60 protein-coding genes and 1 tRNA gene (1 of these 61 only partly in view) are annotated in these 55,915 nt (G+C 67.6%); 27 read left to right on the forward strand and 34 right to left on the reverse strand.

Features of this window, described 5'->3' with window-relative positions:
- Positions 1-222, forward strand: the end of a protein-coding gene (locus tag EV580_RS07650; RefSeq protein WP_133690445.1) for an MFS transporter. The gene continues 1,017 nt to the left of window position 1, outside the view; the window shows 222 of its 1,239 coding nt (coding positions 1,018-1,239); its start codon lies off the left edge, out of view; its stop codon occupies positions 220-222.
- Between the two features lie 134 nt (positions 223-356).
- Here EV580_RS07650 and EV580_RS07655 read toward each other — a convergent pair whose 3' ends face one another.
- From EV580_RS07655 to EV580_RS07670, 4 genes are all read right to left on the reverse strand, one after another.
- Positions 357-983, reverse strand: coding sequence for a maleylpyruvate isomerase family mycothiol-dependent enzyme (locus tag EV580_RS07655; RefSeq protein WP_133690446.1), 627 nt, complete (start codon positions 981-983; stop codon positions 357-359).
- The gene (locus tag EV580_RS07660) at positions 980-1,459 is read right to left on the reverse strand and encodes an SRPBCC family protein (RefSeq protein WP_133690447.1); all 480 of its coding nucleotides are present in this window, start codon (positions 1,457-1,459) and stop codon (positions 980-982) included. The genes EV580_RS07655 and EV580_RS07660 overlap by 4 nt, the downstream gene beginning before the upstream one ends.
- On the reverse strand, positions 1,456-1,776 hold the full coding sequence (locus EV580_RS07665; protein WP_133690448.1) for an ArsR/SmtB family transcription factor: 321 nt from the start codon (positions 1,774-1,776) through the stop codon (positions 1,456-1,458). The genes EV580_RS07660 and EV580_RS07665 overlap by 4 nt, the downstream gene beginning before the upstream one ends.
- A 240-nt stretch (positions 1,777-2,016) precedes the next feature.
- A tRNA-Met gene (locus tag EV580_RS07670) sits at positions 2,017-2,090 on the reverse strand.
- Positions 2,091-2,227: 137 nt separating this feature from the next.
- On the opposite strand from EV580_RS07670, the gene EV580_RS07675 reads away from it, so the two are divergent.
- A complete protein-coding gene (locus EV580_RS07675; protein WP_133690449.1) occupies positions 2,228-2,869 on the forward strand; it encodes a hypothetical protein in 642 nt (213 codons plus the stop codon).
- Here the strand turns inward: EV580_RS07675 and EV580_RS07680 are convergent.
- The 3 genes from EV580_RS07680 to EV580_RS07690 form a co-directional block, all read right to left on the reverse strand.
- Complete coding sequence (locus EV580_RS07680; protein WP_133690450.1) at positions 2,866-3,777, reverse strand: ribonuclease Z; 912 nt, start codon at positions 3,775-3,777, stop codon at positions 2,866-2,868. The genes EV580_RS07675 and EV580_RS07680 overlap by 4 nt on opposite strands.
- 12 nt (positions 3,778-3,789) lie before the next feature.
- Complete coding sequence (locus EV580_RS07685) at positions 3,790-6,786, reverse strand: UPF0182 family protein (protein WP_133690451.1); 2,997 nt, start codon at positions 6,784-6,786, stop codon at positions 3,790-3,792.
- Positions 6,787-6,889: 103 nt separating this feature from the next.
- Complete coding sequence (locus EV580_RS07690; protein WP_133690452.1) at positions 6,890-7,912, reverse strand: YlbL family protein; 1,023 nt, start codon at positions 7,910-7,912, stop codon at positions 6,890-6,892.
- A gap of 96 nt (positions 7,913-8,008) precedes the next feature.
- Here EV580_RS07690 and EV580_RS07695 point away from each other — a divergent pair, with 96 nt between their 5' ends.
- The 3 genes from EV580_RS07695 (at position 8,009) to EV580_RS07705 (ending at position 11,635) form a co-directional block, all read left to right on the forward strand.
- Complete coding sequence (locus tag EV580_RS07695; RefSeq protein WP_133690453.1) at positions 8,009-9,394, forward strand: zinc-dependent metalloprotease; 1,386 nt, start codon at positions 8,009-8,011, stop codon at positions 9,392-9,394.
- A 65-nt stretch (positions 9,395-9,459) separates the two neighbouring features.
- On the forward strand, positions 9,460-10,266 hold the full coding sequence (locus EV580_RS07700) for a TOMM precursor leader peptide-binding protein (RefSeq protein WP_133691084.1): 807 nt from the start codon (positions 9,460-9,462) through the stop codon (positions 10,264-10,266).
- Position 10,267: 1 nt separating this feature from the next.
- On the forward strand, positions 10,268-11,635 hold the full coding sequence (locus EV580_RS07705) for a macrolide-binding ATPase MABP-1 (RefSeq protein WP_133690454.1): 1,368 nt from the start codon (positions 10,268-10,270) through the stop codon (positions 11,633-11,635).
- A 19-nt stretch (positions 11,636-11,654) separates the two neighbouring features.
- Here EV580_RS07705 and EV580_RS07710 read toward each other — a convergent pair whose 3' ends face one another.
- Together EV580_RS07710 and EV580_RS07715 are read right to left on the reverse strand one after the other, a co-directional pair.
- On the reverse strand, positions 11,655-11,924 hold the full coding sequence (locus EV580_RS07710) for a WhiB family transcriptional regulator (RefSeq protein ID WP_133690455.1): 270 nt from the start codon (positions 11,922-11,924) through the stop codon (positions 11,655-11,657).
- A gap of 137 nt (positions 11,925-12,061) precedes the next feature.
- Entirely contained in the window at positions 12,062-12,247 is a 186-nt protein-coding gene (locus tag EV580_RS07715) for a hypothetical protein (RefSeq protein WP_133690456.1), read from the reverse strand.
- Between the two features lie 199 nt (positions 12,248-12,446).
- Here EV580_RS07715 and tpx point away from each other — a divergent pair, with 199 nt between their 5' ends.
- The 4 genes from tpx (at position 12,447) to EV580_RS07735 (ending at position 15,051) form a co-directional block, all read left to right on the forward strand.
- Entirely contained in the window at positions 12,447-12,941 is a 495-nt protein-coding gene (tpx, locus tag EV580_RS07720) for a thiol peroxidase (protein WP_133690457.1), read from the forward strand.
- Positions 12,942-12,943: 2 nt separating this feature from the next.
- Complete coding sequence (locus EV580_RS07725) at positions 12,944-14,272, forward strand: DUF1254 domain-containing protein (protein ID WP_133690458.1); 1,329 nt, start codon at positions 12,944-12,946, stop codon at positions 14,270-14,272.
- A gap of 67 nt (positions 14,273-14,339) precedes the next feature.
- Entirely contained in the window at positions 14,340-14,528 is a 189-nt protein-coding gene (locus EV580_RS07730) for a hypothetical protein (protein WP_133690459.1), read from the forward strand.
- A 97-nt stretch (positions 14,529-14,625) separates the two neighbouring features.
- Positions 14,626-15,051 carry a hypothetical protein gene (locus EV580_RS07735; protein WP_133690460.1) on the forward strand — a complete coding sequence of 142 codons (426 nt, stop codon included), beginning with the start codon at positions 14,626-14,628 and terminating at the stop codon, positions 15,049-15,051.
- Positions 15,052-15,066: 15 nt separating this feature from the next.
- Here the strand turns inward: EV580_RS07735 and EV580_RS07740 are convergent, their stop codons facing one another.
- Positions 15,067-17,163, reverse strand: coding sequence for an ATP-dependent DNA helicase UvrD2 (locus EV580_RS07740; RefSeq protein WP_166654651.1), 2,097 nt, complete (start codon positions 17,161-17,163; stop codon positions 15,067-15,069).
- 61 nt (positions 17,164-17,224) lie between these two features.
- Here EV580_RS07740 and EV580_RS07745 point away from each other — a divergent pair, with 61 nt between their 5' ends.
- Positions 17,225-17,476, forward strand: a complete 252-nt coding sequence (locus tag EV580_RS07745) for a mycoredoxin (RefSeq protein ID WP_133690461.1) — start codon at positions 17,225-17,227, stop codon at positions 17,474-17,476.
- On the opposite strand, the gene nudC is transcribed toward EV580_RS07745, so the two are convergent.
- Together nudC and EV580_RS07755 are read right to left on the reverse strand one after the other, a co-directional pair.
- Positions 17,473-18,393: an NAD(+) diphosphatase gene (gene nudC / locus EV580_RS07750; RefSeq protein WP_133690462.1), complete on the reverse strand. Its 921-nt coding sequence runs from the start codon at positions 18,391-18,393 to the stop codon at positions 17,473-17,475. The genes EV580_RS07745 and nudC overlap by 4 nt on opposite strands.
- 5 nt (positions 18,394-18,398) lie before the next feature.
- Complete coding sequence (locus EV580_RS07755; RefSeq protein WP_133690463.1) at positions 18,399-19,472, reverse strand: potassium channel family protein; 1,074 nt, start codon at positions 19,470-19,472, stop codon at positions 18,399-18,401.
- Between the two features lie 63 nt (positions 19,473-19,535).
- Here EV580_RS07755 and EV580_RS07760 point away from each other — a divergent pair, with 63 nt between their 5' ends.
- A complete protein-coding gene (locus EV580_RS07760; RefSeq protein WP_133690464.1) occupies positions 19,536-19,946 on the forward strand; it encodes a DoxX family protein in 411 nt (136 codons plus the stop codon).
- On the opposite strand, the gene EV580_RS07765 is transcribed toward EV580_RS07760, so the two are convergent.
- Positions 19,943-21,166, reverse strand: coding sequence for an alpha/beta hydrolase family protein (locus tag EV580_RS07765; RefSeq protein WP_133690465.1), 1,224 nt, complete (start codon positions 21,164-21,166; stop codon positions 19,943-19,945). The two genes, EV580_RS07760 and EV580_RS07765, sit on opposite strands and share 4 nt — an antisense overlap.
- A gap of 90 nt (positions 21,167-21,256) precedes the next feature.
- Between EV580_RS07765 and EV580_RS07770 the strand changes: the two genes are divergently transcribed.
- Positions 21,257-21,823, forward strand: a complete 567-nt coding sequence (locus tag EV580_RS07770) for a TetR/AcrR family transcriptional regulator (protein ID WP_208114575.1) — start codon at positions 21,257-21,259, stop codon at positions 21,821-21,823.
- A gap of 13 nt (positions 21,824-21,836) precedes the next feature.
- Here the strand turns inward: EV580_RS07770 and EV580_RS07775 are convergent, their stop codons facing one another.
- The 4 genes from EV580_RS07775 to EV580_RS07790 form a co-directional block, all read right to left on the reverse strand.
- The gene (locus tag EV580_RS07775) at positions 21,837-22,664 is read right to left on the reverse strand and encodes a hypothetical protein (RefSeq protein WP_133690466.1); all 828 of its coding nucleotides are present in this window, start codon (positions 22,662-22,664) and stop codon (positions 21,837-21,839) included.
- 65 nt (positions 22,665-22,729) lie between these two features.
- A complete protein-coding gene (locus tag EV580_RS07780) occupies positions 22,730-23,095 on the reverse strand; it encodes a hypothetical protein (RefSeq protein ID WP_286171493.1) in 366 nt (121 codons plus the stop codon).
- A gap of 82 nt (positions 23,096-23,177) precedes the next feature.
- Entirely contained in the window at positions 23,178-26,486 is a 3,309-nt protein-coding gene (locus EV580_RS07785; protein ID WP_502703920.1) for an ATP-dependent helicase, read from the reverse strand.
- Positions 26,420-29,542: an ATP-dependent DNA helicase gene (locus tag EV580_RS07790; protein ID WP_166654608.1), complete on the reverse strand. Its 3,123-nt coding sequence runs from the start codon at positions 29,540-29,542 to the stop codon at positions 26,420-26,422. Before EV580_RS07790 ends, EV580_RS07785 begins: the two co-directional genes overlap by 67 nt.
- Before the next feature lie 56 nt (positions 29,543-29,598).
- On the opposite strand from EV580_RS07790, the gene EV580_RS07795 reads away from it, so the two are divergent.
- Both EV580_RS07795 and EV580_RS07800 read left to right on the forward strand, forming a co-directional pair.
- Positions 29,599-30,387: an alpha/beta fold hydrolase gene (locus EV580_RS07795; RefSeq protein ID WP_166654609.1), complete on the forward strand. Its 789-nt coding sequence runs from the start codon at positions 29,599-29,601 to the stop codon at positions 30,385-30,387.
- A gap of 2 nt (positions 30,388-30,389) precedes the next feature.
- Positions 30,390-30,686, forward strand: a complete 297-nt coding sequence (locus EV580_RS07800; RefSeq protein WP_133690469.1) for an MGMT family protein — start codon at positions 30,390-30,392, stop codon at positions 30,684-30,686.
- 96 nt (positions 30,687-30,782) lie between these two features.
- Here the strand turns inward: EV580_RS07800 and EV580_RS07805 are convergent, their stop codons facing one another.
- The 3 genes from EV580_RS07805 to EV580_RS07815 all read right to left on the reverse strand — a co-directional run bounded on the left by EV580_RS07805 (position 30,783) and on the right by EV580_RS07815 (position 34,038).
- Entirely contained in the window at positions 30,783-31,637 is an 855-nt protein-coding gene (locus tag EV580_RS07805; RefSeq protein ID WP_133690470.1) for a TIGR02569 family protein, read from the reverse strand.
- A gap of 45 nt (positions 31,638-31,682) precedes the next feature.
- Positions 31,683-32,873, reverse strand: a complete 1,191-nt coding sequence (gene moeZ, locus EV580_RS07810; RefSeq protein WP_133690471.1) for an adenylyltransferase/sulfurtransferase MoeZ — start codon at positions 32,871-32,873, stop codon at positions 31,683-31,685.
- Between the two features lie 118 nt (positions 32,874-32,991).
- Positions 32,992-34,038, reverse strand: a complete 1,047-nt coding sequence (locus EV580_RS07815) for a DUF3152 domain-containing protein (RefSeq protein WP_133690472.1) — start codon at positions 34,036-34,038, stop codon at positions 32,992-32,994.
- A 162-nt stretch (positions 34,039-34,200) separates the two neighbouring features.
- Here EV580_RS07815 and fasR point away from each other — a divergent pair, with 162 nt between their 5' ends.
- Positions 34,201-34,875, forward strand: a complete 675-nt coding sequence (gene fasR, locus EV580_RS07820; RefSeq protein ID WP_133690473.1) for an HTH-type transcriptional activator FasR — start codon at positions 34,201-34,203, stop codon at positions 34,873-34,875.
- Between the two features lie 12 nt (positions 34,876-34,887).
- Here the strand turns inward: fasR and EV580_RS07825 are convergent, their stop codons facing one another.
- Positions 34,888-35,136, reverse strand: a complete 249-nt coding sequence (locus tag EV580_RS07825) for a DUF3107 domain-containing protein (protein WP_133690474.1) — start codon at positions 35,134-35,136, stop codon at positions 34,888-34,890.
- A gap of 185 nt (positions 35,137-35,321) precedes the next feature.
- Here EV580_RS07825 and EV580_RS07830 point away from each other — a divergent pair, with 185 nt between their 5' ends.
- Positions 35,322-35,894, forward strand: coding sequence for an MmpS family transport accessory protein (locus EV580_RS07830; protein ID WP_133690475.1), 573 nt, complete (start codon positions 35,322-35,324; stop codon positions 35,892-35,894).
- Here EV580_RS07830 and EV580_RS07835 read toward each other — a convergent pair.
- A complete protein-coding gene (locus tag EV580_RS07835; RefSeq protein ID WP_133690476.1) occupies positions 35,891-36,574 on the reverse strand; it encodes a ferritin-like fold-containing protein in 684 nt (227 codons plus the stop codon). The two genes, EV580_RS07830 and EV580_RS07835, sit on opposite strands and share 4 nt — an antisense overlap.
- 249 nt (positions 36,575-36,823) lie before the next feature.
- On the opposite strand from EV580_RS07835, the gene EV580_RS07840 reads away from it, so the two are divergent.
- Positions 36,824-38,329 (forward strand): DEAD/DEAH box helicase, encoded by a 1,506-nt coding sequence (locus EV580_RS07840; RefSeq protein WP_133690477.1) that lies wholly within the window; start codon positions 36,824-36,826, stop codon positions 38,327-38,329.
- A gap of 20 nt (positions 38,330-38,349) precedes the next feature.
- Positions 38,350-39,573: an Rv3212 family protein gene (locus EV580_RS07845; protein WP_133690478.1), complete on the forward strand. Its 1,224-nt coding sequence runs from the start codon at positions 38,350-38,352 to the stop codon at positions 39,571-39,573.
- On the opposite strand, the gene EV580_RS07850 is transcribed toward EV580_RS07845, so the two are convergent.
- A complete protein-coding gene (locus EV580_RS07850) occupies positions 39,570-40,370 on the reverse strand; it encodes a ParA family protein (RefSeq protein WP_166654610.1) in 801 nt (266 codons plus the stop codon). The two genes, EV580_RS07845 and EV580_RS07850, sit on opposite strands and share 4 nt — an antisense overlap.
- 70 nt (positions 40,371-40,440) lie before the next feature.
- Between EV580_RS07850 and EV580_RS07855 the strand changes: the two genes are divergently transcribed.
- Genes EV580_RS07855 through EV580_RS07865 form a run of 3 tightly spaced genes read left to right on the forward strand, consistent with a single transcriptional unit; the run spans position 40,441 to position 42,613 of the window.
- On the forward strand, positions 40,441-41,046 hold the full coding sequence (locus EV580_RS07855; RefSeq protein ID WP_133690480.1) for an acid phosphatase: 606 nt from the start codon (positions 40,441-40,443) through the stop codon (positions 41,044-41,046).
- The gene (locus EV580_RS07860) at positions 41,046-42,137 is read left to right on the forward strand and encodes an isochorismate synthase (protein ID WP_133690481.1); all 1,092 of its coding nucleotides are present in this window, start codon (positions 41,046-41,048) and stop codon (positions 42,135-42,137) included. The genes EV580_RS07855 and EV580_RS07860 overlap by 1 nt, the downstream gene beginning before the upstream one ends.
- The gene (locus EV580_RS07865) at positions 42,131-42,613 is read left to right on the forward strand and encodes a GNAT family N-acetyltransferase (RefSeq protein WP_133690482.1); all 483 of its coding nucleotides are present in this window, start codon (positions 42,131-42,133) and stop codon (positions 42,611-42,613) included. The genes EV580_RS07860 and EV580_RS07865 overlap by 7 nt, the downstream gene beginning before the upstream one ends.
- Here EV580_RS07865 and EV580_RS07870 read toward each other — a convergent pair.
- The 4 genes from EV580_RS07870 to EV580_RS07885 are packed head-to-tail and all read right to left on the reverse strand — an operon-like array spanning position 42,565 to position 45,655.
- Positions 42,565-43,464, reverse strand: coding sequence for a helix-turn-helix transcriptional regulator (locus EV580_RS07870; RefSeq protein ID WP_133690483.1), 900 nt, complete (start codon positions 43,462-43,464; stop codon positions 42,565-42,567). The genes EV580_RS07865 and EV580_RS07870 overlap by 49 nt on opposite strands.
- Before the next feature lie 57 nt (positions 43,465-43,521).
- Entirely contained in the window at positions 43,522-44,325 is an 804-nt protein-coding gene (locus EV580_RS07875) for an SDR family oxidoreductase (RefSeq protein ID WP_133690484.1), read from the reverse strand.
- Positions 44,326-44,379: 54 nt separating this feature from the next.
- Entirely contained in the window at positions 44,380-44,766 is a 387-nt protein-coding gene (locus EV580_RS07880) for a hypothetical protein (protein WP_133690485.1), read from the reverse strand.
- 22 nt (positions 44,767-44,788) lie between these two features.
- Positions 44,789-45,655, reverse strand: coding sequence for a lysophospholipid acyltransferase family protein (locus tag EV580_RS07885; protein ID WP_133691088.1), 867 nt, complete (start codon positions 45,653-45,655; stop codon positions 44,789-44,791).
- A 90-nt stretch (positions 45,656-45,745) separates the two neighbouring features.
- Between EV580_RS07885 and EV580_RS07890 the strand changes: the two genes are divergently transcribed.
- Positions 45,746-46,315 carry a TetR/AcrR family transcriptional regulator gene (locus tag EV580_RS07890; protein ID WP_133690486.1) on the forward strand — a complete coding sequence of 190 codons (570 nt, stop codon included), beginning with the start codon at positions 45,746-45,748 and terminating at the stop codon, positions 46,313-46,315.
- A 1-nt stretch (position 46,316) separates the two neighbouring features.
- Here the strand turns inward: EV580_RS07890 and EV580_RS07895 are convergent, their stop codons facing one another.
- A complete protein-coding gene (locus EV580_RS07895; protein ID WP_133690487.1) occupies positions 46,317-46,790 on the reverse strand; it encodes a GtrA family protein in 474 nt (157 codons plus the stop codon).
- A gap of 91 nt (positions 46,791-46,881) precedes the next feature.
- Here EV580_RS07895 and EV580_RS07900 point away from each other — a divergent pair, with 91 nt between their 5' ends.
- Together EV580_RS07900 and EV580_RS07905 are read left to right on the forward strand one after the other, a co-directional pair.
- Complete coding sequence (locus EV580_RS07900) at positions 46,882-47,853, forward strand: diacylglycerol/lipid kinase family protein (protein ID WP_133690488.1); 972 nt, start codon at positions 46,882-46,884, stop codon at positions 47,851-47,853.
- A gap of 236 nt (positions 47,854-48,089) precedes the next feature.
- The gene (locus EV580_RS07905; protein WP_133690489.1) at positions 48,090-48,344 is read left to right on the forward strand and encodes a WhiB family transcriptional regulator; all 255 of its coding nucleotides are present in this window, start codon (positions 48,090-48,092) and stop codon (positions 48,342-48,344) included.
- A gap of 87 nt (positions 48,345-48,431) precedes the next feature.
- Here EV580_RS07905 and EV580_RS07910 read toward each other — a convergent pair whose 3' ends face one another.
- Together EV580_RS07910 and EV580_RS07915 are read right to left on the reverse strand one after the other, a co-directional pair.
- Positions 48,432-49,928 carry a sensor histidine kinase gene (locus EV580_RS07910; protein ID WP_133690490.1) on the reverse strand — a complete coding sequence of 499 codons (1,497 nt, stop codon included), beginning with the start codon at positions 49,926-49,928 and terminating at the stop codon, positions 48,432-48,434.
- A 2-nt stretch (positions 49,929-49,930) separates the two neighbouring features.
- Positions 49,931-50,146, reverse strand: a complete 216-nt coding sequence (locus EV580_RS07915) for a biotin/lipoyl-binding carrier protein (RefSeq protein WP_005140556.1) — start codon at positions 50,144-50,146, stop codon at positions 49,931-49,933.
- 117 nt (positions 50,147-50,263) lie between these two features.
- On the opposite strand from EV580_RS07915, the gene EV580_RS34620 reads away from it, so the two are divergent.
- Positions 50,264-50,338: a 50S ribosomal protein bL37 gene (locus tag EV580_RS34620; protein WP_085976028.1), complete on the forward strand. Its 75-nt coding sequence runs from the start codon at positions 50,264-50,266 to the stop codon at positions 50,336-50,338.
- A 44-nt stretch (positions 50,339-50,382) separates the two neighbouring features.
- Here the strand turns inward: EV580_RS34620 and rsrA are convergent, their stop codons facing one another.
- Together rsrA and EV580_RS07930 are read right to left on the reverse strand one after the other, a co-directional pair.
- The gene (gene rsrA / locus EV580_RS07925) at positions 50,383-50,694 is read right to left on the reverse strand and encodes a mycothiol system anti-sigma-R factor (RefSeq protein ID WP_133690491.1); all 312 of its coding nucleotides are present in this window, start codon (positions 50,692-50,694) and stop codon (positions 50,383-50,385) included.
- Positions 50,691-51,326, reverse strand: coding sequence for a sigma-70 family RNA polymerase sigma factor (locus EV580_RS07930; RefSeq protein WP_166654652.1), 636 nt, complete (start codon positions 51,324-51,326; stop codon positions 50,691-50,693). The genes rsrA and EV580_RS07930 overlap by 4 nt, the downstream gene beginning before the upstream one ends.
- A gap of 240 nt (positions 51,327-51,566) precedes the next feature.
- Between EV580_RS07930 and EV580_RS07935 the strand changes: the two genes are divergently transcribed.
- Together EV580_RS07935 and EV580_RS07940 are read left to right on the forward strand one after the other, a co-directional pair.
- Positions 51,567-52,055 (forward strand): aminoacyl-tRNA deacylase, encoded by a 489-nt coding sequence (locus EV580_RS07935; protein ID WP_183502663.1) that lies wholly within the window; start codon positions 51,567-51,569, stop codon positions 52,053-52,055.
- Between the two features lie 9 nt (positions 52,056-52,064).
- Positions 52,065-52,913: an SDR family oxidoreductase gene (locus tag EV580_RS07940; RefSeq protein ID WP_133690493.1), complete on the forward strand. Its 849-nt coding sequence runs from the start codon at positions 52,065-52,067 to the stop codon at positions 52,911-52,913.
- Here the strand turns inward: EV580_RS07940 and EV580_RS07945 are convergent.
- Both EV580_RS07945 and EV580_RS07950 read right to left on the reverse strand, forming a co-directional pair.
- Positions 52,910-54,667 carry a diguanylate cyclase domain-containing protein gene (locus tag EV580_RS07945; RefSeq protein WP_133690494.1) on the reverse strand — a complete coding sequence of 586 codons (1,758 nt, stop codon included), beginning with the start codon at positions 54,665-54,667 and terminating at the stop codon, positions 52,910-52,912. The two genes, EV580_RS07940 and EV580_RS07945, sit on opposite strands and share 4 nt — an antisense overlap.
- A 59-nt stretch (positions 54,668-54,726) precedes the next feature.
- Positions 54,727-55,893 (reverse strand): NDMA-dependent alcohol dehydrogenase, encoded by a 1,167-nt coding sequence (locus tag EV580_RS07950; protein WP_133690495.1) that lies wholly within the window; start codon positions 55,891-55,893, stop codon positions 54,727-54,729.
- Between the last annotated feature and the right edge of the window lie 22 nt (positions 55,894-55,915).

Consider the following 55,915-nt stretch of genomic DNA (forward strand, 5'->3'; position numbering starts at 1 on the left):
TCGGGGACCACGACGATCACCGACAACGCCCCGGTCGACCGGCGCGCGAAAGTTCAAGGCGCAGCTGATCTCTTCATCGCGATCGCTGGTGCTGCAGGCGGACTCGGCTCGGGACTCGTGATGGCTCAGGCTAGTTACGGCGTCCTGGCGCTCACCGGGGCTGGTCTCGCGGTGGTCATCGTCCCGGCACTCGTAGCGGCCAGGGAACGCCGCACCGAATAGCCCGTGAGTCTCGCCCGGCCTTAGCGCATACCGGCCAGCACCCCGATGGCGGCGAGTGCATCGAGTGTAGCGGCCGAGTCCGGCGGGACGCCTCGTCGCGCAGAAACATCCCGCCTAACGCAGCAGGGCGCCAATCACATTCGTTCCGCCAGGCGTGCAACCCCCGGGCCACTGAGTTCGTCAAGAGCCGCGCGACGACCGGTCATCGCCATCAGAAGCGCTTCGCCGGTGCCCACAATTTCTGGACCGGCGCCGTGCTGCCAGGTGACATCGGTTGCTTCCAGCCTCAGCCCCTTGATTCGCCGTCCCGCTCCCAACCGTGGGTTCCCGGGCACGAGTGGCAAGACACGTTCGAGTCGCTCTATCGGAACGGTCCGCGGACGGGAGAGCGCACGCCGGATGTCCTGATGGTGAATCAATCCGTCCACCAGGCCGATCATCCCGCCGAAGCCCGCCGTCAGCCCCTTGGGGCGAAGGTGAGCGCCCAGACAGGCCAGCAGATCCTCCGGTGACATCGCCGCGAACTCCTCCACTCCCACGTCATTGGCGCGAATGATCCGCCCCTTGGCGAAGCGCTTGACAAGACCCAAGAAACCGAGCTCGTCGTAGCTGATAATATGGGCGACAACATCTTTCACCGTCCAGCGCTCACAGAGGCTGGGCGCCCGCCAATCCCCCGGCGCCAAGGTGCGAAGAAACGCTGCAAGGTCGGAACGCTCGTCGAAAGCCAAGTCCATCAAGGACTTCTCGCTTGCCGTCATCGTGAGGCCTCGACGACATCCTCGTAGCGCCGCAGGTACAGCGGCCAGCCGGCGTCGCCATCAACCCCGTCGACAACACTTTCCCAACCGCTCCCGTGACGTTCCAGATGGCGATGCTCCAATTCGACGCGGGTGGTCGTGTCGGATTCCGCGACGAACCGCACCTCGACCTCGCTCGCCCTAGCCGGATCAGATTCGAGCTGCCAGGTCGGCCCGATGTCCCAGGAGAACACCACGCGTGACGGCGGTTCGTAGACGAGGACACGCGCCCATTCGCACCGACTGCCGTCCACACCGCGGTCGTAGATGTGGCCGCCGACGCGCGGCTCGAACACTGTCTCGGCAATGGGTACGGACAGCAGGTTGTGCTCGCGCGGTTTGATGGCGTCGAATCGATCGACGAACAACGCGAACGCCCGGTCAACACCGGCACGCACAACAACCGTCTTCCGTATTGGCTTCGCTGTTGACGTCATCCGCTCCGCCCATCTTCCTCGACTATCAACTTGAAGGCGTCTAAAGCCTTATCCCAGAACACATCGAGCTCAGCCCGCAACGCCTCGACACCCTTGGGATCAACGTGGTAAACCCGCCGGGTGCCTACAGCCCGGTCCCGCACCAGCCCAGCGCATTTCAATATTTTCAGGTGTTGCGAAACCGCCGGTCTGCTCACCGGCAGACCGTCGGCCAGCTCGCCGACCGCCAACGGGCCGTCGGCGAGGCGCTTGAAGATCGCCCGCCGAGTGCCGTCCGCCAGGGCCGCCCACGGGTCGTCAGTATCGTAAGTCAACACTAACGGTAAGTATAGACTTACCGATGGCGACTAGCGCAAGACCCGCGTCTTCGACCGTCGTGTAGGTGCCGAAGAGGTTCAATGACTGTCGGCGCGTGGTTTCCGCGCGGGATACCTGCCCACCCCACCTGGCGTCGGCGCATAGAGCCAAGGCGTCCAGGCAACTCGTTAGCTTTGCGAAAGTTCCCATCGGGATAGAAAACGGCCCCCGGAGGATTCTCCGGGGGCCGTTTCCGCTAGTAGCGGGGACAGGATTCGAACCTGCGACCTCTGGGTTATGAGCCCAGCGAGCTACCGAGCTGCTCCACCCCGCGTCGGTGAACGCAACGTTACCGGTCGTCGAGCAGCGCATCCAAATCGGCAGCTCAACGCCACAATCACACCCGTTGTGCGGCGAAACTCACGGCTATTTACTTGCGTCTGGCGGCCGAAGTCGACAGGCTCGTTGGAGATGAAACGACAACACGCCACCCGCATCGCCGCGATCGGGATGATCGCCGCCGTCGCCCTCGGGGCGACCGCCTGCGACAACGAATCCGGCGTCAACACAGGCAAACCCGCCGCGTCGATCCCCGCGCTGCCCGGAGTGTCCGTACCCGCCACGACGACCACGAGCACCAAGCCGGCCGCCGCCCCCGTCGACTACACCCGACTCCTGCTGCAAGCCCGCGACGTCTCCACGACCGGCGACGCCTACATCGCCGAGCCCGCGACCCCCAACCCCGACAGCCGCCCCGGCGCCGAGGTTCTCATTGTGAATCAGGAGCAGACCAAGGCGATCAGCATCCTGATCGTGGCGCTGGACAACCCGGCGGCCGGACCGTCAGCCCTCGCCGAGGCGCAGGCCGGCCTGGCCAAGTCGGTGAATCCCGGTCCGGCGCAGCCCTCGATCGTGGGCACCGGCGGCACCGTCGTCTCGGGCAACTCCCCCGACGGCACCAAGTCGGTGACGGTGCTGCTGTTCACCGAGGGCTCCACACTGGCAAGGGTCGAATTCGACGGCCTGCCCGGCCAGCCCGCGGACGCCAACTTCGTCACCAACGTCGGGCAGAAACAGGCCATCGCCCTGCGCGTCGGACAGCCCACGCCCTAGCGCCGCGCAGGCACCGGCACGCGCATCAGATCCTCGGCCACCACGATGTCGCCGGAGAACACCGCGGCGGCCTCATCCAAGTACCGCCCGGCCGCATCGACGTACCGCTGTGAGAAGTGCGTCAGCACCAGCGTGCGCACCCCGCAGTCAGCCGCCACCTGAGCCGCCTGGCGAGCCGTCAGATGCCCGTACTGATGCGCCAGGTCTTCATCCTCGGCCAGGAACGTCGCCTCGATCACCAACATGTCGGCGCCGTCGGCCAATTCGTACACGCCGTCGCACAACCGGGTGTCCATCACGAACGCGAACCGCTGGCCGCGGCGCAACTCACTGACCTGCTCGACGTCAACGACCTGCTCCCCCACCCTGAGCACGCCGGCCCGATCGAGCTCACCCACAGAAGGCCCACTGATCCCGAAGCGGGACAACAACTCCGGGATGAAGCGCCGGCCGTCCGGCTCGAGCAACCGGTAGCCGAACACATCGGTCGAATGCTCCAGCGCCCGCGCCTCCAGCACACCGAACGCCCCGGCCGCAACTACGCCAGAGGCTGAGATCGGCTCCTCCCGCACGTCGACGTTGTCCCAGAAGATCGACGCGTGCCGCAGCCGGGCGAAGTACTCCTGGCCGGAGGCCGGAAAGTGAGCGACAAGAGGATGACTCACCCGATCCAGTGATGCGCGCTGAATGATCCCCGGCACGCCCAAGCAGTGATCGCCGTGAAAGTGCGTGAGGCACAGCCGGTTTACCGCACTGCTGGCGACACCGGCCAGCGTCATCTGCCGCTGGGTTCCCTCGCCGGGATCGAAGAGCAGCCCGTCGTCATCCCAGCGCAGCAGATAGCCGTTGTGGTTGCGGTAGCGCGTCGGCACCTGGCTTGCGGTGCCGAGCACAACCAACTCACGCATGCCGGCACCCGGCTATTTAGTCGACTCGTACTTCTTGAAGGCGTCGTCGAGGCGCTGGAGCGCATCGCCGTATTCGGCGAAGTTGCCGTTCTTTTGGGCTTCCTGCACGGCGCCCAGCGCGGTCTCGACATCCTGCAGCGCGGCCGCCTTGGGACCCGACAGCGTGGTCGGCACACCCGCAGGCGGCACCGCCGCAATCGGCGTCGGCACCTCCGGCGCGCTTCCCGGTACCGGGGCTGGGGCTGCCGGTGGACGCGCGCCCGGCGGCTGGCCGCCCGGCGGAGTCGCAGGTGCGGGACCGGTCGCCGTCGCGCCCGCGCCGGCACCGAAAATGCCGTCCAGCGCCGCACTGACGGTCGGACCGTAGCCGACCTTGTCGTTGTACATCATCGCCACGCGGATCAAGCGTGGATACGACGATGCCGCATCACTACTGCCCGGCGAGGCATACACCGGCGACACATAGATCAGGCCGCCCTGCCCGACCGGAAGGGTGAGCAGATTGCCCCAGCGTATTCGGTTCTGGTTGTCCCGGCCGATGACACCGAGGTCCTGACTGACCGCGGTGTCGGTACTGATCGCGTTGAACGCCAGCTTCGGACCGTTGACCTGACCAGGAATCGTCAGCACCGTGATCTTGCCGTAGGTGTCGGGATCCGAACTCGCACTGATATAGGCCGCCAGGAAGTCACGACGGAACCGGTTCATCGCCGAAGTCAGCTGGAATGATGCCGAATCATCATTGCGGGCAAGGTCTTTGGCGACGATGTAGTACGGCGGTTGATAACTGCTCGCGGTCGGGTTGGGATCCAGCGGCACGTCCCAGAAATCCGAGGTGGAGAAGAACGTCACCGGGTCGTCGACGTGATACTTGGCCAGCAGCATCCGCTGGACCTTGAACAGATCCTCCGGATAGCGCAGGTGCGCAGCAAGATCCGGCGAGATTTCGCTCTTCGGCTTCACCGTTCCCGGGAACACCGCCATCCACGCCTTCAGCACCGGGTCGGACTCGTCCTGGGCATACAGTGTCACGGTGCCGTCGTAGGCGTCGACGGTGGCCTTGACCGAGTTACGGATGTAGGACACCTGCTTGTCCGGCGCCAGCCGGTTGACCGCCACCTCGGTGGAGTCCGCGGTGGCCGACGACAACGACGTCAGCTCCGAGTACGGATAGTTGTCCAGCGTGGTGTAGCCGTCGATGACCCACACCATCTTCTTGTTGACGATCGCCGGGTACACGGTGCTGTCGGTGGTCAGCCACGGCGCCACCGCCTCGACGCGTTGCGCCGGATCTCGGTTGAACAGAATCTTGCTGTTGGAGCCGATCACGTTGGAGAACAAGAAGTTCCGCTCGGCGAACTTGGCGGCGAACACCGTACGGGCCAGCCAGTTGCCGATCGGGACACCACCGCTGCCGGTGTAGGTGTAGTTCTTGGTCTCGGTGTTGGTCTCGTAGTCGTACTCGCGGTCGTTGCCGTTCTTGCCGACGATCGCGTAGTCGGCCGAGGTGTTGGAGATGACCGGACCGAAGTAGACCCGCGGCTGATCCAGCGGGGCGGGACCCGGCGAGACGACGCTGCCGTTGGCGCCGACGACGCTGGCCAGGAACTCCGGATAGCCGCCGTTCTGGTTGGGGTCGTTGGCAATTCCGCGCACCGTGTTGGCCGGCGAGGCGATGAACCCGTTGCCGTGGGTATAGACGGTGTGCCGGTTGATCCAATCCCGCTGGTTGTCGATCAGGCGGTCCGGGTTGAGTTCACGTGCGGCGACGACATAGTCACGCAGGTCGCCGTCGGGACCCTGATAGCGGTCGATCGACAGCTGGTCGGGGAAGTAGTAGAAGTTCTTGCCCTGCTGGAACTGGGTGAACGCCGGGCTGATGATCGTCGGGTCGAGTACCCGGATGTTCGACGTGGTCGCCCGATCCGACGCCACCTGCTGCGCGGTGGCCGGTGCGTTTCCGGTGTAGTCGCGATAGTTGACGTGGTCGTTGGTCAGTCCGTAGGCCTGCCTGGTCGCGACGATACTGCGACTGATGTATTCGCTTTCCTTCTGCGCCGCATTGGGTTTGACGCTGATCTGCTCGACCACCAGCGGCCAGCCGGCGCCCACGATCAGCGAACTCAGCAGCAACAGCACCAGGCCGATCGCGGGAATCCGCAAGTCGCGCAATACCAGTGCCGAGAACACCGCGGCCGCACAGATCAAGGCGATGGCCATCAGGATCAGCTTGGCCGGCAGCACCGCGTTGATATCGGTGTAGCCCGCACCCGTGAACGGCTTACCGCCGCGGGTGTGGCTCAGCAGCTCATAGCGGTCGAACCAGTACGCGACAGCCTTGAGCACCACCAGCGTGCCGATCAACGCGATCAGCTGGATTCGCGCCGGGCGGCTCAAAGCACCACTGCGGCCGGCGAGCCGGATCCCGCCGAAGATGTAGTGGCTGATCAGATTCGCCAGGAACGCCAGGAACACCGCGACGAACAGATACGACAGCACCAACCGGTAGAACGGCAGATCGAATGCGTAGAAGCCGAGGTCCTTGCCGAACTGCGGGTCGGTGATTCCGAAGTCCCCGCCGTGCAGGAACAGCTGGATCCGCGGCCAGTAACTCTGCGCGACAAAGCCGGCGAAGAAGCCGATCACCGCGGGCACCCCGATACCGAACAGCTTCAGCCGGGCCATCACCGCGGTGCGGTAGCGCGCCACCGGATCGTTGGGCCCCGCGGTCGGCACGAATACCGGCCGGGTTCGGTAGGCCAGTGCCAGCCCGGCGAACACGATTGCCCCGACCAGCACACCGGCGACCAGGAATACGACTATTTCGGTGAGCACCTTTGTGGTGAACACCGAGCGGTAGCCCAGCTCGCCGAACCACAACCACTCCACGTACTTATCGACGAGGCGTGGTCCCACCAACAACAGCAGTACGACCGCGAGCGCAACACCGATAAGAATCCGGCTGCGCCGAGTCAGCTTCGGCATCCGGGCGCCGGGCCGCATACTCACCTGTCAGGCTCCTGGGTCTTGTCGGGCGGCCGCGCCGCGCCGTTGCAGCAATACGGCCACAACTCTACGCATCGCGACAGGGGTTCTGTCCTGCGGCGACGCGTCAACAGCTGGGCGGACGGCCGCCGGAGGTCAACGTGTGCAGGGCGTCGACGGCACCGGTCAAGGTGTCCACCTTGACCAGCTCCATATCGTCGTCGCGCATCGACGTGGCCTCATCGCAGTTGTCGGCGGGCACCAGGAACACCGAAGCCCCGGCTTCCTGGGCTGCCAGCATCTTGTGGGTGATGCCGCCGATCGGGCCGACCTTGCCGTCCTCGTTGATCGTTCCCGTGCCCGCGATGAACTTCGATCCGTTGAGGTCACCGGTGGTGAGCTTGTCGATGACGGCCAGGCTGAACATCAGTCCCGCCGACGGCCCGCCGATGTTGGCCAGGTTGAAATCGATGCTGAACGGCGCCCACGGCGCGTCCAGGACAGCCACCCCGAGATAGCCGTATTCGCGGTCGGCGTTGGTGCCCAACGTGATCCGCGCCGTGCCGGGTGGGGCGTTCTTGCGGCGGTAGTCGATGACGATCTCCTGGCCCGGCTTGGTGGCCTTGAGCAACCCGGTGAACTCGGCGATGTTCGCTACCGGCTTACCGTCGACGGCGTCGATCGCGTCGCCGTCCTTCAACTTCCCCGCCGACGGGCCGGGGTCGTTGACCTTGGCCGCCACCACTGCCTTCGGGTATTTCAGGTAACCCAGAGCGGCGTACTGGGCACTGTCCTCGGAGTTCTTGAAATCGGCGTCCTGATCCTTCTCGACGTCCTCGCGCGACTTGTCCGGCGGGAACACCAGATCGCGGGGAACCAGCTGCTCGCGGCCCGACACCCACAGCGTCAGCGCCTGGCCCAACGTCAGGCCGTCGCGCTGAGCGACGGTCGTCATGTTCAGGTGCCCCGAGGTGGGATGGGTGTCGATGCCGTTGATGGCCACCACCTGCTTGCCGTCGACCTCGCCGAGCGTGTCGAACGTCGGCCCGGGGCCCAGCGAGACAAAGGGCACCGTCACGACCGCCAGCAGCACGCCGAAGACGACGATCGGCACGAGCGCCGTCATCAGCGTCAGAATCCGCCTGTTCACGCCGCCAAGACTAGACGGAGTCCATTGAAGGCCCGGTTCACTGACAGCGTGATCGCCAATTCGCCGACCACGACGCCGGGTGAGTACGGTTGAGACATGGCTGACCTGCCCTTTGGCTTCTCCTCGGGAGACGACCCCGACAAAGACAAGCCGAAAAAGGACCCCAACTCCGGCCCCGCTGACCCGTTCGGCTTCAGCGGCGGCGACTTCAACATGGCTGACCTCGGCCAGATCTTCACCAAGCTGGGCCAGATGTTCAGCGGCGCAGGCAACCCGATGGGCGGTGGTTCGTCCGGCCCGGTCAACTACGACCTGGCCCGCCAGCTCGCGTCGAGCTCCATCGGTTTCGTCGCGCCGATCCCGGCCGCCACCAGCTCGGCCATCGCCGACGCCGTGCACCTGGCCGACACCTGGCTCGACGGCGCGACCGCGCTGCCCGCCGGGGCGACCAAGGCCGTCGCCTGGACGCCCAACGAGTGGGTGGACAGCACGCTGGACACCTGGAAGCGGTTGTGCGATCCGATGGCCGAGCAGATCGGCTCGGTGTGGGCGTCGTCGCTGCCCGAGGAAGCCAAGGCGATGGCCGGTCCCCTGCTGGCGATGATGACCCAGATGGGCGGCATGGCGTTCGGCTCGCAGCTGGGCCAGGCGCTCGGCAAGCTGTCCCGCGAGGTGCTCACGTCGACCGACATCGGGCTTCCGTTGGGCCCCAAGGGTGTCGCGGCGCTGATGCCCGAAGCCATCGAAGCGCTATCCGAGGGTCTCGAGCAGCCGCGCAGCGAGATCCTCACGTTCCTGGCCGCCCGCGAGGCGGCCCACCACCGGTTGTTCAGCCATGTCCCGTGGCTGTCCAGCCAGCTGCTCAACGCCGTCGAGGCGTACGCCAAGGGCATGAAGATCGACATGAGCGGGATCGAGGAGCTAGCCCAGGGCTTCAACCCGGCCGCCCTTGCCGACCCCGCCGCCATGGAACAGCTGCTCAGCCAGGGCATGTTCGAGCCCAAAGCCACCCCCGAGCAAACCGCCGCGCTCGAGCGGCTGGAAACCCTGCTCGCGCTGATCGAGGGCTGGGTGCAGACCGTGGTCACCGGTGCTCTCGGCGACCGCATTCCGGGCACGGCCGCCCTGTCGGAGATGTTGCGCCGCCGCCGGGCCACCGCCGGCCCGGCCGAGCAGACCTTCGCGACGCTGGTCGGCTTGGAACTGCGGCCCCGCAAGATGCGCGAAGCCGCCGTGCTGTGGGAGCGGCTGACCGACGCCGTCGGCATCGACGCCCGTGACGGTGTCTGGCAACACCCCGACCTGCTGCCCAGCTCCGCGGATCTCGACGAGCCGGCCGGGTTCATCGACCGGATCATCGGCGGTGACACCAGCGGCCTGGACATCGACGCCGCGATCGAGGAATTCCAGAAGTCGACGGAGTCCGGAGAGGACGACAAAAAGGCTGGGCCCGACGACAACGACGGGCCTGTGGATAGCTGAGCCGCGCGGCGCCCTCGTGGTGCCACAGTCGGCGGGTGAGCCGGCTTTATGCGCTGGACCCGGCGATGCCGGTGCTGCTGCGACCCGACGGCGCGGTGCAGGTGGGCTGGGATCCCCGTCGGGCCGTGTTGGTCCGACCCCCTGACGGCGCGACACCGTCCGCACTGGCCGCGCTGCTGCGCGGCATGCAAGTGCCGCTCGGCAGGGCCGACCTCCATCGGCTGGCCATCACTCACGGACTGGCCGGCCACGTCGAACAGATCCTGGAAGCCCTGGTCAGCAGGGGTGTGGTCCGGGACCGGGCCCGCAGGCCGGCTGCCCGAGCACTGTCGATCCGGGTGCACGGCTGCGGCCCGCTGACCGACCTACTGGTCGAGGCGTTGCAGCGCAGCGGGGCGCGGATCGCGCAGACCAGCCACTCCAACGCTTCGGTGTCGGCGGCGAGCGCGGACATGGTGGTGCTCAGCGACTACCTGGTCGCCGACCCACGGCTGGTCCGGGATCTGCACACCGCCGGCGTCCCGCACCTGCCGGTGCGGGTGCGTGACGGCACCGGGCTGGTCGGCCCACTGGTGATCCCCGGGGTCACGAGTTGTCTGGCCTGCGCCGACCTGCACCGCACCGACCGCGACGGCGCGTGGCCCGCGGTGGCCGCCCAGCTACGTGACGTGATCGGCAACGCCGACCGTCCGACCGTGTTGGCAACCGTTGCTGTCGCGCTGGGCCAGCTACAGCGCATCATCACCGCTGTTCGTGGGCAGGAAGCTGCCGGGGCGCCGCCGGCCACGCTGAACACCACCCTGCAAGTCGACGTGAACAGCAACACGATCTCGGCTCGTCGCTGGTCACGACATCCGAACTGCCAATGCTGACATCGGTGGTTGCCAGAAGAGGTTCGTCAGGGATGATGGTCTCGTGGCAGACATCAAGCGCGGCCGTGCGGCCCGCAACGTCAAGCTGGCGACCATCCCGGTCGGTTTCGCCGGCCGGGCGGCGCTGGGCTTCGGCAAACGGCTGACCGGCAAGTCGAAAGACGAGGTCCAGGCCGAGCTGTTGGAGAAGGCCGCCAACCAGTTGTTCACCGTGCTCGGCGAGCTCAAGGGCGGCGCCATGAAGGTGGGCCAGGCGCTGTCGGTGATGGAAGCCGCGATCCCCGCGGAGTTCGGCGAGCCGTACCGCGAGGCCCTGACCAAACTGCAGAAGGACGCCCCGCCGCTGCCCGCGGCCAAGGTGCACCGAGTGCTCGACGGCCAGCTCGGCACCAAGTGGCGTGAGCGCTTCACCTCATTCGACGACACCCCGGTGGCCTCGGCCAGCATCGGCCAGGTGCACAAGGGTGTGTGGTCGGACGGCCGCGAGGTCGCGGTCAAGATCCAGTACCCCGGCGCCGACGAAGCCTTGCGCGCCGACCTGAAGACCATGCAGCGCTTGGTCAGTGTGTTCAAACAGCTGGCCCCCGGCGCCGACGTGCAGGGTGTCGTCGACGAGCTCATCGAACGCACCGAGATGGAGCTGGACTACCGGCTGGAGGCCGACAACCAGCGCGCGTTCGCCAAGGCCTACGAGGGACATCCGCATTTCGTCGTGCCGCACGTGGTGGCCAGCGCCCCGAAGGTGATGATCACCGAGTGGATCGACGGCGTGCCGATGGCGCAGATCATCCGCGAGGGCACGCCCGACGAGCGAGACCTTTGCGGCACAAGGCTTATCGAGCTGACCTTCGATGCGCCGTCGCGGCTCGGCATGATGCACGGCGACGCACATCCGGGGAATTTCATGATGCTGCCCGACGGCCGGATGGGTGTCATCGACTTCGGCGCGGTCGGCCCGCTGCCCGACGGCTTGCCCATCGAGATCGGCCAGATCATCTGTCTGGCCCGTGACAAGAACTACGACGAATTGCTGCCCACCATGGAGCGGGTCGGCTTCATCCAAAAGGGTGAGCAGGTGTCGGCGAATGAAATCGACGACATGCTGCGTCAGTACGTGGAGCCGATCGAGGTCGAGGTGTTCCACTACACCCGCCGGTGGCTGCAGAAGATGGCCGCGGCGAACATGAATGTCTCGGCGGCACAGATCAAGACGGCCCGGTCGATGGATCTGCCGGCCAAGCTGGCGATTCCGCTGCGGGTGATCGCATCGACGGTGGCGATCTCGTGTCAGCTCGACGCCCACGTGCCGACGCGGGAGCTGGCGGCCAAGCTGGTTCCCGGCTTCGTCGAACCCGAACCGGCGCACTGACCGGTTCGGGCCCGACGACTCAAGCCGCGATCACGTCCTTACGGGGACGCCCACGCGGGCGCTTGCGCTCGACGATGCTGCCGCGCTCGATGATCTCGCCGCCCCAAACACCCCAGGGCTCACCGCGGTCCAGCGCGGCGGCCAGGCACTGACGCCTGATCGGGCATTCCGCGCAGAGCACCTTGGCGCGCTCCAGGTCGATCGGACTCTCGGCGAACCACAGGTCGGGATTCCCGACATGGCACGGCAACACCGGCAGCTTCTCCTGGCGGACTGTCGATGCCGACATGTCTCGCTCACCTGCTTCCTGGTCGAATGGCTATCTCGTTTGAGAGGGATCCGGGACCAGGTTTCTGGTGGAAACACAGAGGCCACGGATCCTTTTGACTTCGGGTCCGTGGCCAGTGGCTGTGTCTGGGAGCTTTCCTAGATGAAGCTCCTGTCCACGGACGCGATCGTCGGGGCGGCGTTGGCGCGACGCTTGGGCTGAGCCGAAATAGCGGCTGCGCCAGCGGCATGGGCTGCATGCGACGGGGTCGCGACGACACCGAGGTAGGACCATCCGCGCCGCGCCATGCCAGCTACGCCAAATTTGGCTGTGGTGCTGCTCATCGTCAGATCCCTCCTCTCGTCACGCCGCCCTGTAGCCATCGATCGGCACAGGATTGATGAATCGAGGCTAAACCCTAACACGATTTCAGCACAAGCGATTTTCTGACCTGCGCTTTTGCGGTTTGAGGCGTGCGGGAACTTCGTCTGCCGGGCCGACCCGGGCAGCGAGCTTGAAGGCGGTCCTGACAAACTGATTCCCATGGCACAGATAACCCTGCGTGGAAACCCGATCAACACCGTTGGAGACCTGCCCGCCGTCGGCGCCCAGGCCCCCGCTTTCGACCTGACCGGCACCGACCTCGGCTCCGTGGACAGCGGCCAGTTCGGCGGAAAAGCCGTGGTGCTCAACATCTTCCCGTCGGTCGACACCCCCGTGTGCGCCACCAGCGTGCGGACGTTCAACGAGCGCGCCGCAGCCACCGGCGCGCCGGTGGTGAATGTGTCGAAGGATCTGCCGTTCGCCCAGAAGCGATTCTGCGGCGCAGAGGGCATCGAGAACGTCGTGACGGCGTCGGCCTTCCGCAGCAGCTTCGGTGAGGACTACGGCATCACGATCACCGACGGACCGATGGCGGGCCTGCTCGGCCGGGCCGTCGTCGTCGTGGGTGCTGACGGCAAAGTCGCCTACACCGAGCTCGTTCCCGAGATCGGCCAAGAGCCCGACTACGACGCAGCGCTCGCCGCACTGGGCTGACCATGACCTCAGGTTCTGACGGTTCCCCGGCCCCCTCGGCCGGGGAACCGTTGACCTCCGAGCAGGTCAGAGCCATCGCGAAAGAGGCCTACATCTACGGCTTCCCGATGGTCGACACCTACCGCATCCAGTACTCCTACTTCGTCGACACCGACAACCCCGAGTACAAGGGCGCCTGGAACCAGGTGCACAGCATTGCCCGGGTCTACACCCCGGCGGACACCGCGATCCAGACCCCCAACTCCGACACCCCCTACTCGATGGTGGGTGCCGACCTGCGCAGCGAGCCGCTGGTGTTGCACGTCCCGCCGATCGAGACCGGCCGCTACTACTCGCTGCAGTTCGTCGACGGCTACACCCACAACTTCGCCTACGTGGGCAGCCGCGCCACCGGCAACGGCGGCGGCACCTATCTGCTGGCCGGCCCGGGCTGGGATGGCGCGACGCCCGAGGGGATCGACGACGTCATCCGCTCCGACACCGATTTCGTGCTGGTCGTCTATCGCACCCAGCTGTTCGGCCCCGACGACCTCGACAACGTCGAGACGATCCAGGCCGGGTACACCGCGCAGCCGCTGTCGGCATTCCTCGACCAGCCCGCCCCGACACCGGCGCCGACGCTCGACTTTCCCGCCGCGTTGGCCCCCGACGAGCAGAAGACGTCGCCGGAGTTCTTCGGCCTGTTGACCTTTCTGCTGGGCTTCGCCCCCACGCTGCCGTCCGAGCAAGACCTGCGGGCCCGCATCGCCCGTCTCTCAGACGAACCACGGGATGCCCTGGCGGCCGGAATCGCCGACGCCTGGGTGGAATTCGGCGCTCTCAAACAGAAGATCGACGCCGGCCAGGTTCGCGCGGGTGAATTGTTCGGCACCAAGGACGATTTGGCGGGCAACTACCTGTATCGGATGGCCGGTGCGGTTCTGGGCATCTACGGCAACTCCGTTCAGGAAGCCATGTATCCCGTGCTGGCCACCGATGCCGCGGGCCAGCCGCTGACCGGGGCACACGACTACACCCTCACGTTCCCGGCGGGCGGGCTCCCACCGGTCAACGCGTTCTGGTCGGTGACGATGTACCGGCTGCCCGAAAGCCTGTTGGTGGACAACCCGATTGACCGCTACCTGATCAATTCGCCGATGCTGCCCAACCTGCTCAAGGATTCCGACGGCGGGGTGACGATCTACGTGCAGAACTCCTCCCCGGGCGCGGACAGGGAAGCCAACTGGCTGCCCGCTCCGGGCGGACCGTTCGTGGCCGCGCTGCGGCTGTACTGGCCCAAGGCCGACGCGCTGGACGGGACGTGGCAGCCGCCAAAGATGTTGCAGGCCTGAGCCGTACAACATTTGCGTTCTCTATGAGTCGCGTGACCCGGGCGGATTTCGGCGCCATCCTTGAGGAATGGACCAGATCACGCGAAATGACGTCAAGCACAATCTGATTCATCATCGCAACCGACCATCAGCAAGGCCGGTCGGTCCTATCGCGTCGATTGTGACGGTCGCGGCGATCGACTCCACCGTCGCCGCGGCCGACAGCCCACACCGCGGTGAGTTGAGGGCTGTCACGGATCAGCCAACCGCCGACTGACCACGCCGGCCGCACGAGCAACGCCGCGCAGCCATTCATTTGCACTCGATCGGGCGTACTCTTGGTGAACAACAGGTGAACGAAAGGGTCCTAAATCATGAACAGGCGACAAATCATCTGGAAATTCGGGCTGGCCTCCACGTCCGTGGTCATGTCACTGGGCGGCTCCCCCATCGCGTCGGCCGACGGCGAATCAGGAGCGGTGACCGGTGCGGGCTTCGGACCGTCCGCCGGCGTCGGTGACGCGTCCAGCTACACCGGCGGCTCGACGTCGAACAGCCTGTGTGGCGAGTCGTCGCCGTATCCGGGCGCCTTCCCGGCCAATATCTGCGCGGGTGCCTCGGTCGGAGTCGGCGACGCGTCCAGCTATACCGGCGGCACCACGGTCAACAATCCAGGCGGTACGGCCAGCCTCGGCGTCGGCGACGTCAGCAGCTACACCGGCGGAGGCACCCCGGGAATCGCCGACAACGGGACCAATTCGACCACCAGGACGGTGAACTACGGCCCCGGCCACCCGTGACATGATCCGGCCGAGTTAGTGGCGGGCGCGCACCAGATCGAGCACGTCGGGCCCGAACTGCTCTAGCTTGCGGGCGCCGATCCCCGGGATCGCCACCAGCGCAGCGTCATCGGCCGGTAGCGATTCGGCGATCGCGATCAGCGTGTTGTCGGTGAACACCACGTAGGCAGGAACTTTCAGCTCCTTCGCGGTGCGCAACCGCCAGTCCTTGAGTTCGGCGAGCAGCTCGTCGTCGATATCGACCGAGCAGGTTTCGCAGCGGCGCAACATGATTGACGGCGCGGTGGTGAGCACCGCATTGCAGACCCGGCAGCGCGGAGTGGCACCCTTCTGGCGGCGCGGCTTGTTCGGCGTCGGCTCGGCCTGGGTCTGCGGCGCGATGCCGTTGAGGAATCGCGACGGGCGCCGGCCCTGCCGCCCGCCCGGGGTGCGGGCCAACGCCCAGCTGAGCTCCAAATGCACTCGGGCGCGGGTGATTCCGACGTACAGCAGGCGACGCTCCTCCTCCACCGCCTCACTGTCGGGGCCGTGGGCAAGGGCATGCGAGATGGGCAGCGTGCCGTCGGCCAGGCCGACCAGGTACACCGCATCCCACTCCAGACCCTTGGCGGCGTGCAGCGATGCCAGCGTCACACCCTGCACCACCGGTGGGTGGCGGGCGTCGGCACGCACCCGCAATTCGGCCATCAGCGCAGGAAATTCGAGCTGCGGGCGCGCGGCCACCTCGTCGTCGACCAGTTCGGCGAGCGCGGTCAGCGCCTCCCAGCGCTCCCTGGCCTTGGTACCGGTCGGCGGTTCGGCGGTCAGCCCGAGTGGTTCGAGGACCGCACGCACGATCTCGGGCAGCTCGCCCTCGGCACCGCGTTCGGCCGCCCGTTGCAGCGCGACCAAGGACTGGCGGATCTCCTGACGGCTGAAGAAGCCTTCCCCGCCGCGCACCTGGAACGGGATGCCGGCCTCGGTCAGCGCCTCTTCGTACGCCTCGGACTGAGCGTTGATGCGGTAGAGCACCGCGATTTCGGCTGCGGGCGTTCCGGATTCGACCAGCCGCTTGATCGAGCGGGCGACCGCCGTCGCCTCGGCCACCTCGTCGGGATGCTCGCGGAAAGTCGGTGACGGGCCGGGCGCGCGCTGACCGATCAGGTGCAGCTTGCTGCCCGCGACCCGGCCGCGCGCGGCGGCGATCACCTGGTTAGCCAGCGACACCACCTGCGGCGTGGAGCGGTAGTCACGCTCCAGGCGCACCACCGTCGCCTCGGGGAACTGCCGGGAGAAGTCGAGCAGGAAGCGTGGCGAGGCGCCGGTGAACGAGTAGATGGTCTGGTTGGCGTCACCGACGACGGTCAGGTCGTCGCGGTTGCCCAGCCACGCGTCGAGCACCCGCTGCTGCAGCGGGGTGACGTCCTGATATTCGTCGACCACGAAACACCGGTAGCGGTCCCGGAATTCGGCCGCTACCGCCGCGTCGTTCTCGATCGCCCCTGCGGTGTGCAGCAGCAGGTCGTCGAAATCGAGCAGCGCGACACCGTCGCGGTTGGCCTTCAGCTTTTCGTACCCCGCGTAGACGACGGACACCTTCTCGGCGTCCAGCGGGATGTCGCGCTGAACCTTGGCGACCGCGGCGGCGTACCCCTCGGGGCTGATCAATGAGGCCTTGGCCCACTCGATTTCACCGGCAAGGTCACGGACGTCGTCAGTGCTGACCTGCAGCCGGTTGCGGCTGGCGGCTTGGGCGACGACCGAGAACTTGGTGTCCAGCAGCTCCCAGCGGGTATCGCCGACCACCCGTGGCCAGAAGTACTGCAGCTGGCGCCGCGCCGCGGCGTGGAACGTCAGCGCCTGCACCGAGCCGACCGGGGCACCGATGTTCTGCGCATCCATGGCGCGCAGCCGGGCCCGCATCTCACCGGCCGCGCGGGAGGTGAACGTCACGGCCAGCACCTGGCCGGCGGCGACGTGACCGTTGGCGACCAGGTGCGCGATGCGGTGGGTGATGGTGCGCGTCTTGCCGGTGCCGGCACCGGCGAGCACACACAACGGCCCGCGGGCGGCCAGCACGGCTTCGCGCTGTTCGTCGTCGAGGCCGGTCAAATGATCGACGGTCACCGGCATGGCGTCCATCTTGGCAGGGGGTGGGGACATTGCACGCTGGCGCTCCGATAAGTTCGTGCCCATGAGTGGCAACGATCCCCAGCTCACCATGTACAGCACCGTGTGGTGTGGCTACTGCAAGCGCCTCAAGACCGCGCTGAAATCGGCGGGGATCTCCTTCGCCGAGGTCGATATCGAACACGACCCGGACGCCGCGAAATTCGTGATGTCGGTGAACAACGGCAACCAGACCGTCCCGACGCTGAAATTCGCCGACGGCAGTGCGCTCACCAACCCCAGCCTCAAAGAGGTCCAGGCCAAGCTGGCGTCCTAATCCTGGGCCGCCCAGGATTCGATGATCTCGCGGGCGATCGATATCGATCCCGGCAGCAGCAGCCGCGACGACGACTCGCTGCTCCAGTCGCCGTGCTCGAGTGCCTCACGAACCTCGGCGCGGGTGAACCATGCCGCCTCGGCGATCTCGCCGTCGTGAAAGACGAACTCCTGCTCAGGATCTCCGATCGCGTGGAACCCGACCATCAGTGACCGCGGGAACGGCCACGGCTGGCTGCCCAGGTATTCGACGTCGGTGACGGTCAGCCCGACCTCTTCGTTCACCTCGCGCACCACGCACGACTCGAACGACTCCCCCGCTTCGACGAATCCGGCGAGCAACGAGAACAGCCGCTGCGGCCACACCGTCTGGCGGGCCAGCACCGCACGGTCGTGGCCGTCGTGGATCAACACGATGATGGCCGGATCGATGCGGGGAAATTCTTCGTGGTTGGTCAGCGGATTGACCCGCGACCAGCCGGCCTTGATCGCCTTTGTCGGCGAACCGTCGAGCGGGCTGTACCGGGATTGGTCGTGCCAGTTCAACAGGGCCAGCGCCGAGGCCACCAGCTGAGCGCTGACGTCGTCGAACACCTGGCCGCCCCGGCGCAGGTCCGACACCTCGGCCTCGCCGCCGTCGTCGGGGGCTTCCAGCGCGGCCCGCACCGCCCACACATGGCGGTCGTCCGGCAGCCGGCCCAGGAACACCGCGTCGCGAGGCGGCTTGTCCGCCAGCTTGGCCGCCGAACCGAGCACCACCTGGCCGCCGGCGATCATCACCTGATTGCGGTGGTCGACCCGCAACAGCGCGGCATCGGCCCAACCGGCGATCGCGGCGTCGATATCGGTGCGCAGATGGTCGGCACGGTCGGCACCCACGCGGGAGAGCAGCGGAACATTACGCAGTCGGAAGGCCACCGCGCTCACTCTCCGGCGGTGCGGACGTAGAGCAGCCGGTCGGTCGTCTCCAGCGCGTCGACGGTCGGGTCGTCGACGCGCAGCAGCTTGCCGTCCCGCATCACGCCCAACACGATGTCGGGCAGGTGCCGCGGGGAACCGCCGACCTCTTTGTGCTCGACCTCCCGCTCGGCGATCGCGAAACCGGCGTCCGGGGTGAGCAGGTCTTCGATCATCTCCACCACGCTGGGCGCGCTGGTGGCGATGCCGAGCAGGCGGCCCGCGGTCTCCGAGGACACCACCACCGAGTCGGCGCCGGACTGGCGCAGCAGGTGCTGGTTCTCGGCTTCCCGGACCGAGGCGATGATCTTGGCCTTCGGGGCCAGCTCCCGCGCGGTCAGGGTGACCAGCACCGCGGTCGGATCGCTGTTGGTGGCCACGATGATCGAATTGGCGTGCTGGGCACCGGCCAACCGAAGGACGTCAGACTTGTTGGCGTCACCGCGGACCGTGACGAGCCCGGCCGCGTTGGCCCGGTCCAGTGAGGGCTGATCGGTGTCGACGACGACGATGTCGGCGGGCGCGACACCGTCACCGATCATCGCGGCGACCGCCGTCCTGCCCTTCGTCCCGTAGCCGATGACGACGGTGTGGTTGCGCACGCTGTTCCTCCAACGCTGAATCTTGAGAGCCTGCCGCGACGCCGTGGTCAGGGTTTCGACGGTGGTACCGACCAACACGATCAGGAATGCCACCCGCAGCGGCGTGATGACCAGGACGTTGATCAGTCGGGCCTGCTCGGTGAACGGCGTGATGTCGCCGTAGCCGGTGGTCGACAGCGACACCGTGGCGTAGTACAGGCAGTCCAGGAAGGTCATTTCGCCGCCACGGACGTCGCGGTAGCCGTCGCGGTCGAGATAGACGATGACCACCGCGGCGAACAGCGCGGTCAGGGCGTAGAGCAGCCGGCGACCGATGCGGCGACCGGGGCTGACGAACTTGTCCGGGATGTGCAGGTAGTCGACGAGCGCGCTGTCCGGCTTGGCTGCCAGGTTCTCGTCGATCGCCTCGAGCCTGCGCCGCAACCTACCCTTGGCCACGCGACTCCGTCATCAAGCCCGACCCTCTCGCCTTGGGTGCCAACACTCCAGCATTATGTACCCATGCCGACGACGACAACCGAACTCGAACCCGCAAGCCGCGCCAGCCAGCTGCCGGCCTACCGCGCCGCGCTGATGCTCATCGGCATCGGCGTCGGACACTTCGCCGCGCCGAAACCGTTCGACGACATCGTGCCCGCCGAGTTGCCCGGCGACGCGCGGTTCTACACCTACGCCTCGGGCGTCGCCGAGGTCGGAATCGGCGCCATGCTGCTGGTGCCGCGGACCCGGCGTGCCGCGGCGCTGTTCGCGATCGCGTTGTATCTGGCGGTGTTCCCGGCCAACGTCAACATGGTCCGGCTCTGGAAAGACAAGCCGTGGCCGATGAAGCTCGTCGCGCTGGCCCGGCTGCCGCTGCAGGTCCCGATGATCACCCAGGCGCTGGCGATCAGGCGCAACGCTCCGAAGTACTAGACCCCGGCGAGCGTCTCGTCCAGCCAGTCGTAGATGCGGGCGAATGCCAGACGTCCCGCACCGGCTTGGCAGTGTGCGCCGGCACCCTCGGCGTCGGTGAACTTCAGCAGTGTCTTCGGGCACGTGAGGTGGTCGAAGAGAATCTGGGGTTGGCCGTCGAAGAAGATGTCGCTGGCCGCTTCGCATACCAGCGTCGGGCAGGTGATCTGTTCGGCGATTCCGTCGGCGAGGGTGTAGTCCAGATACGAGGCGAAGAACGCCCGCGGGCTGCCGACGCCCATGACGTACTGGCCGTGGGTGGCGGCCCAGCGGATGTTCGGGTCGGTGGCCATCAGCGCGTCGATCATCGCGTCGACCTCGGGCGCGGACTCGGCTCTGAGTACGGCCTCCGCTTCGGCGCGCGGCACCGGCATGTTGCGCGTCACGGTCAGGCCCATGTCGTACACACCGTCGAACGCGATGCAGGCAGCCAGGCGATGTTCGAATGCGGCCGCCCTCGGCGCCAGCTCGCCGCCCATCGACGCACCGAACAGCGCGACCTTGTCCGGGTCGACGTCGGGCCGTTGCAGCGTCCAGTCGAGGACGGGCGTGACGACGTTCTCCCAATCGGGCCGGAAGACCAAACCGTCATAGTGCATCGCTGCCGGCTGACCGGGCCCGTCGAAGGTGACGACGTTGTAGCCGCGCTCCTGAGCGGCCGCGGCACCGAGAAAATGCATCTCTTCACAGGTGCCGTCGAACCCGCTGTGCATGATGATCGTCGGCTTCGGCCCGCTACTGCTGTCGCCGTGCGCCGGGTAGAAGTAGCCGTGCAATACGGTTGTCTCGTAAGGGATCTCGATCGGCAGAACCGGCGGGTCGAACAGGGCCGCCGCGGCTCTGAAGGAATCCCGAGCACGGGTGTAGGCGTGGCTGATGCGCGGATCACCAGGGTTGCCGTGCAGATAGAAATCGGCGGACCGGTAGTAGTTGCTGGCCCGCAATAGGCCGTCTCTGGCACTCACGAGATGCCCTGCCGCATGAGCCTTTTCCGCTTCGGCGGCGACCCGGTCGGCGACGGCCAGCCACTGGTCGTACCAGCTGTCGTAGTCGCCGGCCGTGATCGCCTGTGCGGTGGTGATCACCTCACCGATATCGGCTCCGCCGTAGGTGGCGGCGCCGAGCACCCGCAGCGTTTCGAACCAGAACGAAGTGTCGTCGGCGAAGAGGACCGGTTCCATGAGGTGCTCCTTAAGTCATTTCTAGTTGCTTTAAGCGACGGTACGACGGCGTTGCGCTAAAAGCAAGGGTTAATGCTTTAAGCTTGCCGCGTGGTGGAAGACCCAGGAGTGCGCCGGCGGCCGGGTGGGCGCAGCGCCCGGGTCGCCGCAGCGGTCCACGAGGCGGTGGACGCACTGCTGGTCGAGGCGGGCCCGGGCGGTTTCACCGTGGCCGACGTCGCGCGGCGCGCGGGGGTGAATCCGACGAGCATCTATCGACGCTGGGGCAGCCTGGAGGCGGTCATCCTCGATGTCGAGGCGGCGAGACTGTCGGAGACCTCACCGGTGCCCGACACCGGGACGCTGCGCGGCGATCTGCTTGCCTACGCCCGCAACGCCGCCGCCGAGATCACCCAGCCGGGCCGGTTGGCGTTCCTGCAGGCATTGATCGGCGCCGGTGACCTGACCGCCGAGAAGCGTCGCGAGTTCCTGATTCAGCGGGCGATGCAGTTTCAGGACATGCTCGACCGCGGCCGCGAACGCGGCGAACCCGCATTGGACTACACCGTCATCGTCGACTGCATCCTGGCGCCCATCTACTTGCGCCACCTGCTGGGGCTGCGCGTCAGCGAGTCGGATCTCGGGCTGTTTGTCGAACGGGCGTTCACCGTCAAATAAGCTCCGGACGGCCTTACCTGCGTTTCCCGAGCCATCCGGGCAATCCCGCGAGCCCTGATTTGATGCGCTCGATTCGGAAACCCGCACGCCTGCAGGCATTCTCGATCAGGTCGTCCATAGCGTATGCAGCTACCAGGTGGCCCTCCTCGGTGCGCCAGCACGAATTGATGAGGAAGACCATCCGCTTTCTGGTTCGGTGTGGAAAAAGACGATGGACGGTGCCCGTCGTATACCGGTAGACAGGCCGACGCTGGACAACGATCACGGACGGAACTCGGATCGGCCAGCCTGCATAGAGTCCGCGAGCGTGTGAGTACTGCGCGAAGTCGATTGGCTCCCATCGTGCACGGTGGCGAAGAAAGATCTGGCCAGACGGCCGGTCAACCCGCAGACGTGTGATTCCCACCCGGGTACGTAGGACGCACAGGAGTGCGACCGCCGCGAGGGCACTCGCGACCGCCCATTCGTGGTTGACCAGCGAAAGCACCGTTCCCAGCAGGAAGAATCCCGTTGCGAACCAAGCGCCCACAGCTTGCCGATGCAGCTCGCCCGCTATTTTGGCGCTGTCGGTTACGACGTAGTTCTTTGGCTTCGTGGGCGAGGTAGCGAGCCTGATTTCCTCCCTCACCGCGTTGGCAAGCGCATCGCCTGCCGCAGCATCCTCACCCAGGGCCGCCGCCAATGCCATTGCGGTTTCATGGATCTCACGCTGAAGCTCATTCAGCGTCATCGATGCCACGTTTGGATCACGGCTAATGTTCCCGGCCTTCATAGCCGCCTCGGCGCCGACCAGATCGCGCAGCCGATCGCTGAGAACACCGGCGTCGTTCGCTCGGTGCATGCTCCTTGGCACCTCCTCGGTTGTCTCACTCAACGCGCACGCAACCGCGGAGTTCCGCTGCGACCCTAGGGGCAGGGCGAGGGGAAGAACAAGCCCCAGCACCACCCCTCCGGAATCGGCGGCGGCGGAACGAAGCCCTGTCCGGGAGGCGGTCCAGGCGGGTTCGGGCCATCCCAGATGTTCTGGGCGACGTTGCCCTGGCCGTGGTAGACGATGTAATACGAGTGGCATGCGTTGTTGTCCCAGATCACGGGGTTGGTCCGCTTGTTTCCGGTCTCCACCGGCGGATCTCCGGGGCACCACGAATAGGGCCCGCTCGGGTCGACGCTCGCCTGGGCGGTTCCCGCGGTAAGTCCCATGCCGATGATCGCAACGCCTACAGACGTCACCGCCGCTGCGATGGTCCGCTTCCGCCGATGGCTCGTCTTCATGGTGTGCTCTTTCTCAAGTGCGCCGCACCCTGCGGCGTCGATGCGGTAAGTGCACAAAACCGCCGGAGCTACCGATCCCAAGTTAATGTGCGTCCGCAGTGAGCTTGAGCGGCTCCCCCGGCGCGGGTGCGCGCTGCAACAGCGCCACCAATTCCTCTGGGCCGGCGAGCTTTTCCGGTCTCACGGTGACACCTTGACGCACATAGTGAAAGGCCGCACGGATGTCTGACTCCGGGCAGTTCTTGATCGCCGCCCACGCCAGCCGGTAGACCGCGAGTTGGACGGCGGCGTGCTTTTTGGCCTCATCGTCGGCCGGTGGTTCGCCGGTCTTCCAGTCGACCACCGTCATGCCACCGTCCGGGTCGGCGAACACCGCGTCGATCCGGCCGCGCACGACGGTGTCGCCGATCGCCATCTCGAACGGCACCTCGACGTCGACCGGGGTGCGGGCCGCCCACTCTGATCGAGTGAAGGCATCTTGCAGCGTCGCGAGTTCCTCGGTTTCGGTGACGGTCCCGTCGACGGCACCGGGCAGGTCGTCGAGGTCGAAAAGGCGCTCGGCGCCATAGAACCGCTGCACCCACTCGTGGAATGCGGTGCCCAGGATCGCATGCGGGTCCGGCCGGGACGGCAGCCGTCGGGTCAGCCGGCGCAGCGCGGTCGGGTCGCGGTCGAGTTCGACCAGCGCGCTGACCGACAGTTGGCCGGGTAGCTGCGCCGGCGGCGGGGTGAGAATGCGGGCCCGCTCGGCCAACAGTGCGTCGACGTCGGCGACCCAGCCTTCGGGATCCTCACCGGCGTCGGCAGTCTCGCCGTTCAGCGCCGCTCGCACCAATGCGGCGCCATTCTCGACATCGACACGCGCGCGACCAAGCGGATCGGCCGGCCAGATCGCCTCACGGACGTTGTCGCGCAACGGGTTACGCTCGCCCTCGGCGGGCGGCGGGGCCCAGAGTTCGACCTCCCCGCAGGGCTCCCCCGCCGCGGCCGCCTCGTCGATGATGTCCTTGATCTCCAGCAGGAAGTCCGACGGACCGCGGGGTTTGCTTTCGCTGGCGCCCCAGTGGTGGCCCGACAGCAACAGGGTGTCTTCGGCCCGGGTGATCGCGACGTAGAGCAGCCTGCGCTCCTCGTCGAGGCGGCGCTGCTCGAGCTGATGGCGGTGCGCCATGATCGTGTCGGACAACGCCTTTCGATCGTTGACCTTCGCGGTGTCGAGCACCGGAACCCCGTGCAGACCTTCGGCCGCCCGGTCACCACGCAGCAGCGGCGGCAAATCGGCAGGATCGGTCAACCAGCTGCGCTTGGCGGCGGTGGACGGAAAAACCCTGGCGGACAGGTGCGGAACAGCAACCACCTGCCACTCCAGCCCCTTGGCGGAGTGCACGGTCAACACCTGCACCCGCCCGGCCGCCACGCTGACCTCGGCGGGGGCCAGTCCGTTCTCCACTGTTTCGGCTGCGTCCAGGTAGGCCAGCAGACCGTCGGCGGACGCCTGCGGGCGGGCCGCGTAGTCGGCCACCACGTCGGCGAATCGGTCCAGGTGCTCGGCACCGGCCCATCCTGCGATCACCGGCCGAGCAGCCCGCACCTCCACATCGACCCCGAGCGCACGACGCACCTCGCCGACGAGCTCGGTGACCGGGTGGCCCAAAAATGTTCGCAGCCTTGCCAGTTCACCGGCGAGGTCGGTGATTCTCTGGCGACCTTCTGGTGAGTATGCGGCCGCGGCGCCCGGATCGGCCAGCGCGTCAGCCAGGCTCGCGGTGTCCGCGTCGGGTCCGGCCGCGGCGATGATCTGCTCGGCGCTCGCCGCCGCCGGCCGCGCCCCGTCGAGCGCGACCGCGCGGCGCCAGAGCGCCGCGAGGTCGCGCGCGCCGAGCTGCCAGCGCGGGCCGGTCAGCACCCGCATGGCCGCCGCCCCGCCGGCCGGGTCGGCGACCAGGCGCACCATCGCCACCACGTCGGCGACCTCGGGGATGGACAGCAGCCCGGCCAGCCCGACCACTTCGACCGGCACCCCGCGAATGGCCAGCGCCTCCGCGATCGGACCGGCATCGGCGTTGCGCCGCACCAACACCGCGGCGGTCGGCGGTTGGTCATCGGCCGCCGCATAGCGCTGCGCGATGTGGTCGGCGATCCATTCCCGCTCGGCGGCAACGTCATTGAGCAGGGCGCAGCGCACCGTGCCGGGGTCGGCGCCGGGCCGCGCGCGCAGCGCGCGGACCGCCACCGACCGGCGGCGTGCTTCGGCCGACACGGCATTGGCGATGTGCAACGTGCTCGGCGGATTGCGCCAGCTGGTCCGCAGCTCGAGGGTCGGCGCGGGTGAGCCGTCGGCTTGGGGGAAGTCGGTGGTGAAACGCGGCAGGTTGGTGGCCGACGCTCCGCGCCAGCCGTAGATGGACTGGATCGGGTCCCCGACCGCGGTGAGCGCCAGGCCCTCATCAGCGCCTTCACCGAACAGCGAGGACAGCGCGATCCGCTGAGCATGGCCGGTGTCTTGGTATTCGTCGAGCAGGACCACCCGGAACCGGTCGCGCAGCTGCGCCCCCACCTGCGGGCACGAGGAGGCCAGGCGTGCCGCCGCCGACATCTGCGACCCGAAGTCCATCACCTTGTCGGCCCGCATCCGGGCATGCAGCGCGTCGATCAGCGGCACCAGGGCGGTGCGTTCGGTCTGGGTGGCCAGCATCGCCAGCAGCCACTGGCTGGGGCCGCGGTCGCGCTGGTAGCGCCCGGCAGGCAGATGGTGCACCAGGCGTTCGAGTTCGACGTGGGTGTCCAGCAATTGGTCGGTGTCGACCAGATGCTCGGCCAGCTCGCCGGACAGCTTCAGCACCATCGCGGTGACGCCCGCGGGATCCTTCTCGGTGTCCAACGGCCCCGGATAGCCGCTGACCACCTCGAAAGCCAGCTGCCACAGCTCGGTTTCGCTCAGCAGCCGGGCATCGGGCTCCACCGGGAGCAGCGGCCCGAACTCGCGCAGCAGTGTGCCGGCGAAGGCGTGATAGGTGCTGACCGTCGGGGCGCCCTGCTGCGCCGACCCGCCGAGGTGGCCGGCCAGGCGGGCCAGCCGGGAACGCACCCGGCGCAACAGCTGGCCGGCCGCCTTACGGGTGAAGGTCAGGCCGAGCACCTGCCCCGGATCGGCGAATCCGTTGGCCACCAACCACACCACCCGTGCGGCCATGGTCTCGGTCTTGCCCGCACCGGCGCCGGCGATCACCACCAGTGGGCCGGGCGGGGCGGCGATGACGGCGGCCTGCTCGTCGGTGGGAGTCGGAAGGCCAAGGGCTGCAGCCAGTTCCGTGGGACTGTAGGTCATGACTGTTCCGTTCGCGCCGAGGTGTGCGCGGGGCAGCCGGCACGCATCGGGCAGTGCGCGCAGCCGTCGTTGACCCGGGCGAGGAACTGTGGGCCGGCGGTCGCACCCGCGGCCTGCTGCACAGTCTGTCGCCACTCGTCGGTGCTCTCGGGAGTCAGCGGGGACTGCTCGCGCTCGGTGGCACCCGACGCGTTCGGCTTGGCCACATACACCAGCCGCCCACCACCGGGGCGATCGCCGTCGGCGAGCGCGCCCTCGGTGACGGCCAACTGGTAGAGGCCGAGCTGGGCGTGCCGCTGCGCCGCATCCTTGGTCACCGGACTCTTGCCGGTCTTGACGTCGACGATCACCAGCCGGCCCTCGGCGTCGCGCTCCAGCCGGTCGACCCGGCCGCGCACCCGCACCCCGGGCAGGTCCTGCCCGGGGGCGGCGATCGCCCCGTCGACGTCGATCTCGGTGCCGATCTCGGTCAGCTCGTGACGAGTGGCCGCGCGCCACGCCACGAACGTCGCGAGCATGGCCCGGTGCCGGTCCAGTTCGTTGGCGGCGTACCACGGCGAATCGAAGGGCAATGTGCTCCAGAGGGTTTCCAGCCGCGCGAACAACCGCTCCTCGCTGATCGTCGAATCGGCGATCAGCGCATGCACCACCGAGCCGAGGGTCGAGCGCAGGTCGCGGCGGTCGGAGCCGCCGTGACGTTCGGCCAGCCAGCGCAGCGGGCAGTCGGTCAGCGTCTGCAGTGTCGACGGGCTGAGGGTGACGGTGTGCTCGTCACCGCTCCATAGCGGCTCCGCCGTGCTGACGGTCGTCATGCCGTACCACTGCGACGGGTCGGCACCCGCGACGCCGTCGGCTGCCAGTCGCGCCAATTGTTGTGCGGCCGTGCCACGTTCACCGTCGGTGACCGCGCCGGCCGGGGCGCAGACGACCGCGCGCAGCCGGCCGACGACCGCCGCCGGTGCGAGCACCGGCGGCGCGACGGCCGGCGCAGCAGGCTGTACATCCGCGGACGTGTAGCCGGCGATCTCAGCGACGAACGGCGACGGCAGCGAAGCGCCGTCGCCGGCGTCGCTGTCGACGGCGGTGACCAGCAGGCCGCGCCGCGCGCGGCCCATCGCGGCGATCAGCAGCCTGCGCTCCTCGGCGAGCAGCGGGGCGCGAGCCGAGACGTCATCCCCCAGCCCATCGAGCACGTCGAGCAGCCGCTGGGTGCCCAGCACCCCACCTCGCGGTGTGGTGTTGGGCCACAAACCATCCTGCAGCCCGGCGATGACGACCAGGTCCCAGTCGCGGTCCAGTGCCGCGTGCGGGCTCAGCACGGCGACAGTCTCGGTGACATGACCGTCACTGCTGACCGGCGGGAGTTGCAGCCCCGCAACATGATCGAGCAGACCGCTCAGAGACGCGCCGGTGGTGCGGGAGACGTAGTCGTCGGCGATGTCGAACAACGCGGTGACGGCTTCGAGGTTGCGATCGGCCAGTGCGCCTTCGGTGCCGCCGCGCTCGGCCGCGGACAGCCAGCGCCGCTGCAGCGCGCTGCGCTCCCAGGCCTGCCACAGTGTGTAGCGCGGGTCGCGGTGCCGGCGGTGCCCGCGGCCGGCCGCCGTCAGCACCGCCCGCACTCGGTTGACCGGGCGAGCGAGCGTCGCAGGCAGATCCACCGGGCCGGTGGTCAGCGCCGCGACGAGTTGCTCGCCGAAGTCACCAGAGGCGTTGCGGCGCAGCGCACGACGCAACTGCCGCAGCGTCACCGGGTCGACTCTGCCGATCGGACCGGTCAGCAGGGACACCGCCTGCTGAGCATCGAGGCCGTCGGCGGTCGCCGCCAGGACCAGCAGCAGCGCCTGCGCCGCGGGCTGGTCGGCGATGGACCCTGCCAGCTGCGCCGCGGCGACCGGCACACCGGCACCCGCCAGCGCCCTGGGCAGGGCCGCGGCGGCCGACGGCGAGCGAACGATCACCGCCAGCTGCGACCACGGCACCCCGTCGACGAGATGCGCCCGGCGCAGCGTGTCGGCGATCAACGCCGCCTCGGCGTGCGCCGAGCCCGCCACGCGAACCTGCACCGATCCGTCGTCGTCGGTGTTGCCCGCCAGATTGCGCCAGGCACTGTTGCCGGGCAGCCCCGCGGCGACCCCACTGATCGCGGCGGCCACCGCCGGCGCGCACCGGTGCGACCGGGCGAGCTCGACCATCGGGGTGTCGGACGCGGTCAGCATCGCCGGGTCGGCACCGCGGAAACCGAAGACCGCCTGATTGGGGTCACCGGCCAGCAGGGTCAGCTCGGCGCCGGCGGCCAGCACCCGGACCAGCCGCGCCGCCTGCGGATCGAGGTGCTGGGCATCGTCGACGAGCAGCAGGCGTACCCGCGAGCGCTCGGCGGCCAGCAGCTCGGCGTCGGAGGCCAGCGCCTCGAGCGCCGCGCCGACCAACTCGGCAGCGCCCAGCGCGGGCACGGTGGCCTGCGGCGCCGCGGTGCCGACGGCCGCGCGCAGCAGCATCACCTGTTCGTATTGCTGCGCGAACCGGCCCGCTGCGGCCCACTCGGGCCGTCCGGACAGCCGGCCGATGCGTTGCAGCGCCAGCGGGTCCACTCCGCGCTCGGCGCAGCGGGCCAGCAGGTCGCGCAGTTCGGTGGCGAACCCGGCGGTGGTCAGTGCGGGGCGCAGCACCTGCGGCCAGCGTGATGCCGACGCGTCGCCGTCCTCGAGATCGCCCGCGAGCAGCTCGCGAATGATGCCGTCCTGCTCGGCCCCGGTGACCAGCCGAGGCGGCGGATCACCTGCGCGGGCAGCGGCCTGCCGCAGCACCGCGAACGCATAGCTGTGCAGCGAGCGGACCAGCGGTTCGCGCACCACCGCCCGGCACGGCTCGGCCGAGCGCGCCGCGAGCAAAGTGGCGGTGAGCGTCGCGCGGGTGGCAGCCGCGAGCCGACCCGAACCCGTCAGCAGCAGAACCGATTCCGGGTCCCGTCCGGCAGCGATGTGCGCGGCGGCCGCCGCCACCAGCAGGCTCGTCTTGCCGGTCCCCGGCCCGCCGACGACGCGCACCGTGCCGCGCAGCTCCGGGCGCAGCACATCGGCAGGCTCGGTCACCGGGGCAAGCAGGGCGGTCGTCATGGCAGTCATGTCACCACGCACCACCGACAAAAGGCAGAAGTGGCAGCATGGCCCCCGTGACCCACGATCTTCACGTCCACCGCTTCGGTCCGGCCGGCCCCGTTCAGGTGCTGGCCATCCACGGCCTGACCGGCCACGGCTACCGGTGGCGCAGGCTGGCCGACGAGCACCTGTCCGAATTCACCGTGGCCGCACCCGATCTGATCGGGCACGGCCGCTCGTCGTATGCGGCGCCGTGGACGATCGAGGCCAACATCACCGCATTGGCCACGCTGGTGGAGAACGACGCCGACGGCCCCGTTGTGGTGGTGGGACATTCCTTCGGCGGCGCGATCGCCCTCAATCTCGCGGCGGCATGCCCCGACCTGGTGTCCGGGCTGGTGCTGCTGGACCCGGCGATCGGCCTGGACGGCCAATGGATGTACGAGATCTCCGAGTCCATGCTGGCATCGCCGGACTACCCCGATCGGGAGCAGGCCCGCACCGAGAAGTTCACCGGTTCGTGGGCCGACGTCGATCCTGCCGAACTCGACGAGGATCTCGATGAGCATCTCATCGCACTGCCCAGCGGTCGCTTCGGCTGGCGGATCTGCGTGCCCGCGATGATGTCGTACTGGAGCGAGCTGGCCCGCGATATTGTGCTGCCGCGCACCGGAACTCCGACAACCCTGGTGCGGGCGCAGTGGACGGACCCGCCCTACGTCAGCGACGAACTTCTCGACGGGCTGTCGACACGGCTGGGCGCGGACTTCACCCTCGTCGACTTCGCCTGTCAGCACATGGTTCCGCATGCCAAACCGCAGGAGACCGCCAAGGTCATCCGCGATCTCCTCGGAGCGAATTAGCGATGGCGCCGGTCACCGATGACCAGGTCGAGCAGGTGCGCGGGCTGGTCGCCTCGATACCGGCCGGCCGGGTCGCCACCTACGGTGACATCGCAAGGGCGGCAAAGCTTTCCAGCCCGCGCATCGTCGGCTGGATCATGCGCACCGACTCCTCGGATTTGCCATGGCATCGGGTCATCACCGCGTCCGGCCGCCCGGCCGCCCATCTGACGACACGCCAGCTCGAACTCCTACGGGCCGAAGGGGTACTGGCCAAGGACGGCCGGGTGAACCTGGCCCAAGACCGGCACGAGTTCTAGAGCACCAAGGGTTTCCGGGCGCGCCGAGATCGACGTTATGTTGCGCCGTTCTCGCACTTTCCCGCCCAAACGTCGGTTTCGGCGCAGAACTGGAGCCTAGAGAACCAGCCTGATCAGCGCGGCGGTGCGCGCCAGACCGGGGAACGCGGCCGCCGTCGAACGTGGATGCAGGGCATGCACAGCGAGCCGGAACATCAAAGCGCGCAACAACATCTGCGGCCACTCCGGCAGAGCATCCCAGCGCTCGATCAAACCATCGTCGGCCTCACCCCAGGCCAAAGCGTCGACCACGACCACCCCGGCCGCCCACGACGCCGGCCGCCAATAGGGCGTGATGTCGGTGATACCCGGCGCGGCCGTCCCGGCGAACAGGACGGTGCCGTACAAGTCGCCGTGCACCAGCTGATTGGGACTCTTGGTCGGCTTCCGCAACCCGGCCAGCTGATTGATCAGGTCCACCGATCGCTCGCCGTCGGCAGTTCCGGGCGCCACCATCGCCCCGGGCGGCAGCGAATGCAGCGGACGGTCCTCCCAGGCGGCCCGGTCCGCGGCGATGAACACGTCGACGTCGCTCCACGGTGCCACCGGCGCCTGGGTCAGAAATCGCGGCCGTTCCAGCTTGGCGGTGGCCTCATGCAGCCGCACCCCGGCCGAGACGACCTCGTCGTGGCGGGGTTCGGGCGTACCGGCGACGAATGTGTCTGCCCGCCAACCCGACACCACGTAGCGGCCGTCAGTCGAACGGACCGGGCGGGCCAGCCGCACCCCGTCGATGAACAACGTCTCGCGGGCCTTCGCCGACCACGCGGCCCTGGCGTGGTCGGCAATCACCGACAGCACTACCTCGCCGCACTTGAAGCCGCCTTCCCAGCCCGCACCGAGCGGTTCAGGATCCTGGCCCTTCAGCCCGAAGGTCGCCAGAACATGATCAGGCGGGCGTTCATCAGTCACCCCGTCCACCCCGACAGCCTAAATTGTCGCGACGCAAAGTAGCTGTCAGTACATGACCATGTCGGGATCGATTTGCTTCGCCCAGGCCACAATCCCGCCCTGCAGGTGCAATGCATCAGAAAAACCGGCTTTCTTCACAAGGGCCAGCGCCTCGGCCGAACGCACGCCGGTCTTGCAGTAGAGCACCGGGACCCGGTCGTGCGGCAACTTGGTCAGGCCTTCCCCTGATTCGATCACCGATTTCGGGATCAGTTCGGCGCCGGTGATGTGGTTGATCTCCCACTCCACCGGCTCGCGGACGTCGATCAGGACCAGCTTTTTGCCGGAATCCAGCAGCTCACGTAGCTCGCGCGGGGTGACCGTCGAATCCTGCGCGGCGTCGGCGACAGCCTCGGACACCACCCCGCAGAACGACTCGTAGTCGATGAGTTCGGTGATCTTCGGCGTTTCGGGATCCTTGCGGATCCGGATGGTCCGATACGTCATGTCGAGTGCGTCGTAGATCATCAGCCGGCCCAGCAGGGTCTCGCCGATCCCGGTGATCAGCTTGACGGCCTCGGTGCCCATGATCGACGCGATCGAGGCGCACAGGATGCCCAGGACGCCACCCTCGGCGCAGGACGGCACCATGCCAGGCGGCGGCGGTTCGGGATAGAGATCGCGATAGTTGAGGCTGCGCTCGTTGCCGTCCTCATCGGCCGGCGCGTCCTCCCAGAACACCGAGGCCTGGCCTTCGAAGCGGTAGATCGAGCCCCACACGTAGGGCTTGTGCGCCAGCACCGCGGCATCGTTGACCAGGTAGCGGGTGGCGAAGTTGTCGGTGCCGTCCAGGATCAGGTCGTACCGCTCGAACAGCTGCACCGCGTTGTCGGGCGCCAGCCGCAGCTCGTGCAGGCGCACGGTGACCAGCGGGTTGACTTCAAGGATGGAATCGCGGGCACTTTCGGCCTTGGACCGCCCGATATCGGACTGGCCGTGGATGATCTGGCGCTGCAGATTGGATTCGTCGACGACGTCGAACTCGACGATGCCGATCGTGCCGACACCTGCCGCGGCCAGGTACAGCAGCGTGGGCGAGCCCAGTCCGCCGGCGCCGATGACAAGGACCTTGGCGTTCTTCAGACGCTTCTGCCCGTCCACGCCCAGGTCCGGGATGATCAGGTGGCGGCTGTAGCGCGCCACCTCGTCACGAGTGAGCTCGGCGGCGGGCTCGACCAGCGGCGGCAACGAAGACACCGGCACTCCTCGCTCTCGGCTTCAATCAATACGAGCCGGACGGACGTTCACCATCCATCTCAGCAGGTGGTCAGACCAACGGCAAACAGCCGCGAATGCTTCCGCGAGACCTACGCGCTCAGGCGATCGGATATGGCCACGAGTTGAACCGGCAGGTCTTCCCGTCCGGTTTGACGTACTCCGGGTCGAACTTCGACGCGTCGTTGTCGGCCGTCGAGAACGTCTGCTGCATCATCACCGGCGCCAGTCCGCCGTTCTCGTCGCACGGCTCGTGATGCTGGTAGCCGATCGCGTGGCCCACCTCGTGGTTGATCAGGTACTGCCGGTACGAGCCGATATCGCCCTGGAACGGCACCGCGCCGCGCACCCAACGGGATTCGTTGATGAACACCCGCGGCTGAGCGTCGGGGCCGTAGGCCGGGTTGTAGCAGGACGACTCCAGCGGGATCTCGTAGCCGCAGCCCTCCCGCACCGTCATCGGTGATGTCAGCGACACCCGGAAATCCGGTTTGACGCCGGGGCTGCTGTCATCGATCCGCTCGAAGGCGAACTGCGGATTGTGAATCCAGCTCTTCGGATTGCCCAGCGTCTCGGTGACCATCCGGGCAAACCCCTCGTCACCGCCGAAGGACCCGGTGTCGACGCCGTCCTCGATCTCGACGGTGTAGGTGAACGTCTTGGCGGTGCCCTCACCGACCTTGGGCGTGGTGCCCGGCACAACGTGCCACGTCTTGGCGCCCGCCTCGGTGAACGCCCCACCTTCGGGCAGGATCCCGGTCGGCAGGTTCGCGTCGAATTCGGTCAGCCCGCGCGGCGGCGCGCCGATGATCGCCGTACCACTCGACCCGATCGTCGGCGGGCCTTCGACACCGCCGTGCGCGACGGTGGGTTCGGTGGCCGGAGCCGCCGTTCCGGTGATGGTCTGATACAGCACCACTCCGGTGACCACCACGAGCACCGGTAGCGCATACGCGCGCCAGCCGTAGGTCGAGATGAATCGGCCCAACCAGCTCTGTTTGCGCCATTGACGACGCTGATCACGGTTGGATCTGACCCTGCCGTGCTCTTCGGCCAACGGGTCCCGCAGCGCGCGCAGCGGCTCACGCCACTCGTTGCGCAACACAGGCACACGACCGCCGCCGCGGTGCCCCGGGTCGTAGGTCACCGACCCAGGATGGCACAACAGCCGTATGCGAGACTCCCGGCGCGCCCGTGCCTTCCCCGCGCGCGCTACGGGCCAGTAACCAGTAGCGGGTAGTAATGTCAGTTCAACGGGGCTGCGAGCGCGGGGGTAATGCTGCCCAGCCACACACAGATTGAGGACCCGATGAGCGATCTCGCCAACGCGGCCGAGCGGAAGTCCGCTCGAACGGCCAATGGCGACCGTCCTGCCACCGCCCCTCGGCGTGGCAGCCGTCTTCCCCGCGACGAGCGACGGGGCCAACTGCTGGTCGCGGCCAGCGAAGTCTTCGTCGACCGCGGCTATCACGCCGCAGGCATGGACGAGATCGCCGATCGCGCGGGTGTGAGCAAACCCGTTCTCTACCAACACTTCTCAAGCAAGCTTGAGCTGTATCTGGCGGTCTTGAACCGGCACGTCGAAAATCTGGTGTCCGGTGTGCGCCAAGCCCTGCGCACCACCACCGACAACCGGCAACGGCTGCGCGCGGCGGTCCAGGCCTTCTTCGATTTCATCGAGCACGACGGCCAGGGTTACCGGCTGATCTTCGAGAACGACTACATCACCGAGCCGCAGGTCTCATCCCAGGTCAAGGTGGCTACCGAATCGTGCACCGATGCGGTGTTCGACCTGATCAGCCGGGATTCCGGGCTCGATCCGCACCGCGCCCGGATGATCGCGGTCGGCCTGGTGGCCATCAGCGTGGACAGCGCGCGGTACTGGCTGCACGCCGACCGTCCGGTGTCCAAAGAGGCCGCGGTCGACGGGACGGTGCAGTTCGCCTGGGGCGGCCTGTCACACGTCCCGCTGACGCGCGGCTGACGGCGTTAGGGCTTAAGCGCCTGCGGGTCCCGCGGCGATCCCGAAACCAACCCGGCGCACGTCGGCGACACCGATCTCGACGTAGCTGATCTTGGCGGTCTGCACCAGGAAGCGGCGGCCCTTGTCGTCGGTCAGGCTCAGCACGTCCGAGCCACCCTTCGAGAACGCCGAGGTCACCAGCTCTTCCACCTCTGCAGGCGTCTGGGAGCTCTGGAACACGAGCTCACGCGGGCTGTCCGTGACACCGATCTTGACCTCCACGCTGGCCCCTTCTCTCTTGTCTGCGTCGTGTGCGCGTCTTCCCCAGAAGGCTAGTGGACGCCCGCCGACCCGGTTGAGGCCAGCCGTTCGCGGTGAGCGAATAGGGCATCAAGCTGGGATAACAGCATGGCAACGGACAGGCGCGGCGCGCCGCTTCGAGGCTTGCGCGTCCATAACCTTGCCTCGTGAGCGACACCAAGCGCCGACGCCGGCTGGTCCAGTGGCCGCGGGTGGCGCTGACCACCGCGGGCGTGCTCGTCGCCGCCACCGCGACGACGTACGTCGTGCGCACCGGCGACGCCGCCTCCACGACGCCGGAGTTCGGCGGCACGACACCGACCCGCACCGTGGTGGCCATCCCCGGCCCACGCACCTCGACCCCGCCGCTCGCTCCGGTCACCGTCACCGTCCCCGGCCTTCCGGTGGAGACACCGGTCATGCTCCCCCCGACCACCGCCCCGGCCGCCGCACCGATGGCCCAGACCACCGTCGATTCCGCCTTGGTCGTCTACACCGTCGCCGGCAACCAGCGGCCCGACGATTCGGTGACCATCACCTACGCCGACGAGACCGGCGCGTTGCGCACGGTCGAGAACGCGTCGCTGCCGTGGCGACTGACTGTCGTCCCGACCGTGCCGGTCAACTACGTCACGGCCAGCAGCAACGGAAGTCAGCTGAACTGCTGGATCACCGACGCCGGCGGCGCGACCGTCGCGGCCCAGACCGACAACATGATCTCGGCGACCTGTAACCGCTAAGCGAGCCCGAGCTGGCGCATCCGGTCGTCGTGCGTGCGCTGCAGCCGGTCGAAGAAGTCGGCCACCTGACCCAGCCCACCCGGACCGGCCAACACCAGGTCGACGAGTTCGTCGTGCTCGGCCAGCACGTATTGGGCCTGGGTGATCGCCTCACCGAGCAGCCGGCGCGACCACAGCGCCAGCCGGCTGCGCTGCCGCCCGCTGGTGGTCACCGCCGCCCGCACCTCGGCGACCACGAACTGCGAGTGGCCCGTCTCGGAGAGCACCCCACGCACCACCGAGGCCACCTCGTCGGGCAGCACGTCGGCGATCTCCAGATAGAAATCGGCCGCCAGCGCATCGCCGACGTACGTCTTGACCAGAGCCTCGAGCCAGGTGCTCGGCGTGGTCAGCCGGTGGTAGTTCTCCAGCGCCGAGGCGTGGCGCGACATCGCCGGGACGACGTCGACGCCGCGGGCCTCAAGAGCGTCGTGTAGCAGCTCGTAGTGGGCCATCTCGGCGGCCGCCATGCTGGCCATGTTGATCCGGCCCAGCAGGTTCGGCGCCATCCGTGCCTCGTCGGTGAGCCGGTAGAACGCCGCGACCTCGCCGTAGGCCAGCAGCGCGAACAACTCGTTGACGCCGGGGTGATCGGCGGAGATGCGCGCGGCAGATCCGGCGGCGGGTTGCGGGGCGGTCATGGCCGACACTGTAGTCGCGGCTGGGGCTGCGATCAGTCTCGGCAAGCGCGACCAGCTACAATGGAACCTGACATGCGCCGTGAGGCGCGGTCAAGGAAATGTGCGTGCACGCAGTGGGCCCGCCTCCCTCAGTGCGGGGCCCGGCGAATCGGCATCGAATCTCTTGACGCCGACTCCATTCCGAAGTCAGAACTCGTGCGCGCTGGACACAGCAACGAGGAACGACATCGGAAGGCACAACGCCACCACATGACACCACTGACAACACACCCCCATCTGTCCTTTGCCCAGCTCGGAGTGCGTGACGAGATCGTCCGCGCCCTCGCGGAAGAAGGCAAGGAACACGCCTTCGCCATCCAGGAACAGACCCTGCCGATGGCGCTGGCCGGCGACGACCTCATCGGTCAGGCCCGCACCGGCATGGGCAAGACCCTGGCCTTCGGCGTACCGCTGCTGCACCGGATCACCACCGACACCACGCGCCCGCTGACCAGCATTCCGCGCGCGCTGGTCGTGGTACCGACCCGCGAGCTCTGCCTGCAGGTGCACGGTGACCTCGTCGCCGCGTCGAAGTACCTCCAGGCCGACGAGTCCCGCAAGCTGACCGTCACCGCGATCTACGGCGGGCGCCCCTACGAGCCGCAGATCGAGGCGCTGCAGAAGGGCGTCGACGTCGTCGTCGGCACCCCCGGCCGGCTGCTCGACCTGGCCCAGCAGGGTCACCTCCAGCTCGGCGGACTGTCGGTGCTGGTGCTCGACGAGGCCGACGAGATGCTCGACCTGGGCTTCTTGCCCGATATCGAGCGCATCCTCAAGCAGCTCCCCGAGAAGCGCCAGGCCATGCTGTTCTCGGCGACCATGCCGGACCCGATCATCACGCTGGCCCGCACGTTCATGAACCAGCCCACCCACATCCGGGCCGAGGGCGTGCAGGGCGCAGCCACCCACGACACCACCGAGCAGTTCGTCTACCGCGCCCATGCGCTGGACAAGGTCGAGATGGTCAGCCGCATCCTGCAGGCGCAGGGCCGCGGCGCGACGATGATTTTCACTCGCACCAAGCGCACCGCGCAGAAGGTGTCCGACGAGCTCGGTGAGCGCGGCTTCAAGGTCGGTGCCGTGCACGGCGACCTGGGCCAGATCGCCCGCGAGAAGGCGCTCAAGGCGTTCCGTACCGGTGATATCGACGTGCTGGTCGCGACCGACGTGGCCGCCCGCGGTATCGACATCGACGACATCACCCACGTCATCAACTACCAGATCCCCGAGGACGAGCAGGCCTACGTGCACCGCATCGGGCGCACCGGCCGGGCCGGCAAGACGGGCATCGCGATCACCCTCGTCGACTGGGACGAGCTCGAACGCTGGTCGATGATCGACAAGGCGCTCAAGCTCGAGTGCCCCGACCCCGCGGAGACCTACTCCAGCTCACCGCATCTCTACGAGGAACTGAGCATCCCGACCGACGCCGGCGGCTCGATCGGTGGCCCGCGCAAGTCGGCGCAGGCCGCCAAGAAGCAGGACGGGACGCGGATCAGCTCGACGGACTCCAACCGGGAACGGCCGAGCCGCAACCGGTCTCGTCGTCGCACCCGTGGCGGTGCTGGAGCCAGTGGACACGTCGAGACCGCGGCGGATTCGCCCGCTGCCGACAAGCCTGCGGCCACCGACGGCGGCGACGACAGCCCGGCTCGCAAGCGCCGGCGCCGGCGTCGGCCGCGCCCCGCCGCCGAGGCCCCGGCAACAGCAAGCTGACGACCGCTATCGTCGCCTAGATGGTCAGACCCGAGCGCCGCACCAAGAGCGATCTCATCGCGGCGGCGACGATCGCGCTTGTCGTGGCTGTCATCGCCGGCCTGTTCTGGTGGAACAGCTCGGCGCGGGCCACGATCAGCCGGCCGGCCACCTCGCCGCCGCCGAATCCGGTTCCGGCACGGGTGGTTCCCGACACGCTGCATCAGCTGTGGACGGCGGCCAGCCCGCGCACGCTGAGCCCGATCGTGGTCGGCGGCACCGTGTTGACCGGGGACGGGACGACGGTGGAGGGCCGCGACCCGCAGACCGGACAGGTCCGCTGGACCTATGCCCGCGACACCGACCTGTGCGGAGTGTCCTACGTCTACGACCTCGCCGTCGCGGTGTACCCCGACGTTCGGGGCTGCGGTCAGGTCAGCGGCATCAACGGCGGTACCGGCCGCCGCGGCCCGACCCGCACGTCCTACGCCGACAAGCGAGTGGTGCTCAGCTCCAACGGCAGCGCTGTCCTCTCGGCCGGCCCTACCCGGCTGGAACTGTGGCGCTCGGACCTGGTGCGGATGCTGTCCTACGGCGAGATCGACGCCAGAGTCAAGCCGGTCAATCAAGGCGTCGGCACCGGCTGCACCCTGATGTCGGCGGCCGCCAGCGACGAAGCGGTGTCGGTGCTGGAAGCCTGCCGGGATCAGAAGGATCTGCGCCTGACACTGCTCAAACCGGCCAAAGAGGAAGACGAACCCGACACCAAGAACGTGCCACTGCCCGGCGTGAGTGCCGATTCCGAGGCGCGGGTGCTTGCCGTGGCGGGCACGACGACCGCGGTCTACCTGCCCGCGCCGCAGCCCGAGATCGCCGTCTACGACGACACCGGCACCAAGATCGCCAGCACATTGCTGAAAAAGCCTCCGGTGCTTGCCAATTCGGCCCAGGCCGTCACCAAGGCCGGCGACATGTTCACCTGGTGGACCGGTGACAGCGTGGAGGTCTTCGACTCCCGGCTGTCCTATCGCTACACCATCGAGGCGTCCGCCGCGGTGGGCCCGCTGGGCCCGGGCGCGATGATGGCCGGCAAGTTGCTCATTCCGCTGACCAACGGCCTGGGGGTGTACGACCCAGCCAAGGGCGCCAACGAGCGCGTCATCGCCATCACCCACCCGGACGGCTCAGGACCGGTGGTCCCCACCGTCACCGACTCGAAGGTGATCGAGCAGCGCGGTCAAACGCTGGCCGCCTTCGGCCCCTAGACCTCAGGGGTGAAGGTCGGCAATTCCTTGCCGGACTTCCAGTGCTTCAGCAACGACTTCGCCAGTTCGCGATAAGCCGTGCCGCCCTTGCTCTTTCGGCCCGCCAACACCGACGACCCGGACGCACTGGCCTCGGCGAAGCGCACCGTCCGCGGGATCGGCGGCGCCAGCACCGGCAGGTTGTAGCGGTCGGCGACGTCCAGGAGCACATCGCGGCTGTGCGTGGTGCGCGAGTCGTAGAGCGTGGGCAGCGCGCCGAGCAGCTTCAGGTTCGGGTTGGTGATCTGCTGCACGTCGTCCACGGTGCGCAGGAACTGGCCGACGCCGCGGTGCGCCAGCGTCTCGCACTGCAGCGGCACGATCACCTCGTCGGCGGCGGTCAGCCCGTTGAGGGTCAGCACACCCAACGAGGGCGGACAGTCGATGATCACCACGTCGAACTGGTCGAGCTTGTCCAGCGCGCGCTTCAGGGCGTACTCGCGGCCGGCCCGCATCAGCAGCATCGCCTCAGCGCCGGCCAGGTCGATGTTGGCCGGCAGCAGCGTCATGCCCTCGGCCGTCTCCACCAGCGCGGCGCTGGGCTCGACATCGCCGAGCAGCACCTCGTGCACCGACACCGGAAGTTTGTCCGGATCGGTGCCCAGCGAGAAGGTCAGACAGCCCTGCGGGTCGAGATCGATGAGCAGGACACGCTTGCCCGCATCAACGAACGCCGCCCCCAGAGATGCGACCGTGGTTGTCTTGGCCACCCCACCCTTCTGGTTGGCCACCGCCAATACTCGGGTCACGGTGACCATCCTTGCAGGTTCACCGCCGTTGCGTCCCGGCTGTTACGGCGCGCCTGGTCATCGGGCAGAATCAGTCAGCGTGAGCGTCGGAACGCATCGGCTGGTCCTGCTTCGGCACGGCGAAACCGAATGGTCCAAGAGTGGCCAGCACACCAGCACGACCGATATCGGCCTCACCGAGCAGGGACGCGAGCAGGCCAAACTGGCCGCCCTCACACTCGACCACCTCGGACTCGACAATCCGCTGGTGATCAGCAGCCCGCGCAAACGCGCGCTGGAAACCGCCGAGCTGGCCGGGCTGACCGTCGACGAGGTGTCTCCGCTGCTGTCCGAATGGAATTACGGCGACTACGAGGGCCTGACCACCCACCAGATCCGCACCGACACCCCCGGCTGGCTGCTGTGGACCTACGGCTGCCCCGGCGGCGAGAGCGTGGACCAGGTCAGCATGCGCGCCGATCAGGCGGTATCGCACGCGCTGGAGAACATGGTCGAGAGGGATGTGGTGTTCGTCAGCCACGGCCACTTCTCCCGCTCGGTGGTCACCCGCTGGGTGGAGCAGCCGCTGCGGGAAGGCGCCCGGTACGGGTTCGGGACGGCCTCGGTCGCGGTGTGCGGTTTCGAGTACGGCCTGCGGCAGCTCTCGGCGCTGGGTTTGACCAGCCACCGGGTCACCGGGACGTGATGGCCCCGCTCTCCTTTGTGCTCAGCGGGCCCGCCGGGACGGTCGTCGCCGAAGGGATCCAGACGGGGTACGACGATGTCGCTGCGGCGTCGACCGCGCTGGCCGACGGGTCGGCCGATGTGGTGGTCGGCGCGTTGCCTTTCGACATCCGGGGCAAGGCGGCGTTGTTGTCGCCGACCTCGGTGACATTCACCGACGCCTTGCCCGCCTGGCCGATGACGGCGTTGCCTGCGGTTCGCATCGCCGCGACCCTGCCCTCACCCGAGGAGCACCGTGCCCGCATCCATACCGCCCTGGGCCGTCTCACCAACCCTGAAAGCGCTTTGCAGAAGGTCGTTTTGGCGCGTGCGTTGCGTCTTGTCGCCGACGGTTCGCTGGACGAGCGAGCGATCCTGCACCGGCTGGCTGCCGACGCCGAGGCCACGGCCTACCTGGCCGACCTGTCCCCCGCCGGTGGCGACTACGCCGGCACCGCCCTGGTGGGCGCCAGCCCCGAACTGCTGGTCGCCCGGTCCGGTGAACTGGTCAGCTGCCAGCCGTTCGCCGGGTCAGCGCCGCGCTCGGCGGACCCACAGACCGACGCCGCCAACGGCGCCGGTCTGGCCGAGTCGGGCAAGAACCGCCATGAGCACCAGCTGGTCGTCGACACGATGCGGGCCGCACTCGAGCCGCTGTGCGCCGAACTCGAGGTCGCCGAGCAGCCACAGCTGAGCCACACCGCCGCGCTGTGGCACCTGTCCACCCCGATCCGCGGCCGGTTACGCGACTCCTCGGTCACCGCAATCGATTTGGCGCTGGCCCTGCATCCGACTCCGGCGGTTGGCGGGGTTCCGACGCAGGACGCAGTCGATCTGATCGCGCAGCTGGAAGGCGACCGCGGCTTCTACGCCGGCGCGGTGGGCTGGTGCGACGCCCGCGGTGACGGCCGGTGGGTGGTGGCGATCCGCGGCGCACAACTGTCCGCCGACCGCCGCGTGGCGCTGGCCCAGGCCGGCGGCGGTATCGTCGCAGAATCGGACGCGGATGACGAAGTAGCAGAAACCACAACGAAATTCAGGACCATCCTGTCTGCATTGGGAGTGCAATCATGACGCTGATCCGCTTGGCCCGTCCCGGCGACGAGGCCGACATCGTGACGATGATCCGCGAACTCGCCGAATTCGAACATGCGCTCGACCAGTGCACTGTGACCGAAACTCAGATCACCGCAGCACTTTTCGCCGAGAATCCGGTCGGGTCGTGCCACATCGTCGAGGTCGACGGTGAAGCCGCCGCGGTTGCCCTGTGGTTCCGCACCTTCTCCACCTGGGACGGCGTGGCCGGAATCTACCTGGAGGACTTGTTCGTTCGCGACAAGTTCCGCCGTCGCGGGCTGGCCCGCACCCTGCTCGCGACGTTGGCCAAGGAATGCGTCGACAACGGGTACACCCGCCTGGCGTGGGAAGTGCTCGACTGGAACGTCAACGCGATCGCGCTCTACGACGCCGTCGGCGGCAAGCAGATGTCGGAATGGCTCAATTACCGGGTGAGCGGCCCAGAGCTCCAGGCGCTGGCTTCAGAAGCCTGACCGGCCGCCCACGATGCCAGCAGCGCCAGATCGTCAGCGGTCGGTGTGCCTGCGGGCGCGGTGTAGACGGTGAAGTGCAGGCCGGGGTCGGCGGGCAGTTCCAGGGACTCGACGTCCAAGTCGAGCTGGCCGACGATCGGATGGTGCATCCGCTTGCGTCCGGACCGGTGCAGCCGCACGTTCTGAGATGCCCACCGCTGCCGGAATAGCTGGCTGCACGTTGACAATTCGCCGACCAGCGCGATGAGCTCCTCGTCGTGCGGATTGCGGCCGACCTCCATGCGTAGCTTCGCGGCCACGTCATCGGCAATCTGGTCGAAGTCGACGAAGAACTGTCTTGCCGCGTCGGGATCCAGATAAATGAACCGAGCCGTGTTCGCGGGTCGTCGCGGGTCGGCCAACACCGGCGAAAACAGTGCGCGGGCAAGATGATTGGTGGCGAGAACGTCATAACGGCTGTTGCAAATCCACGCCGGCGCATCGGAGATGGCGTCGAGTACCCGTTGCAACGTCGAGCGCACCGTCACCGCAGGATTACGCCGGCGTGCGCCGCTGCGCGCCCCAGATCGGCGTGCGAGGTGGAACAGGTGATCGCGCTCGGCCTCATCCAGCTGTAGGGCCGATGCCAACGCCTCGAGCACGCCATCGGAGGCACCGGCGAGGCTGCCGCGCTCCAACCGCACGTAATAGTCGACCGATACCCCCGCCAGAAGCGCTACCTCCTCGCGACGCAAACCTTTGACCCGACGGTTGCCGCCGGAGGCGGGCAGGCCCGCCTGCTCGGGTGCGATGCGGGCGCGACGCGAGCTGAGAAAATCGCGGATATCGGCACGTAGATCCATCGTGGCCATCCCTCCACCGTAAGCTCGCCACGCAATCCGAGGGAGGCACTGCGAGTACCCCGCCGCCTAGGTGCCCGATGCGGTTGTCGCGATGCCCCCGTCTACCGGGATGACGGCACCCGTGAGGTATGCGCCCGCCCGGCTGGCGAGAAACACGGCGACACCCGCCATGTCGTCGTCACGCCCGAGGCGGCGCAGCGGGGCCGCGGCAGCGATCGTGTCGCCGATGGCATCGAGCGTGGAGGCCATCATCTGCGACGGGAACGGTCCCGGCGCCACCGCGTTCACCGTGACGTGCTGTGGGCCAAGCTCTCTGGCAAGCACTCTGGTGAGTTGATGCAGTGCCGCTTTGCTGCTGGCGTACGAGTAATTGGGCGACTGGGCGACGTGGATCGCGGCGATACTCCCGATGTTGATGACCCGTGCTGGGTCATCGGCAGTGCCCGCCCTGCTGAGTGCCGGGAGCAGCGCCTGCACCAGCCAGAACGGCGACTTGAGGTTGAGGTCGATCACCGAGTCCCAGGCCTCGTCCGGGAAGGTCGCCAGCGGCTCACGCCACATCGCTCCGGCGTTGTTGACCAGGATGTCCAGGCGTCCCGACTCGACCGTGACAAGGTCAGCGAGGCGTTGACACTCGTCGTGCCTGGACAGGTCCGCGGGGATCGCGTGAACGTCACCGAATGCGGACAGTAGACGCTGCGCCTCCACGCAAGAATCGGCGTTGCGTGAGCTGATGACGACGCGGGCGCCCGCCTGGAGAAGGCCGCGCGCGATCATCAACCCAATGCCCCTGGTGCCGCCAGTGACAAGGGCGTACTTTCCGCTTAGATCGAAAAGTTCTGTGTGAGTGGTGAATTGGCTGTCCGTCATCCAACCAGGTTGACAGGCATGTTCGGCCGCTGGGAGATCCTGCCGATACAGGTACTACTGGGCCCCCGATGCCCAGCGCAGCGCCGGCGGGCTGAACAGCAGCCCGAGCACCGCGATGGCCACCCCGCCGAGAGCGACGGCGTAGACCGGCTGGTGTGCGGCCACGATGTACCAGGCCACCGGCAGCAGCAGCAGATTCGCGAAGATCGCGATCCCTCGGCCCCAGCGCCGCCCGGTGATCAGTGCCCACCCGGCGGCCAGGACCGCGGCGCCCATCACGGCGAACCAGCCGGCCGTCCCGTATCCGTTGACGATGTGCTGGTCGGCGCCGCCGACGGCGCGCACCACCAGCACGATGGCCACGACGATGGCCACCACACCTTCGGCCGCCGCAGTGAAACCGGCGTAGCGGACCACGGATGGGAGAGCAGATTGGGTCACCCCCGTAAGGTAGCCCGTCCGATCACGCCGGTTCCGGCCGCGCCGCACGGAACCAGCCCAGCGGGCTGAGCCCGCGATAGGGATCGGTCTCCCGCAGCACCAACAGGTCGTCGAGAATCTGCTCGAGATCGGTCTGCGTGCGCCGCTTGACCTCCTCGGCCCAGCCCGCGGCGTCGATTCCCACCGGCGTCGAGGTGTCGATGGGAGCGCCGAAGCGCAGATACATCCGCTCCGGGCGTGGGATGAGCGTCGGTCCGACACCGCGCAACAGCGGAATCGCCATGTCCTCTCGTCCGCCGAACCGGCTGCTCACGGCCTGACTGAACCGGCCCCACGCGCTGTCCCGCGACGTGATGGGCCGGTAGACGTCGTCCCCGCCGACCAGCCCGACCGGCACGATCGGATAGCCGGTTTCGATTGCGACGCGGGCGAATCCGGACCGGCCCTGCCACCGCAGGGTGTATTCCTCACCCTTGAATTTCGGGATCTCGCGGCCGCCGCCGGGGAACACCAACACGGTCTGGTCATGACGCATGAGCTCGCGGGCGGTCGCCGGGGCGCCGACGACGCCGCCATAGGCGGCCATGAGATCGCCGGGGAGGCCACCCATTTGACCGAACTGGCGGTCGGCCAGCGGCCGAACCCGAACCCCGATCTGCCGGCGCACGGCATACGGAATCAGGAAGGTCTCGGCGCTGCCCATCTGAGTGTGGTTGCCCACCAACAGAAATCGGCCGTCGGCCGGGATGTTGCTCAACCCGTCGATGTAGGGGCGCCACAGCTCGATCACCGGATCGATATTGTCGGCGACAGCGCCCAGCACGCGTTTGAGGGCACGAACCCTCGGCGGATGCTCCATGACGGCAGCCAGCGCCGCCTCTTCGGTCATTCCCCGCGACGGCCACGCGGGCTCTGGTCGGCTTCCCACTGCCACTCCTCATCCACAAACGAACTAGTTCGTTCTTTATACTCTTGCTTTGTGAGAAGCACCTCAGAGCTGCGCGAACACATCCTGACCGCCGCACGCACCGAATTCGCCCGGTACGGATTCGCCGGCGGGCGCATCGACCGCATCGCCTCGGCGGCCAGCGCGAGCAAGGAACGGCTCTACGCACACTTCGGCGACAAGGAGGCACTCTTCCGCGAGGTACTCGCGGTCGACGTCGCCGAGTTCTTCCAGGCTGTCCAGATGCGGGCCGACGCTGTCCCCGAGTTCGTCGGCGACGTCTTCGACGTCAATGTGCGTCGCCCCGAGCACCACCGCATGGTCGCGTGGGCCCATCTCGAGGGCCTCACCCTCGAAGAACCCACCGCCGACGGCCAGCACCTGCCCGAACTGGCCATCGCGACGATCGTCGAGGCTCAGGCCGCCGGGTACGTCGATCCGTCCTGGGACCCGCGCGACCTGCTCGTGACGTTGTTCGGGATCGCCCTGGCCTGGGCGCACTGGCCCGATCCCGGGGCGGTGACGACCTCGTCGGCGGTCTTGGCGCACCGGCGGGCGGCCGCGGTCGAGGCGGCCTCCCGCGTCATCTCCCCCGCCCGGTGAGTCAGCGCCGGAACACCACCCAGCGCATCGCGCAATACATGTAGATCCCCTCGCAGGCACCGGCCGCGATCCGCGCCACGTGGTACTCGACCCCGAGCACACGCAACGCGCTGGAGACCCCGAGGATGAATGCCAAGTAGTTGATGACCACCACGACGACGTAGACGGCCACCTGCGGCCCGACCGCACCGTGGGACTGAAAGTTCACCACCCGGTTCAGGACATAGCTCGCGGCGGAGGCACATGCGTAGGCGAGCGTCACCGCGAGCCCAAACGGCATATGCAGGACGCCGTGCAGCAGCGTGAGCACCACCAGATCCAGCGCGAAGGTGCCGGAGTTGATCACCACGAAACCCAGGAACGTTGGCGCCACAACGGAATTCAGACCGAATGGGAGTCGGGCGACAACCGCTTCACAGGCCCGGTGGAACCATCCGAGCGCACTGGCCGACCCCTGCTCCGACCCCACAATCACGCCGCGAGCATGCCACCGGCAGCTGACCCCTTGATGATGCGCAGGCAAACACTTCGAATTCCCGGCCGCCACGCGGATAGGCTCATGGCTCGTGCGTGCCGTCCTGATCGTCAACCCGAATGCCACCTCCACCACCGCAGCCGGCCGCGACCTGCTCGCCCATGCGCTGGAAAGTCGTGTGGACCTCAACGTGGTCCACACCGATCACCGCGGTCACGCCATCGAGATCGCCGAAGCCGCCAAGCACGACGGCACCGACGTGATCATCGTGCACGGCGGCGACGGCACGGTGAACGAGGTGGTCAACGGGCTGATGGGCCGGCCGGGACGGGAACTGCCCGCATCGATGCCCGCCGTCGCGGTGGTGCCCGGCGGGTCGGCGAACGTCTTCGCCAGGGCGCTGGGCATCAGCCCCGACCCGATCGTGGCCACCAATCAGCTGGTCGACCTGCTCAGCGCCCGCCGCAACGGCGCAGCGTGGCGACGGATCGGGCTGATGGACTGCGGTGAGCGCTGGGCGGTGTTCACCGCCGGCATGGGCGTGGACGGCGACGTCGTGGCCGCTGTCGAAGCGCAGCGGGCCAAGGGCCGCAAGGTAACTGCGGGCCGCTACATTCGGGTAGCCGTGCGCGAGATGCTGTCCAGCGCCCGCAAAGAGCCCCTCCTGACCCTCGAGCTGCCCGACCAGGCACCGGTGACCGGCGTCTACTTCGCCTTCATCTCCAACTCGAGCCCGTGGACCTACGCCAACACCCGGCCGGTGTGGACCAACCCGGACACCACCTTCGAGACCGGACTGGGTCTTTTCGCCGTGACCAGCATGAACGTCTGGAAAAACCTGATGCTGGTGCGACGCATGGTGTCGGCGAAGCACAACATCAAGGCAAAGCACCTGATCCGCGACGACGACGTGGCCTGGGTGCGGATCAAGAGCTCCGAGCCGGTCGCCAGCCAGATCGACGGAGATTTTCTCGGGCTGCGCGAAGAAATGACGTTCCGGTCGGTTCCCGGTGTGTTGAGCGTTGTCGCTCCGCCCGCTTCCATACCCTCTGACCAGCGGTAATAGCGTCACGCGGTCTGCCCGAGGGCGCAGATGGGTTGAGTGTAGTACAAACGGGTAGAGGGTTTGGTAACCCACCCCCGCAGTGACATTGCACACGTGTTAACTGAGTCCTATTGACATCCGTCGAGGCTGTGAAACGATCGGATGCAACAGCACAGAAACATTCGTGTGCACGCGTTAACAGCCGAAGAAAAGCGAGCGCGGTTAGTCGCGCACTTAGTAAGGAGTAGCGAGAAATGGATTGGCGCCACACAGCGGTCTGTCGCGACGAGGATCCGGAACTGTTCTTCCCGGTCGGGAACAGCGGACCGGCGCTCGCCCAGATCGCTGACGCAAAGCTGGTCTGCAACCGGTGCCCGGTAACCACCGAGTGCCTGACCTGGGCTTTGGACTCCGGCCAGGATGCCGGCGTCTGGGGCGGCATGAGCGAGGACGAGCGTCGCGCGCTCAAGCGTCGCAATGCCCGCACCCGCGCGCGCAGCAGCGTCTAAGCCGCTTTCAGACTTCAAAAAATCGCGGCCCCGGCAAATGCCAGGGGCCGCGATTTTTATTGTGCAATGTCATGTCCGTCACATTTGCTATTGCGGAACTCGCGCTCCCGAACGCCGGCCGAGTGGCACACGTAACACGACGTCTGTCCCGCCGCCGGGAACGTCGTGCATTCCCAGGGAGCCGTCGAGCTCCGCGGTGACCAACGTCCGCACGATCTGAAGGCCCAACCGGTCGGACTTTTCCAGGCTGAACCCGTCCGGCAGCCCGCGTCCGTCGTCGTGCACCACGACATCCAGCCATCGCGCCGAGCGTTCGGCCCTGATGGTCACGCAGCCCTGTTTGGCCGACGGCTCGAAAGCGTGCTCGATGGCGTTCTGGACAAGCTCCGTCACCACCATCACCAACGCGGTCGCCCGGTCGGCGTCGAGCACGCCCAGCGCCCCGTCCCGGTTGATGCGGATGGGCGTGTCGACGCGGGCGACGTCGTTCATGATCGGCAGGATCCGGTCGATCACCTCGTCGAGGTTGACCTCCTCGTCCACCGACATCGACAACGCCTCGTGCACCTGCGCGATGGAAGCCACCCGGCGCACCGACTCCATCAGCGCCTCGCGCGCCTCTTCGTTGCTGGTGCGTCGGGACTGCAGGCGCAGCAGCGCCGCGACGGTCTGCAGGTTGTTCTTGACCCGGTGGTGGATCTCGCGGATGGTCGCATCCTTGGACAGCAGGGCCCGGTCACGGCGCTTCACCTCGGTGACGTCCCGGATGAGCACCGCCGCCCCGGCAGCGGCGCCGTGGACCACCAGCGGCAGCGTGCGCATCAGCACCGCCGCACCGCCGGCGTCGACCTCCAGCCGCATGCTCGACCCACCTGCGAGCGAGTCACGAACGTGCTCGGCCAGTTCGAGGGCCTCGAACGGATCGGAGATCAGCGGGCGGGTGATGGCCACGAGGTTGTGGCCCTCGAGTTCGGCGGCCAAGCCCATGCGGTGATAAGCCGACAACGCGTTGGGGCTGGCGTAGACCACGACACCGTCGACGTCGAGACGGATGAACCCGTCACCCGCTCGTGGGCTCGAGCGGGACAGTGCCAGATCGCCGACGTTGGGGAACGTGCCCTCCGACAGCATGTGCAGCAGGTTGCCCGCACAGTCCAGATAGGCCCGCTCCAGCGGCGAGGACGTCCGGCGCTCGGCCAGCGCGGTCTGGTGGGTCAGGACGGCCACGACGTGGTTGGCGTAGCGCACAGGGACGGCTTCGACGTCGATATCGGGCGCGCGCTGCTCGAGGTCACTGTCGCCGCGGCCGATCGCACCCGAGGTGAATGCCGACGTCACCAGCGGCAGCTCGCCCTCAGCCACGACGGTGCCGACGGCATCCTTGAGCAGGACCGTCGGAGCGGTGTTGGGCCGGCACTGGGCCACGCAGACCAGCGCGCCGTCGTCGCGGCGCACCCACATCAGGTAATCGGCGAACGAGAGGTCCGCCAGCAGCTGCCATTCGCCGACCACCGCGTGCAGGTGGTCCACAGCGCTGCCCGGCAGCACCGTGTGCTCGGCGAGCAGGTCACCGAGGGTGGACAAAGCTAGTCGATCACGGCAATGAGGTCGCCGGCCTGGATGACATCGCCGACCGCGACGCTGACCTCGGTCACGGTGCCGCCGACTTCGGCCAGCACCGGGATCTCCATCTTCATTGACTCCAGAAGCACCAGGGTGTCGCCCGCGCCGATCTGGTCTCCCTTGCTGACCACGACCTCGAGCACACTGGCCACGATCTCGGCGCGAACATCCTCGGCCATCTTCACCCTCACTCTTCGCTCGTCTAGCGGCTCTATCGAACCACAACACCGGGTGGTCAAAGGTGCGATGGGGCCGTGAGACACTGTATGCAGCGTCAAATCATCTGGAGGTACATCATGGCCAAGCGTGGCCGTAAGAAGCGCGATCGCAAGCACAGCAAAGCGAACCACGGCAGGCGTCCCAACGCCTGATACACAAAGTGCCCGGCAGCTGCCGGGCACTTTTGTTTGCGCTGCTATCCGCGCCGGATGATCGTGGTCTGACTGATCTGCAGGCGCACCCGCTCCAGCAGGTGCTTAGGCGCCGTGTCGCCACTGCACCGCGACGCGACCAGCTTCTTGATGCGCTCCTCGATCCCGTAGTGCTGCAGGCACGTCGGGCACTCCTCCAGGTGGTGGCGAAGTCGGTCCTTCGTCTCGGCCGTGCACTCACCGTCGAGCAGCGTCCACACCTCGGCGATCACCGCTGCGCACTCGGGATGGTCCGGATCCACCGGGCCGACCGGCGGGCGCCACATCTCGTCGTCGGATACGTTCTCGTCGCTCATGACGACACCTCCTCCGGCGCGTCCTCCGCCTGGCCGCGGTTGAACCCGCGTTCCTTGGCGACGTCGGCGAGCAGGGAGCGCAACTGGCGCCTGCCTCGGTGCAGCCGGGACATCACCGTCCCGATCGGGGTATCCATGATTTCCGCGATCTCCTTGTAGGGGAAGCCCTCGACATCTGCGTAGTACACCGCCATCCGAAACTCCTCCGGCAATGCCTGCAGAGCTTCCTTGATCTCGGTGTCCGGCAGCAGTTCGAGTGCCTCGACCTCGGCAGAGCGCAACCCCGTTGAGGTGTGCTCGGCGTTGGCCGCCAACTGCCAGTCGGTGATCTCCTCGGTCGGATATTCAGCCGGCTGGCGCTGCTTCTTGCGATAGCTGTTGATGTACGTGTTCGTCAGAATCCGGTACAGCCACGCTTTGAGGTTGGTGCCCTCGCGGAACGAGCGGAACCCGGCATAGGCCTTGACCATGGTTTCTTGCAGCAGGTCTTCGGCGTCGGCCGGATTGCGGGTCATCCGCAGGGCACCGCCGTAGAGCTGGTCCAGAAGCGGGATCGCGTCACGCTCGAAGCGTGCGGTCAACTCCGCATCGGACTCCTCGCGAGCGGGAGCCTCGGTGTCGATATCGGTCATCGTGGGTGACACAGTCCCTTCTGCCGCGGTGCTCCAGAGCTCCGGCAGCGGTATCGGACGGATGAGAAATGCGGGTGCCTGCTCATGCGACATCATGCAGACTGCGACTGACACCGGACTTCTCTCCTTCCGATCCTAAGGCTGTGACCAACAGTTTTTACGATCGCGGGCTCTAAGAGCTGCGATCACCGTCCATAACAGGATTTCTCACCGGGCTATTTCCCGCTGTTAACTGTGGCGGTGAGTCGTGCCGCAACGCCCGCGATCGCCACGCTGGTGGCAGCCGGTGCACCGCATGAGGTGCTGCGTTACCACCATGACCCGCGGTCGCAGTCCTATGGCGACGAGGCGGTCGCCGCGCTGGCGGGTGATTCGCTGGTAGCAGAACAGATCTTCAAGACACTGGTCATCGCGTCGGGATCGGTGCTCGCGGTGGCGGTCTTGCCCGTGCCGTGGAAGCTGTCGCTGAAAGCCGCCGCGGCGGCACTGGGCCTGTCCAAGGTCGCGATGGCCGACCAGGCGGCCGCCGAGCGCGCGACGGGCTACGTGCTGGGCGGGATCTCGCCGCTGGGTCAGCGCAAGCGACTCCCGACCGTGGTGGACGCGTCCGCGCTGGGCTTCGAGCGGGTGCTGTGCAGTGCGGGCAAGCGGGGCTGGGATGTGGCGCTGGCGCCGCAGGATCTGGTGCGTCTGACGCAGGCGGTCACCGCCGATATCCGCGCGGTCTAGGGTGACGGAATGTCCTTCTCCGGCAAGACCATGTTCATCTCCGGCGCGAGCCGCGGCATCGGCCTGGCGATCGCCAAGCGCGTCGCGGCCGACGGGGCCAATATCGCTCTGGTGGCCAAGACCACCGAGCCCCACCCGAAGCTGCCGGGCACCATCTACACCGCCGCCAAGGAAATCGAGGATGCCGGCGGCCAGGCCCTGCCGATCGTCGGCGATGTCCGCGACGGTGACTCGGTGGCCGCCGCGGTCGCCAAGGCCGTCGAGCAGTTCGGCGCCATCGACATCTGCGTCAACAACGCCTCGGCGATCAACCTCGGCTCGATCGAGGAAGTACCGCTCAAGCGCTTCGATCTGATGAACGGCATCCAGGTGCGCGGCACCTACACCGTCTCGCAAGCCTGCATCCCGCACATGAAAGGCCGGGAGAACCCGCACATTCTCACCCTGTCCCCGCCGATCCGGCTGGAATCGCAGTGGCTCAAGCCGACGCCGTACATGATGGCCAAGTTCGGAATGACCCTGTGCGCGTTGGGTATTGCCGAAGAGATGCGCGAGGCCGGGATCGCATCCAACACACTGTGGCCGCGCACCATGGTCGCCACCGCGGCGGTACAGAATCTGCTGGGCGGCGACGAGGCGATGGCACGCTCCCGCAAACCCGAGGTCTACGCCGACGCCGCCTACGCGGTTCTGAGCAGGCCGTCCCGCGAATACACCGGACAGACGCTGCTGTGCGAGGACGTCCTGCTGGATTCCGGCGTCACGGATTTGTCTGTCTACGACTGCATTCCGGGCTCCGAGCTGGGCGTGGACCTGTGGGTCGATACGCCGAACCCGCCTGGCTACACGAATCCCTAACCCGCAACGACGGCGTTGCGGCCCGTCTCCTTGGCCCGGTACATCGCCTCGTCGGCCCGCGCTGTCGCCGCAGTCGCATCCTCGCCGGGAATGGCCAGGGTCGCGCCAATGCTCAAGGTGGCGTGGATGATTCCGCCGGGATAGTCGATCGGTTCGGCGGCGCGACTGCGGATCGCCTCGGCGACCGTCGCGACCTCGTCGAGGCTGCGGACGCCGGGCAATAGGACGAGAAGCTCGTCACCACCTGTCCGCCCGACCGTGTCACCGTGGCGCACGCTCTCCTGGATCCGCGCTGCCAGGGTGGCGAGCACGATGTCGCCGACCGCATGCCCGTAGGTGTCGTTGATCCGCTTGAATCCATCGACGTCGCAGAAGAGTACGCCGATGTGCTGGCCGTCCACCCGTGGGCCGGCCAGCGCCGACTCCAGGCGCTCGATGGCCTCGCCACGGTTCGCCAAGCCGGTCAGGACGTCGAAACGGGCCAGTTGCTCCAGGCGCCGCTCGAATTCGACCTGGTCGTCGACCACCCGCAGGGCGGCGATCACGCCGTCGTCGTTCCCCTCGGCGTCGACGTACGGCTTGGACCGGCAATCGACCCAGTGGAAGCCGCCGTCGCTCGCGTTGATCCGGAATCTTTCGACCGGGGATTCCCCTGTGCCACTTCGCTGCTCACCGATATTCACGAACGCGGCATCGTCGGCGTGGACGTGGCTGCTGAAATCGGACCCGATCCACGATCCGGGCGCATCGCCGAACGTGGTCTGTATCGACGGCGAGGTCCACACCACCTGCGCACCGCGAAGGTGAACGACCGCATCCACCGCGTTCTCGGCAAGAATGCGATAGCGCGCCTCGGCGTCCTCGCGCTGCCGGATCAGCAGCGACCTGTCGATCAAGAGTCGCTGTTCGCGTTGGCTGAGATAGAACACCGCCACACCGATGACGACCGCGCTCATCGATATCGACAACGCCCACACAGCGTCCTCGCGTACGCCGACAGCCAGGAAGGCCAATCGGGACAACCCGGTGACGATGGGCAGGGCGGCAAACAGCGCCATCATCCGCACGAGCGCGCGGCCATCGGGCCGGGTCAGCAACCAGGCCACCGGATTCCAGTCGGGTCGCGCCGCAAGGGCTGCCACGACCACCAGCGCCAAGCCGACGGCGGTCGCGATCCCCATACCGTTCGAGGGCGCCACCACGACCACAGACAACGTCTGCATGGTGTAGCCCGTGATGACGAAGAACAGCACCGCGACCGCCGCCGTCAGGCCCACTGTCCTCGCCACCCGAGCCCATCGACGATCCACGCGCGTCAACCCGACTGCAATCGCCAGCAGCAGAACCGTCACGGCGGTCTGCGGGCTGGGACGGCCGGGCCAGGTTCGCTGCAGGGTACTGACGTTGCCCGGGAACCAGAGCAGATCCAGGCCGAATGTCCGGCGGGTGAGGTACTCGGCGAGGACGGTGATGACGACCGCCGCGGCCGCCGCGGCCAGGCCACGTCCCACCCAGACTCGATTACCTGACGGCTGCCCCGACTGAACCAGGACCCCGGCCGCCAAGGTTGCCAGCAACAGGGCCGTCCAGGGCGTCATCTGCGGCCAGGAGCGAAAAATCCGTGTCAGGCCTTCGTTGCCGGTCGCCCAGCCGAACCAGTTCGACGCCGATATTCCGAACACCACCGCAAGCGCCGCACGACCGCCCCTGCGCACCAGCTTTTCCAGCTGCGCATCTGGCTCGGTCTTGGCCATCGGTCTCCCACCCGCGTGATGTGAACCGCATTCTGCCGTAGCGACGTGCAGAAGCGGCGCTAGAGGGTGAAGTCGATGACCCCGCGGAGGTTGCGCCCTTCGCGCAGATCCGTGATCGCGTCGTTGATCTGGTCCAGCCGGTAGCGCCGGGTCACCAGCTCGTCGAGCTTGAGACGTCCGCTCTGATAGAGCGACAGCAACTTCGGGGTACTGGCTCGCGGGTTCATCCCGCCGTAGAGCAGACCCTTGAGTTGCTTGCCGTACTGGATCATGTCGACGAGGATCAGCGGGACCGACGTCTGGCTCATCCGCGGCATCGCCGTCATCAGGCAGGTGCCGGCCTTCCCGGTCAGCAGCACCCCGGCACCCACGAGATCCTCGTCCAGCACGGCCGGTGTGAGGACCACCCGGTCGGCCATGGCGCCCAGCGTGAGGTCACGCACCAGGGCCATGGCTTCCCATGCCGACGGCGCGGTGTGGCTCGCTCCGAATGCGATCGCCGAATCACGTTTGAACGCACTGGGATCCACCGCGATGACGTACTGGGCCCCGGCCGCACGGGCACCCTGGACCGCGTTGATGCCGACGCCGCCGGCACCGATCACGACGACCGTGTCACCGGGGCGGGTGCCGACGCCGGTGGTGCCGGATCCCCAGCCGGTCGCCACCCCGCACGACACCAGCGCCGCGGCGTGAAACGGGATGGACTCGTCGACTTTGATCACCGATTCCTCAGCGGCGACAACGTATTCGGCGAAAGTCCCCAGTTGCGTCATCGCCGTCAGATCTTCGTCGTCGACGTGGCGCCGAGGTGTGCCGTCGGTCGTCATCCCTTTGTCGAAGAGCAGGGCGCCGGCATCGCACAGCGGGCTCATCCCGGACACGCACCACCGGCAGCTTCCGCAGGCCGGAATGAACGACGTCGATACGTGGTCCCCTGGCTGTACCGAGCGCACCCCGGGGCCGACGGCTTCGACCACTCCGGCACCCTCGTGGCCACCCACCATCGGAAAGTAGTCGGGCACCTGCGCGCCGGCCGCCTCGATGAGTGGCGCGAGCTCGGGCCCGGCGACCCCGTCGCCGGTGGCGTAGTGATCGTCGGAATGACAAATCCCCGCGACCGCCATCTTGACCAGCACTTCACCCGCACGGGGTGGGTCAAGCTCGATTTCGCAGACTTCCCAGTCTTTTCCGATCCCCCGCAGCACCGCGGCCTGACACTTCATCTCGGAACCCCCCGTTCCGCCC

The organism is Mycobacterium sp. BK086, from assembly GCA_004362315.1.
Classification (GTDB): Bacteria; Actinomycetota; Actinomycetes; order Mycobacteriales; family Mycobacteriaceae; genus Mycobacterium.

Coding starts and splice junctions, on each gene's coding strand:
- EV580_RS07655 (WP_133690446.1), bottom strand. CDS start 983: ATGACGGCAAGCGAGAAGTCCTTGATGGACTTGGCTTTCGACGAGCGT.
- EV580_RS07660 (WP_133690447.1), bottom strand. CDS start 1,459: ATGACGTCAACAGCGAAGCCAATACGGAAGACGGTTGTTGTGCGTGCC.
- EV580_RS07675 (WP_133690449.1), top strand. CDS start 2,228: ATGAAACGACAACACGCCACCCGCATCGCCGCGATCGGGATGATCGCC.
- EV580_RS07680 (WP_133690450.1), bottom strand. CDS start 3,777: ATGCGTGAGTTGGTTGTGCTCGGCACCGCAAGCCAGGTGCCGACGCGC.
- EV580_RS07695 (WP_133690453.1), top strand. CDS start 8,009: ATGGCTGACCTGCCCTTTGGCTTCTCCTCGGGAGACGACCCCGACAAA.
- EV580_RS07700 (WP_133691084.1), top strand. CDS start 9,460: ATGCCGGTGCTGCTGCGACCCGACGGCGCGGTGCAGGTGGGCTGGGAT.
- EV580_RS07710 (WP_133690455.1), bottom strand. CDS start 11,924: ATGTCGGCATCGACAGTCCGCCAGGAGAAGCTGCCGGTGTTGCCGTGC.
- EV580_RS07715 (WP_133690456.1), bottom strand. CDS start 12,247: ATGAGCAGCACCACAGCCAAATTTGGCGTAGCTGGCATGGCGCGGCGC.
- tpx (WP_133690457.1), top strand. CDS start 12,447: ATGGCACAGATAACCCTGCGTGGAAACCCGATCAACACCGTTGGAGAC.
- EV580_RS07725 (WP_133690458.1), top strand. CDS start 12,944: ATGACCTCAGGTTCTGACGGTTCCCCGGCCCCCTCGGCCGGGGAACCG.
- EV580_RS07730 (WP_133690459.1), top strand. CDS start 14,340: ATGGACCAGATCACGCGAAATGACGTCAAGCACAATCTGATTCATCAT.
- EV580_RS07735 (WP_133690460.1), top strand. CDS start 14,626: ATGAACAGGCGACAAATCATCTGGAAATTCGGGCTGGCCTCCACGTCC.
- EV580_RS07740 (WP_166654651.1), bottom strand. CDS start 17,163: ATGCCGGTGACCGTCGATCATTTGACCGGCCTCGACGACGAACAGCGC.
- EV580_RS07745 (WP_133690461.1), top strand. CDS start 17,225: ATGAGTGGCAACGATCCCCAGCTCACCATGTACAGCACCGTGTGGTGT.
- EV580_RS07760 (WP_133690464.1), top strand. CDS start 19,536: ATGCCGACGACGACAACCGAACTCGAACCCGCAAGCCGCGCCAGCCAG.
- EV580_RS07765 (WP_133690465.1), bottom strand. CDS start 21,166: ATGGAACCGGTCCTCTTCGCCGACGACACTTCGTTCTGGTTCGAAACG.
- EV580_RS07775 (WP_133690466.1), bottom strand. CDS start 22,664: ATGCACCGAGCGAACGACGCCGGTGTTCTCAGCGATCGGCTGCGCGAT.
- EV580_RS07780 (WP_286171493.1), bottom strand. CDS start 23,095: ATGAAGACGAGCCATCGGCGGAAGCGGACCATCGCAGCGGCGGTGACG.
- EV580_RS07790 (WP_166654608.1), bottom strand. CDS start 29,542: ATGACGACCGCCCTGCTTGCCCCGGTGACCGAGCCTGCCGATGTGCTG.
- EV580_RS07800 (WP_133690469.1), top strand. CDS start 30,390: ATGGCGCCGGTCACCGATGACCAGGTCGAGCAGGTGCGCGGGCTGGTC.
- fasR (WP_133690473.1), top strand. CDS start 34,201: ATGAGCGATCTCGCCAACGCGGCCGAGCGGAAGTCCGCTCGAACGGCC.
- EV580_RS07835 (WP_133690476.1), bottom strand. CDS start 36,574: ATGACCGCCCCGCAACCCGCCGCCGGATCTGCCGCGCGCATCTCCGCC.
- EV580_RS07840 (WP_133690477.1), top strand. CDS start 36,824: ATGACACCACTGACAACACACCCCCATCTGTCCTTTGCCCAGCTCGGA.
- EV580_RS07845 (WP_133690478.1), top strand. CDS start 38,350: ATGGTCAGACCCGAGCGCCGCACCAAGAGCGATCTCATCGCGGCGGCG.
- EV580_RS07850 (WP_166654610.1), bottom strand. CDS start 40,370: ATGGTCACCGTGACCCGAGTATTGGCGGTGGCCAACCAGAAGGGTGGG.
- EV580_RS07860 (WP_133690481.1), top strand. CDS start 41,046: ATGGCCCCGCTCTCCTTTGTGCTCAGCGGGCCCGCCGGGACGGTCGTC.
- EV580_RS07870 (WP_133690483.1), bottom strand. CDS start 43,464: ATGGCCACGATGGATCTACGTGCCGATATCCGCGATTTTCTCAGCTCG.
- EV580_RS07875 (WP_133690484.1), bottom strand. CDS start 44,325: ATGACGGACAGCCAATTCACCACTCACACAGAACTTTTCGATCTAAGC.
- EV580_RS07885 (WP_133691088.1), bottom strand. CDS start 45,655: ATGACCGAAGAGGCGGCGCTGGCTGCCGTCATGGAGCATCCGCCGAGG.
- EV580_RS07905 (WP_133690489.1), top strand. CDS start 48,090: ATGGATTGGCGCCACACAGCGGTCTGTCGCGACGAGGATCCGGAACTG.
- EV580_RS07915 (WP_005140556.1), bottom strand. CDS start 50,146: ATGGCCGAGGATGTTCGCGCCGAGATCGTGGCCAGTGTGCTCGAGGTC.
- rsrA (WP_133690491.1), bottom strand. CDS start 50,694: ATGAGCGACGAGAACGTATCCGACGACGAGATGTGGCGCCCGCCGGTC.
- EV580_RS07930 (WP_166654652.1), bottom strand. CDS start 51,326: ATGACCGATATCGACACCGAGGCTCCCGCTCGCGAGGAGTCCGATGCG.
- EV580_RS07940 (WP_133690493.1), top strand. CDS start 52,065: ATGTCCTTCTCCGGCAAGACCATGTTCATCTCCGGCGCGAGCCGCGGC.
- EV580_RS07945 (WP_133690494.1), bottom strand. CDS start 54,667: ATGGCCAAGACCGAGCCAGATGCGCAGCTGGAAAAGCTGGTGCGCAGG.
- EV580_RS07950 (WP_133690495.1), bottom strand. CDS start 55,893: ATGAAGTGTCAGGCCGCGGTGCTGCGGGGGATCGGAAAAGACTGGGAA.